The sequence below is a fragment of the Nonomuraea sp. NPDC049419 genome, assembly GCF_040676995.1.
In the GTDB taxonomy this organism is placed as follows: Bacteria; Actinomycetota; Actinomycetes; order Streptosporangiales; family Streptosporangiaceae; genus Nonomuraea; species Nonomuraea salmonea.
Genome location: NZ_JBFAQB010000018.1, coordinates 1 through 57,405, shown reverse-complemented (window position 1 = coordinate 57,405; position 57,405 = coordinate 1). Strand labels below are relative to the sequence as shown.

At 73.0% G+C, this 57,405-nt stretch carries 49 protein-coding genes and 2 pseudogenes (1 of these 51 only partly in view); 27 read left to right on the top strand and 24 right to left on the bottom strand.

Going from position 1 to position 57,405, the window contains the following annotated elements; all coding sequences use genetic code 11:
• A protein-coding gene (locus AB0K12_RS36960; protein WP_364571803.1) for a glycoside hydrolase N-terminal domain-containing protein crosses the window boundary here: on the top strand, positions 1–1,920 show its 3' portion. 1,479 nt of this gene lie to the left of the window's left edge; 1,920 of the gene's 3,399 nt are visible here — the last part of the coding sequence; the start codon falls outside the window, past its left edge; it ends in the stop codon at positions 1,918–1,920.
• On the opposite strand, the pseudogene AB0K12_RS36955 reads toward AB0K12_RS36960, so the two are convergent.
• Together AB0K12_RS36955 and AB0K12_RS36950 are read right to left on the bottom strand one after the other, a co-directional pair.
• Positions 1,889–2,488, bottom strand: a pseudogene (locus AB0K12_RS36955) (SDR family NAD(P)-dependent oxidoreductase); the annotation flags it as partial. The gene AB0K12_RS36960 and the pseudogene AB0K12_RS36955 overlap by 32 nt on opposite strands.
• Before the next feature lie 15 nt (positions 2,489–2,503).
• A complete protein-coding gene (locus AB0K12_RS36950) occupies positions 2,504–2,899 on the bottom strand; it encodes a VOC family protein (protein WP_364571801.1) in 396 nt (131 codons plus the stop codon).
• 95 nt (positions 2,900–2,994) lie between these two features.
• Between AB0K12_RS36950 and AB0K12_RS36945 the strand changes: the two genes are divergently transcribed.
• Both AB0K12_RS36945 and AB0K12_RS36940 read left to right on the top strand, forming a co-directional pair.
• The gene (locus AB0K12_RS36945; protein WP_364571799.1) at positions 2,995–3,975 is read left to right on the top strand and encodes a YafY family protein; all 981 of its coding nucleotides are present in this window, start codon (positions 2,995–2,997) and stop codon (positions 3,973–3,975) included.
• Between the two features lie 46 nt (positions 3,976–4,021).
• A complete protein-coding gene (locus AB0K12_RS36940; RefSeq protein ID WP_364571797.1) occupies positions 4,022–6,337 on the top strand; it encodes a M20/M25/M40 family metallo-hydrolase in 2,316 nt (771 codons plus the stop codon).
• A 134-nt stretch (positions 6,338–6,471) separates the two neighbouring features.
• Here the strand turns inward: AB0K12_RS36940 and AB0K12_RS36935 are convergent, their stop codons facing one another.
• On the bottom strand, positions 6,472–7,713 hold the full coding sequence (locus tag AB0K12_RS36935) for a helix-turn-helix domain-containing protein (RefSeq protein WP_364571795.1): 1,242 nt from the start codon (positions 7,711–7,713) through the stop codon (positions 6,472–6,474).
• Positions 7,706–9,070: a DUF917 domain-containing protein gene (locus tag AB0K12_RS36930; protein WP_364571793.1), complete on the bottom strand. Its 1,365-nt coding sequence runs from the start codon at positions 9,068–9,070 to the stop codon at positions 7,706–7,708. Before AB0K12_RS36930 ends, AB0K12_RS36935 begins: the two co-directional genes overlap by 8 nt.
• 156 nt (positions 9,071–9,226) lie before the next feature.
• On the opposite strand from AB0K12_RS36930, the gene AB0K12_RS36925 reads away from it, so the two are divergent.
• Both AB0K12_RS36925 and AB0K12_RS36920 read left to right on the top strand, forming a co-directional pair.
• Positions 9,227–9,829 (top strand): helix-turn-helix domain-containing protein, encoded by a 603-nt coding sequence (locus AB0K12_RS36925; RefSeq protein WP_364571791.1) that lies wholly within the window; start codon positions 9,227–9,229, stop codon positions 9,827–9,829.
• Positions 9,826–11,079: an MFS transporter gene (locus AB0K12_RS36920; RefSeq protein ID WP_364571789.1), complete on the top strand. Its 1,254-nt coding sequence runs from the start codon at positions 9,826–9,828 to the stop codon at positions 11,077–11,079. The genes AB0K12_RS36925 and AB0K12_RS36920 overlap by 4 nt, the downstream gene beginning before the upstream one ends.
• Here AB0K12_RS36920 and AB0K12_RS36915 read toward each other — a convergent pair.
• The 6 genes from AB0K12_RS36915 to AB0K12_RS36890 form a co-directional block, all read right to left on the bottom strand.
• Entirely contained in the window at positions 11,066–12,181 is a 1,116-nt protein-coding gene (locus tag AB0K12_RS36915) for a DUF917 domain-containing protein (RefSeq protein WP_364571787.1), read from the bottom strand. The genes AB0K12_RS36920 and AB0K12_RS36915 overlap by 14 nt on opposite strands.
• A complete protein-coding gene (locus tag AB0K12_RS36910) occupies positions 12,178–13,242 on the bottom strand; it encodes a DUF917 domain-containing protein (RefSeq protein WP_364571785.1) in 1,065 nt (354 codons plus the stop codon). Before AB0K12_RS36910 ends, AB0K12_RS36915 begins: the two co-directional genes overlap by 4 nt.
• A gap of 5 nt (positions 13,243–13,247) precedes the next feature.
• Positions 13,248–14,807, bottom strand: coding sequence for a hydantoinase/oxoprolinase family protein (locus AB0K12_RS36905; RefSeq protein WP_364571783.1), 1,560 nt, complete (start codon positions 14,805–14,807; stop codon positions 13,248–13,250).
• 35 nt (positions 14,808–14,842) lie between these two features.
• Positions 14,843–16,171 carry a cytosine permease gene (locus tag AB0K12_RS36900; protein WP_364571781.1) on the bottom strand — a complete coding sequence of 443 codons (1,329 nt, stop codon included), beginning with the start codon at positions 16,169–16,171 and terminating at the stop codon, positions 14,843–14,845.
• A 139-nt stretch (positions 16,172–16,310) separates the two neighbouring features.
• Positions 16,311–17,615: an aspartate aminotransferase family protein gene (locus tag AB0K12_RS36895; RefSeq protein WP_364571779.1), complete on the bottom strand. Its 1,305-nt coding sequence runs from the start codon at positions 17,613–17,615 to the stop codon at positions 16,311–16,313.
• Positions 17,616–17,651: 36 nt separating this feature from the next.
• On the bottom strand, positions 17,652–18,299 hold the full coding sequence (locus tag AB0K12_RS36890) for a TetR/AcrR family transcriptional regulator C-terminal domain-containing protein (protein ID WP_364571777.1): 648 nt from the start codon (positions 18,297–18,299) through the stop codon (positions 17,652–17,654).
• A 96-nt stretch (positions 18,300–18,395) separates the two neighbouring features.
• Here AB0K12_RS36890 and AB0K12_RS36885 point away from each other — a divergent pair, with 96 nt between their 5' ends.
• Positions 18,396–18,782: a nitroreductase family deazaflavin-dependent oxidoreductase gene (locus AB0K12_RS36885; RefSeq protein ID WP_364571774.1), complete on the top strand. Its 387-nt coding sequence runs from the start codon at positions 18,396–18,398 to the stop codon at positions 18,780–18,782.
• On the opposite strand, the gene AB0K12_RS36880 is transcribed toward AB0K12_RS36885, so the two are convergent.
• Entirely contained in the window at positions 18,767–19,099 is a 333-nt protein-coding gene (locus AB0K12_RS36880; RefSeq protein WP_364571772.1) for a cupin domain-containing protein, read from the bottom strand. The genes AB0K12_RS36885 and AB0K12_RS36880 overlap by 16 nt on opposite strands.
• A 72-nt stretch (positions 19,100–19,171) precedes the next feature.
• Here AB0K12_RS36880 and AB0K12_RS36875 point away from each other — a divergent pair, with 72 nt between their 5' ends.
• A complete protein-coding gene (locus AB0K12_RS36875) occupies positions 19,172–20,155 on the top strand; it encodes a helix-turn-helix domain-containing protein (protein WP_364571770.1) in 984 nt (327 codons plus the stop codon).
• Positions 20,156–20,246: 91 nt separating this feature from the next.
• Here AB0K12_RS36875 and AB0K12_RS36870 read toward each other — a convergent pair whose 3' ends face one another.
• Entirely contained in the window at positions 20,247–21,143 is an 897-nt protein-coding gene (locus tag AB0K12_RS36870; RefSeq protein ID WP_364571768.1) for an alpha/beta hydrolase, read from the bottom strand.
• Between the two features lie 96 nt (positions 21,144–21,239).
• Here AB0K12_RS36870 and AB0K12_RS36865 point away from each other — a divergent pair, with 96 nt between their 5' ends.
• A complete protein-coding gene (locus AB0K12_RS36865) occupies positions 21,240–22,361 on the top strand; it encodes a helix-turn-helix domain-containing protein (protein WP_364571766.1) in 1,122 nt (373 codons plus the stop codon).
• A gap of 57 nt (positions 22,362–22,418) precedes the next feature.
• On the opposite strand, the pseudogene AB0K12_RS36860 reads toward AB0K12_RS36865, so the two are convergent.
• Positions 22,419–22,883 (bottom strand): annotated as a pseudogene (locus tag AB0K12_RS36860) (methyltransferase domain-containing protein); the annotation flags it as partial.
• 37 nt (positions 22,884–22,920) lie between these two features.
• On the opposite strand from AB0K12_RS36860, the gene AB0K12_RS36855 reads away from it, so the two are divergent.
• Entirely contained in the window at positions 22,921–23,352 is a 432-nt protein-coding gene (locus AB0K12_RS36855; protein WP_364571764.1) for a MerR family transcriptional regulator, read from the top strand.
• Positions 23,353–23,355: 3 nt separating this feature from the next.
• Here AB0K12_RS36855 and AB0K12_RS36850 read toward each other — a convergent pair whose 3' ends face one another.
• Complete coding sequence (locus tag AB0K12_RS36850) at positions 23,356–24,153, bottom strand: MBL fold metallo-hydrolase (protein WP_364571762.1); 798 nt, start codon at positions 24,151–24,153, stop codon at positions 23,356–23,358.
• Between the two features lie 140 nt (positions 24,154–24,293).
• Between AB0K12_RS36850 and AB0K12_RS36845 the strand changes: the two genes are divergently transcribed.
• From AB0K12_RS36845 to AB0K12_RS36830, 4 genes are all read left to right on the top strand, one after another.
• Positions 24,294–25,556 (top strand): NAD(P)/FAD-dependent oxidoreductase, encoded by a 1,263-nt coding sequence (locus AB0K12_RS36845; RefSeq protein WP_364571760.1) that lies wholly within the window; start codon positions 24,294–24,296, stop codon positions 25,554–25,556.
• A 124-nt stretch (positions 25,557–25,680) separates the two neighbouring features.
• Complete coding sequence (locus tag AB0K12_RS36840; protein WP_364571758.1) at positions 25,681–27,186, top strand: PQQ-dependent sugar dehydrogenase; 1,506 nt, start codon at positions 25,681–25,683, stop codon at positions 27,184–27,186.
• A 131-nt stretch (positions 27,187–27,317) separates the two neighbouring features.
• The gene (locus AB0K12_RS36835; protein ID WP_364374724.1) at positions 27,318–27,917 is read left to right on the top strand and encodes a hypothetical protein; all 600 of its coding nucleotides are present in this window, start codon (positions 27,318–27,320) and stop codon (positions 27,915–27,917) included.
• 109 nt (positions 27,918–28,026) lie between these two features.
• A complete protein-coding gene (locus AB0K12_RS36830; RefSeq protein WP_364374721.1) occupies positions 28,027–28,239 on the top strand; it encodes a hypothetical protein in 213 nt (70 codons plus the stop codon).
• A gap of 3 nt (positions 28,240–28,242) precedes the next feature.
• Here the strand turns inward: AB0K12_RS36830 and AB0K12_RS36825 are convergent, their stop codons facing one another.
• The 7 genes from AB0K12_RS36825 to AB0K12_RS36795 form a co-directional block, all read right to left on the bottom strand.
• Positions 28,243–28,620 (bottom strand): hypothetical protein, encoded by a 378-nt coding sequence (locus tag AB0K12_RS36825; RefSeq protein WP_364571755.1) that lies wholly within the window; start codon positions 28,618–28,620, stop codon positions 28,243–28,245.
• Between the two features lie 95 nt (positions 28,621–28,715).
• On the bottom strand, positions 28,716–28,904 hold the full coding sequence (locus tag AB0K12_RS36820) for a DUF4236 domain-containing protein (protein WP_345405966.1): 189 nt from the start codon (positions 28,902–28,904) through the stop codon (positions 28,716–28,718).
• 78 nt (positions 28,905–28,982) lie between these two features.
• Positions 28,983–29,618: a response regulator transcription factor gene (locus tag AB0K12_RS36815; RefSeq protein ID WP_364571753.1), complete on the bottom strand. Its 636-nt coding sequence runs from the start codon at positions 29,616–29,618 to the stop codon at positions 28,983–28,985.
• Complete coding sequence (locus AB0K12_RS36810) at positions 29,603–30,868, bottom strand: sensor domain-containing protein (RefSeq protein ID WP_364571751.1); 1,266 nt, start codon at positions 30,866–30,868, stop codon at positions 29,603–29,605. The genes AB0K12_RS36815 and AB0K12_RS36810 overlap by 16 nt, the downstream gene beginning before the upstream one ends.
• A gap of 46 nt (positions 30,869–30,914) precedes the next feature.
• Positions 30,915–33,446, bottom strand: coding sequence for an FtsX-like permease family protein (locus AB0K12_RS36805; RefSeq protein ID WP_364571749.1), 2,532 nt, complete (start codon positions 33,444–33,446; stop codon positions 30,915–30,917).
• Positions 33,443–34,210 carry an ABC transporter ATP-binding protein gene (locus AB0K12_RS36800; protein ID WP_364571747.1) on the bottom strand — a complete coding sequence of 256 codons (768 nt, stop codon included), beginning with the start codon at positions 34,208–34,210 and terminating at the stop codon, positions 33,443–33,445. Before AB0K12_RS36800 ends, AB0K12_RS36805 begins: the two co-directional genes overlap by 4 nt.
• 78 nt (positions 34,211–34,288) lie before the next feature.
• Positions 34,289–34,915: a class I SAM-dependent methyltransferase gene (locus AB0K12_RS36795; RefSeq protein WP_364571745.1), complete on the bottom strand. Its 627-nt coding sequence runs from the start codon at positions 34,913–34,915 to the stop codon at positions 34,289–34,291.
• 127 nt (positions 34,916–35,042) lie between these two features.
• On the opposite strand from AB0K12_RS36795, the gene AB0K12_RS36790 reads away from it, so the two are divergent.
• The gene (locus AB0K12_RS36790; RefSeq protein WP_364571743.1) at positions 35,043–35,957 is read left to right on the top strand and encodes a neutral zinc metallopeptidase; all 915 of its coding nucleotides are present in this window, start codon (positions 35,043–35,045) and stop codon (positions 35,955–35,957) included.
• 78 nt (positions 35,958–36,035) lie between these two features.
• On the opposite strand, the gene AB0K12_RS36785 is transcribed toward AB0K12_RS36790, so the two are convergent.
• Both AB0K12_RS36785 and AB0K12_RS36780 read right to left on the bottom strand, forming a co-directional pair.
• On the bottom strand, positions 36,036–36,338 hold the full coding sequence (locus AB0K12_RS36785; RefSeq protein ID WP_364571741.1) for an STAS domain-containing protein: 303 nt from the start codon (positions 36,336–36,338) through the stop codon (positions 36,036–36,038).
• The gene (locus tag AB0K12_RS36780; protein ID WP_364571739.1) at positions 36,335–40,498 is read right to left on the bottom strand and encodes a SpoIIE family protein phosphatase; all 4,164 of its coding nucleotides are present in this window, start codon (positions 40,496–40,498) and stop codon (positions 36,335–36,337) included. Before AB0K12_RS36780 ends, AB0K12_RS36785 begins: the two co-directional genes overlap by 4 nt.
• Before the next feature lie 287 nt (positions 40,499–40,785).
• On the opposite strand from AB0K12_RS36780, the gene AB0K12_RS36775 reads away from it, so the two are divergent.
• The 8 genes from AB0K12_RS36775 to AB0K12_RS36740 all read left to right on the top strand — a co-directional run bounded on the left by AB0K12_RS36775 (position 40,786) and on the right by AB0K12_RS36740 (position 48,846).
• Complete coding sequence (locus tag AB0K12_RS36775; RefSeq protein WP_364571737.1) at positions 40,786–41,142, top strand: STAS domain-containing protein; 357 nt, start codon at positions 40,786–40,788, stop codon at positions 41,140–41,142.
• 101 nt (positions 41,143–41,243) lie between these two features.
• Positions 41,244–42,107, top strand: a complete 864-nt coding sequence (locus tag AB0K12_RS36770; RefSeq protein ID WP_364571735.1) for an STAS domain-containing protein — start codon at positions 41,244–41,246, stop codon at positions 42,105–42,107.
• Positions 42,107–42,487, top strand: a complete 381-nt coding sequence (locus AB0K12_RS36765) for an STAS domain-containing protein (RefSeq protein WP_345405949.1) — start codon at positions 42,107–42,109, stop codon at positions 42,485–42,487. Before AB0K12_RS36770 ends, AB0K12_RS36765 begins: the two co-directional genes overlap by 1 nt.
• Complete coding sequence (locus AB0K12_RS36760) at positions 42,484–42,885, top strand: anti-sigma regulatory factor (RefSeq protein ID WP_364571733.1); 402 nt, start codon at positions 42,484–42,486, stop codon at positions 42,883–42,885. The genes AB0K12_RS36765 and AB0K12_RS36760 overlap by 4 nt, the downstream gene beginning before the upstream one ends.
• Positions 42,882–43,883, top strand: coding sequence for a SpoIIE family protein phosphatase (locus tag AB0K12_RS36755; protein ID WP_364571731.1), 1,002 nt, complete (start codon positions 42,882–42,884; stop codon positions 43,881–43,883). Before AB0K12_RS36760 ends, AB0K12_RS36755 begins: the two co-directional genes overlap by 4 nt.
• On the top strand, positions 43,880–45,559 hold the full coding sequence (locus tag AB0K12_RS36750) for an ATP-binding protein (RefSeq protein WP_364571729.1): 1,680 nt from the start codon (positions 43,880–43,882) through the stop codon (positions 45,557–45,559). Before AB0K12_RS36755 ends, AB0K12_RS36750 begins: the two co-directional genes overlap by 4 nt.
• Positions 45,552–47,180 carry a fused response regulator/phosphatase gene (locus tag AB0K12_RS36745; protein WP_364571727.1) on the top strand — a complete coding sequence of 543 codons (1,629 nt, stop codon included), beginning with the start codon at positions 45,552–45,554 and terminating at the stop codon, positions 47,178–47,180. Before AB0K12_RS36750 ends, AB0K12_RS36745 begins: the two co-directional genes overlap by 8 nt.
• 217 nt (positions 47,181–47,397) lie before the next feature.
• The gene (locus AB0K12_RS36740; protein ID WP_364571725.1) at positions 47,398–48,846 is read left to right on the top strand and encodes an RICIN domain-containing protein; all 1,449 of its coding nucleotides are present in this window, start codon (positions 47,398–47,400) and stop codon (positions 48,844–48,846) included.
• Here AB0K12_RS36740 and AB0K12_RS36735 read toward each other — a convergent pair whose 3' ends face one another.
• Positions 48,847–49,755: an aminoglycoside phosphotransferase family protein gene (locus AB0K12_RS36735; protein WP_364571723.1), complete on the bottom strand. Its 909-nt coding sequence runs from the start codon at positions 49,753–49,755 to the stop codon at positions 48,847–48,849.
• Positions 49,756–49,869: 114 nt separating this feature from the next.
• Here AB0K12_RS36735 and AB0K12_RS36730 point away from each other — a divergent pair, with 114 nt between their 5' ends.
• The 5 genes from AB0K12_RS36730 (at position 49,870) to AB0K12_RS36710 (ending at position 57,317) form a co-directional block, all read left to right on the top strand.
• On the top strand, positions 49,870–51,822 hold the full coding sequence (locus tag AB0K12_RS36730; RefSeq protein WP_364571721.1) for a serine/threonine-protein kinase: 1,953 nt from the start codon (positions 49,870–49,872) through the stop codon (positions 51,820–51,822).
• Between the two features lie 66 nt (positions 51,823–51,888).
• On the top strand, positions 51,889–52,341 hold the full coding sequence (locus AB0K12_RS36725) for a MarR family transcriptional regulator (RefSeq protein WP_364571719.1): 453 nt from the start codon (positions 51,889–51,891) through the stop codon (positions 52,339–52,341).
• On the top strand, positions 52,338–53,600 hold the full coding sequence (locus AB0K12_RS36720; RefSeq protein WP_364571717.1) for an MFS transporter: 1,263 nt from the start codon (positions 52,338–52,340) through the stop codon (positions 53,598–53,600). Before AB0K12_RS36725 ends, AB0K12_RS36720 begins: the two co-directional genes overlap by 4 nt.
• 225 nt (positions 53,601–53,825) lie before the next feature.
• Complete coding sequence (locus tag AB0K12_RS36715; protein WP_364571715.1) at positions 53,826–56,183, top strand: FHA domain-containing protein; 2,358 nt, start codon at positions 53,826–53,828, stop codon at positions 56,181–56,183.
• Between the two features lie 240 nt (positions 56,184–56,423).
• Positions 56,424–57,317: a sulfotransferase gene (locus AB0K12_RS36710; protein WP_364571712.1), complete on the top strand. Its 894-nt coding sequence runs from the start codon at positions 56,424–56,426 to the stop codon at positions 57,315–57,317.
• The last annotated feature ends 88 nt before the right edge of the window (positions 57,318–57,405 follow it).

The following is a 57,405-nucleotide window of genomic DNA, read 5'->3' as shown; positions in this document are numbered from 1 at the left end:
TACGACACCTACCGCTTCACCGGCGACGTGACCTACCTGCGCGAGCGGGCGTACCCGGTGATCAAGGGGGCGGCGGAGTTCTGGCTGGACTTCCTGCACACCGACCCGCGCGACGGCAGCCTGGTGGTCTCCCCCAGCTACTCCCCCGAGCACGGCGACTTCTCCGCGGGCGCCGCGATGTCGCAGCAGATCGTCGGCGAGGTGCTCGGCAACGCCGTGGCCGCCGCCGGGAAGCTCGGCGTGGACGAGGAGTTTCGGGCCAGGGCGCGCGCCGCGCTGAAGAAGCTCGACCCGGGCCTGCGCATCGGCTCGTGGGGCCAGTTGCAGGAGTGGAAGAGCGACTGGGACTCCCCCACCGACACCCACCGGCACGTCTCGCACCTGTACGCGCTGCACCCCGGCAACGGCATCAAGCCGGGCTCGAAGGAGGCCGAGGCGGCCAAGGTGTCGCTCAAGGCGCGCGGCGACGGCGGCACCGGCTGGTCGAAAGCCTGGAAGATCAACTTCTGGGCGCGGCTGCTGGACGGCGACCACGCCCACACCATGCTGGCCGAGCAGCTGAAGGGCTCCACGCTGGACAACCTGTGGGACACCCACCCGCCGTTCCAGATCGACGGCAACTTCGGCGCCACCTCGGGCATGGCCGAGATGCTGCTGCAGAGCCAGCACGACGTGCTGCACGTCCTGCCCGCGCTGCCGTCGGCGTGGAAGGACGGCTCGGTACGCGGCCTGCGCGCCCGCGGCGACGTCACCGTGGACGCCACCTGGTCCGGCGGCGCCCCGGCCACGGTCACCCTGCATCCGGGCAGGACCGGCCGGCTGAAGCTCAAGAGCGCCGTCGTCGAGGGCCGCTACCGGCTGGTGGACGGGCGTGGCCGCGCGGTGAACGCCCGCCGCGACGGCGACACCCTGACCTTCGACGTCCGCGCGGGGCAGAGCTACACACTGCGCAACGAGGCGGCCGTCTCCCTGGAGGCGCCCGCCTCCGCCCAGCCCGGCGTCGCCTTCGAGGCCGAGGTGCGCGTGCGGGCGCCGGGGCGGCGGGCCGTGCCGGCCGCCGAGGTCGCGCTGACCGCCCCGAGCGGCTGGACGGTCACGCCGGCCACCCGCCGCCTGCCTGGCGTGCCGGCCGGCGGGAAGCGGGCCGCCGCGTTCACCGTCACCCCGGGCCCCGCCGACGGCGGCCGCACGGCCGTGCTGTCCGCGACGGTCACCGGCGGCTCGTGGAAGGGCGCCGCCACGGCCGTCCTCGCCCTCGACCCCTGCGCCCCGGCTCCCGCCGGCTCGACCGTGGTGGCCTGGGATCCCCGGGAGGGCGCCACCGTCGAGGACACCTCGGGCAACGGCCGCCATGCCACCCTCACCGGCGGGGACCCGTCCTACGACGCCGCCGCCCCGTCGGGCAGCGGCCTGCTGCTGGACGGGAGCACCTACCTGACCACCGGGCCCACCACGCTCGGCCTGCTGCGCGAGGCCACCTTCGCCGCCGAGGTGAAGGTGGCCGGCAGCGGCTACCGGCGGTTGTTCGACTCGCAGCCGTCCGGCGACCCGGGCACCGACGGCGTGCTCATCGACCTCACCCCCGACGGCAAGGTCCGCTTCATCGGCGCGGGCGCCGGCGTCACCCTGGACGCGGCCCTGCCCACCGGCCGCTGGCTGGACGTGGTGGTCACCTTGGACCGCACCGGCGCGCTGACCCTCTACCTGGACGGCGAGCGCGCCGCCACCGGCCAGGTCACCTCCGGCGGCATCGCCGGCTGCACCGCCAGGCCGCTGCGGTTCGGCGCCGACCAGAACGGCGGCCAGCGCCTGACCGGCGGCGTCGACCGGGCCGCGATCATCGCCCGCGCCCTGACCGCGCAGGAGGTGGGGAACTGGCGTGAGCTGATCACGCCGGCTGGCCGATCGGCCGGACGGTGATCGTGTTGAGGTCCACTCCGTCCGGCTGGCCGAGCGCGTGGCAGATCGCCTCGGCCACCGGGCCGGGCGGCAGTGCGAACGGCGGCACCTCGCCGTCCATCCAGAACGGCGTGTCGATGATGCCGGGGTTGACCAGGGTGACGCCGACGCCGCGGTGGGTGGCGTGCAGGCGCAGGTTCTCCGCCGGCCCGGTCACCGCCCACTTGGTGGCCGAGCAGAGGTTGCCCGGGCTGTTCTTCACCCCGACCACGCTGCCGACCAGCACCAGCCGCCCTCGGCTCGCCTCCAGGTGGGTCAGGGCGGCTCTGGCCAGCAGGGCGGGGCCGAGCACGTTGGTGAGCACCATGGGCGGCCACAGCTCGGGGTCGCCCTCGGCGAGCGGGACGCGGCCGCCGCGCACGTGGTCGGCCGAGGTGAACGCGGCGTTGGCCACCGCGCCGTGCAGCGCGCCGAACCGCTCCACGGTCGCGGCCACCGCCCGCCGGGTGTCCTGCCAGTCGGCGGCGTCGGCGATGAGGCCGAGCAGCCGGTCGGGATGACCGGCCTCCTCCAGGAACGTCTTCATCCGCGCCTCGTTGCGGCGCTACCGGCCGAACCGCTGCCGGGCGGCGTCGGTGACCGGGGTGAAGAAGTTCACCAGGTTGCCGTCGGGGTCGCGCACCAGCAGCGAACGGTTGCCCCACGGCATCGTCTTCGGCTCGTTCACCACGTCGGCCTCCTCAGGCAGGCCCTTGAACGTCGCATCCACGTCGTCCACCAGGAACTCGACGATGACGCTGCGGTTCTCGGCCGGGCGCGCCGAGTCGGGCGCGAACAACGCGACCGTAGGCACCCCGCCGATCGCCAGCGTCCCCGTGGCCGTCCTGAGCTCCGCGAAGTCCTCGTTCGCCCACGCCGCCCGCACCCCTGTGACGTGCTCGTAGAAACCCACCAGCCGCGCCACGTCGGCGGTGATGATCCGGGTCGAGATGAAATCCATGACAACTCCCTGCTGATCAGTCGATCGCGAACGCCCTACAAGCTAGACCCGATACCGGGCAGAATCCGCCCGGTATCTGCAGCAGACTGGAGAACATGCCGCGACCCACCACCCGCGTCCTCACCCTCCTGGAGCTCCTCCAGGCGGGCGGCACCCGCACCGTCACCGAGCTGGCCGACCGCCTCGGCGTCAACGAACGCACCGTGCGCCGCTACATCGACCACCTCATCGACCTCGACATCCCGGTCGAGTCCGTACGCGGCCGCCACGGCGGCTACCGCCTCACCCCCGGCTACCGCCTGCCGCCCCTCATGCTCACCGACGACGAGGCTCTCGCTGTCCTGCTCGGCCTCATCACCGCGCAGGGCACCGGCACGGCCTCGGAGACCGCCACCGCCAAGATCCGCCGCGTCCTGCCCAGACGCCTCGCCGACCGGCTCGACACCCTCCTCGGCACCCTCGCCTTCACCACCCCGGCCCGGCCCGCCGCCGCACCCGACACAGCACCCGACACCGGGGTCCTGCTCACTGTGGCCGACGCCGTCAGCCACCACCGCCCTGTCACCATCCGCTACATCGCCGCCGACGGCCACCGCAGCGAACGCACCTTCCACCCGCACGGCCTCGTCACCCACAACCGCAAGTGGTACGTCACCGGCACCGACCCCGCCATCGGCGAAGAGCGCACGTTCCGCCTCGACCGCATCACCCAGGCCACCACCCGGCCCGGCACCTTCACCCCGCCCGCCGGCCTCCAGGACCCGGCCCAAGACCTGCTCACCAGGCTCGCCACCGCCCCTCACCGGCACCACGTCATCCTGCACATCCAGGGCACCGCCGCCCAGATCCACACCCGCCTGCCGCCCGGCTTCGCCCTCGTCACCGATTCCCCGCAGGACGGCTGGTCCCGCGTCGAGCTCCACGCCGACCACCTCGACCAGTTGCCTCCCGTCCTGGCCGCGCTCGACCTGCCCTTCGCCGTCGAGCAGCCCGCCGAGCTCCGCGACCTCGTCGTCGCACTCGCCGACCGCCTGACCCGGTCGGCCCTGCGGAAAACCACAGGCCGGCCCGGGTAGGCACCTCATTCCGCCAGGCGAGGGCCCCGGCCTACCGTTCCTCACCATGATCGGAACGTTGTTCGACGCGCCACGGCCACGTGTGGCCGGGATCGCCGCCCTCCTCGTCCTCGCCGCGGTGATCGCGCTGACGGCCATGGCGGACAGCACCATGCAGCCCGTGCCGGCCAGTGCGCCGGCCGACCGGTTCAGCGCCGAACGCGCCCGTGCCCACCTCGAGAAGTTCGCGACCGAACCCCGCCCCATCGGCAGCGCCGCCTCCGCCAGAGCCAGGAACCACCTCACCTCCCAGCTGCGCGCCGCAGGGCTGGACGTCGAGGTCCAGTACGCCGTCGGCGCCCGCTCCGCGGCGGGGCTGGCCACGTTCGGCCAGGTCGACAACATCATCGCCCGCCTGCCCGGCACCGGCTCCACCGGCACCGTGCTCATCGCCGCCCACTACGACTCCGCCGCCATGGGGCCGGGCGCCTCCGACGACGCCGCCGCCGTGGCCGCCATGCTGGAGACCGTCCGCGCGCTGCGCACCGGCCCTCGACCACGCAACGACGTCGTCCTGCTCATCACCGACGGCGAGGAGGACGGCGTGCTCGGCGCCGAGGCCTTCGTCCGCGAACACCCGCTCGGCAAGGCGGGCGGCGTCCTGCTCAACTGGGAGGCCCGCGGCACCGGCGGCCCGTCCCTGATGTTCGAGACCACGCCCGGCAACGCCCGCCTCGTCGACACCTTCGCCGGCGCCGCCCCCGCGCCGCGCGGCAGCTCCGCCATGGTGCAGGTCTACCGGCTGCTGCCCAACAACACCGACTTCACCCCGCTCACGCGGGCCGGCTACACCGGCATGAACTTCGCCTACATCCAGAACTCCTCGCACTACCACACCGCCACCGACACCATCGCGAACCTCAACCCCGGCAGCCTCCAGCACCACGGCTCCACCATGCTCGCCCTCACCCGCGCCCTGGGCGGCACCGACCTGCGCACCCTCGGCTCCGGCCACGACGCCACCTACTTCCGCGCCCTCGGCGTCATGATCACCTACCCGGGGCAGCTCACCTGGCCGCTGGCCGTGCTCGCCGTCGTCGCGGTCGCCGCCCTGGCCCTGCCGGCCCGCACCCGGCGGCTGCTCACCCTGCCGCGCCTCCTCGTGGCCGCCGTCTCGGCGCTCCTTCCGCTCATCCTCTCCGCCGCCCTCGCCCAAGGGCTCTGGGCGCTCCTCGCCACCTGGCGGCCCGCCTACGACCTCATGGGCGGGCTCCTCCACCATCCACGCCCCTACCAGGCGGCCGTCGCCGCGCTGTCCGCATCGGCAGTCCTCGGCTGGCACCTCGCCCTGCGCCGCGCCCTCGGCAGCGCCGCGACCGCCATCGCCGCGCTTTTCTGGCTCGCCGCGCTCGGCCTGCTCTGCGCCTGGCTCGCCCCAGGAGCGGCCTTCCTGTTCACCCTCCCGGCCCTGCTCGGCGCCCTCGGCTGGCTCGCCGCCCTGCTGCGCCGCGCCCCCGGCTGGTCACGCATGCTCCTGGCCCTGGCCGGCCCCGCCACCGCCGCCATGCTCCTGCCCGCGCTGGCCGGCGACGTCTTCGACGGCATGGGACTCTCGCTCGCGGGCGTCCCCGCCCTCGTGCTCGCCCTGTTCCTGCTGACCGCCGTACCGATCGCCGACCTGTTCCTCACCCGCTCCAAGCGCGCCACCGTCCTGGCCGTGCCCCTCACCGCCGTCGTCCTCGCCGCCGCCCTGGTGGCCACCGGGCTCGCCGCGGACGGCTTCGACGCCGACCACCCCGGGCGCACCCACCTCGCGTACGTCATGGACGCCGGCACCCGCACCGCCCACTGGGTCAGCGCCGACACCGACCCCGCCCCCTGGACCAGCCGCTACGTGACCGGCCGCGACACCTCGGCGCTCCCGCCCGGCTACGCGCGCGGCGCCCTGCGCACCGGCCCCGCACCCGCCATCACCGCCGGCGCCCCGCGAGCCGACGTCCTGGCGCACCGCGGCACCACGCTCAAGCTCCACGTCACCCCCGCCAAGGGCGCCCGCTCCGTCACCCTGCGCCTCGACCAGCCGATCACCCACGTCACCGCCACCGCCGGCCGCTTCGGCTCGGCCACCGCGGCCGTGACCGGCACGCGCACCGGCACCTGGCCCTCGGAGATCCGCTTGCGCGGCATCCCCGCCCGCGGCGCCACGTTCACCGTACGGACGCAGGGCCAGGACCGGATCCGCCTCACCGTCATCTCGGAAACCGACGGCCTGCCCGCCGTGCCCGGCTTCGTTCCCCGGCCCGCGGATCTGGTCGCCGCCACGAGAGAGGACGGCGACCTCACCGCCGTCACCCGCACCTACACGCTGACCAGAAACGCTTAGCATCCGCCCAGCCGTCCAGGGGACGCCCGGCGGAGCCGGAGCCGCCCGGCTCGCGACGCCCGCCGGCAGCACGGGCGGCCACAACGGCGACCTCACGCATCCGCGCGCCGGCGCCGCCCGCCTGAGGGAGGTGCTCAGCCGGCGGGCCGGCTGAGCGTGCGGCAGGCCAGGTGCAGGGCCAGGCGTTCGTCGCGGTGGCGCAGGTCGATGCCCAGCAGCCGCTCCACCCGCTGGATGCGGGCGGCCACCGTGTTGCGGTGCACCCCCAGCACCGCCGCCGTCTCCGCGATCGACGACTCGGCGTCCAGGTAGGCCGACAGCGTGCGGATGAGGTCGCCCGGCTGGTCGTGCAGGGGCGCGAGCAGCGCGCGGGCGGCCGGTTCGAAGGTGTCGGTACGCGCCCACTCCAGCAGCAGCTGCGCCATCCCGAGCTGGTCCACCTGCAGGAAGAAGCCCGCCTCAGGACGGGTGGCGGCCAGCCGGGCGGCGTCGGCGGCCTCCGCGACCGTGCTGATCAGGCCGGTCGTGCCGGGATGCGGGCGGCCCACCCCCATGTGGGCGCCGGCCGAGCGGCGCAGGGCCCGGTTCGCGGCGCGCAGGGTGTCGGCGAGGGCGTGCACGCGGGCGGCGGTGGGCTCCTGCGCGAACGTGGTCCACCCCGTCCAGCCGTCGCCGTGCTCGACGACCACCGCGTCCACGCCCTCGCCGCGCAGCACGCGGGTGACCTGCGCCGTGGAGGCCACCGTGTCCAGCCCCGGCGGCGCCCCGATGCGCAGGCCGACGTGCCAGCCGCCGAGCTGCCAGCCCGCGTCGGCCGCCCGCCTGCGCAGCTGCGCCGACGGCTCGCCGTCCAGCCGGAGCAGGTCGCCCAGCAGCGCCGAACGCGAGCGCGCGTCCCGTTCCAGCTCCAGCCGGTGGCTGAGCAGCCAGCGCTGCACCGCCGAGGCCGCCACCGACAACGCCGCCGGCACCACGTCCGCCCGCGCGGCCGCCGTCCCCCGCAACTCCACCACCAGCCAGAACGCCGGACGCGGCGCTCCCGGCAGCGCCGCGGGATGCGCCAGCAGCACCCCGTCGCCGAGCGGGACCCGCTGCGGCACCACCTCCTGCGCCCGCACCGCCTCCGGCTCACGCACCTGCCCGGCCAGCGGCCGGCCCCGCTCGTCCAGCAGCGCGGCGGGCGCATTCAGCAGCTCGCCCAGCCGGGCCACGACCTCATCGGGCGCGAGGGTCCGCTCGTCGAAGGCGCGATGCGCCGACAGCACCAGCCGCGCCCGGTCGATCTCCGGCTCCGCCAGCATCATCCGCGCCGCCACCAGCAGGTCGAGCGGGTCGGCCGCGGCCCCGAGCAAGGGCACCCCCAGCCGATCAGCCAACCGCAAGGTCCCGTAGGCCACCCCGCCGGCCATCCGGCCGGCCGCCGCCCCGCCGGCCGTCCCGCCGCGTGTCTCGCCGGGAGTTCCGTCGGCCGGCCGATCCGCGGTCCGGCTGGCCGCGGTCACCAGGACCGCCGCCCCTTCCGCGTCCACCACGCGGCGGAGCAGGGCGTCCAGGCGCCAGTCGCCCGGCTCGACCGGCGTGCTCACCATCACCACCTCGCCAGAACCGGCGGGGGTGTAGGCGCCGGGGTCGGCGAGGGGGCGGACGGTCCGTGCCGTGGCGTCCAGTCCGGCCTCCCAGCAGCACCGGCTCGCAGTCGATCCCGTACGCGCGGGGCGCGACCAAGTCGATCCGCCCCGGATCCGTCCAGAACGGCGCGATCGGCACCTGCAGCACCATGACCTCCATCCCCGCCCGCACGGCGTCGCCGGAGATCGGCGTCACGGTGCGCCGGTCGAGCACCGCCAGCACGTCGGGCGTCGAGGCGACGACCCGGCCGTCGCGCAGCGCGAGCAGGTATTCGTTCTCCATCTCCAGCCGCAGCAGCGCCCCCGTGGCGTGATCGGCCACCGTGACACCACCGCGCGAGAACCCGGCGCGGCCGTGCAGGCGCGGCCCCGGCCTGCGGACCACCTCGATCACCCGGCCCAGCGCCAGCACCCGCCCGCCCGCCTCACCCAGCCGGCCGGGGGCGGGCGACTCGCCGAGCGCGAGCAGCCGCCGTCCCAGCTCCAGCGCCGCCGACACCGACCCGACGACGCTGCAGCAGGCCAGCTCGTACGCCGGGACCGGGGCCAGCGCCAGCGCCGCCCAGCCGCCCGCGCTCGGCAGGAACGCCCGCACCGTGCGCTCCAGGTCGGCCGCCGTGCCGGTGGCCTGCACGAGCACCTGCCCGCCCGGCTCGGCCAGCGCGACGGGGGTGACCGGGCGGCCGCAGGCGTTGAGCGAGAGCTGGTCGAGCCGGGGCACGCCGCGCCCGGTCAGGTCGGCGTCCACGACCGGCAGGCCCAGGTCCCAGGCCAGCGGCAGCATGCCGTTCAGCCCGCCGATCTCCAGGGATGCGACGGCGCCCGCCCGCACGCCGGTCCACCGCTCGACCGCGGCCACGGCGGCGGCGAACTCCTGCCCGCCCGGCAGCTTCTCGTTGAACACCGGCGTCGCCCCGACGACCCCCACCGGCACGACGTACGCCTGCGGCGGCAGCGCCTCCAGGGCGTGCACGACGACCTCCGCGCCCGCGACCAGGCGGCGGCGCAGCAGCAGCGCGGCGGTACGGGTGTCCCCGCCGCCGCCGGAGCCCAGCACCGCCACGCCCCGCTCCAGCGCCGGCACGTCCGGCGGCTCGATGCGCATCTGTCCAGCTTGCCGCACCGGACCCGCCTGTCGTGCCATTCGCCAGGCGGAAACAGCAGGTCGAAGCGGGGATGGCGGTAACTCCGCCGGGGTGGCGCCGAAATCACCGGGCTGAACGACTTGCGCAATGGTCAAGAATCGTTGACCATTATCCCCGTGCCTACCGACGATCTTCCTGAGACTTTTCACGTCACCACCGACGAGCAGCTCCGCGCCGTCTCCAACCTCACGCGTCACCGGATCATGGCCGTGCTCCGCTTCGAGCCGGCCACCATCACCCAGATCGCCCAGCGGGTGGGCCTGGCCAAGGGCAGCTCCAGCTACCACGTACGGCTCCTGGAGCGGGCCGGCCTGGTGAAGGTGGTGCGGACGCGGAAGGTGCGAGGGGTCACCGAGCGCTACTACGCGATGGCCGCCCGCTCGATCCGGCTGCCGGACCCGGGACAGGGACAGCCGGACGTGCTGCTGCGCAACGCGGTGGCCGACCTGGAGGCCTCCCCCGCCGACGGCGAGCGGCACGTGCGGATGGCGCACCTGCGACTCACCGACGAGCAGTTCGCGGAGCTGGGGGCCCGCCTCGAGGCGCTGGCGGACGAGTACCGGGCGCTGTCGGACCCGTCCCTTCCCGACACGTCGCTCGTCTTCGCGCTGTTCCACCCGGCCCAGCCAGAGCGGGCCGGGCTGGATGAGGACGGCGACCGGCCTGAGCGGGCCGAAGAGGACGAGCAGGTTGAGCGGGCTGAGGAGAGTGCGGAATGACGGCGAAGGTGAGCATGCCGGCCGGGTTCGGGCGGTTGTGGACGGCGCAGACGGTGTCGTCGCTGGGCGACGGTGTGACGCATGCCGCGCTGCCGCTGCTGGCGCTGACGCTGACCCGAGATCCGATGGCGCTGGCCGTCGTCACGGCCGCGGGGACGCTGCCGTGGGTGCTGTTCGGGGTGCTCGGCGGGGCGCTGGTGGACCGGTGGGATCGCCGGCGCACGATGTGGATCACGGATGCCGGGCGTGCCGCGCTGCTGGCCGTCCCGGCCGTCGCTGCGGCGTTCGGCGTGCTGACCGTTCCGCTGCTGGCGGTGGTGGCGTTCCTGCTCGCGCTGGGCGGGTTGTTCTTCGACACGGCCGCCACGGCGTACCTGCCGGATCTGCTCGGCCGCGACCCGGCCCGGCTGGAGCGTGCCAACGCGCGCCTGCGCGGCGCCCAGACCGCGGCGTCCGGGTTCGCCGGGCCGCCGGCGGGCAGTGCGCTGCTGGCGCTCGGGCGGTCGGTGCCGCTGGTCGCGGACGCGGTGTCGTTCGCGGTGTCGGCGGTGCTGGTGCGGTCGCTGCCCGCGGTGCCGCGGCCGGTCGCCGGCGCTCGTGAGTCGCTGCTGCGGCAGGCGCGGGCGGGCGCGTCGTACGTGTTCAAGGATCGGCTGCTGCTCGGGCTCGCGCTGCGGCCCGCCGTCGGGAACGTCGCCTTCCTCGCCGTGGAGACCGTGCTGGCCCTGTTCGCCCACGAGCGTCTCGGCGTCGGTACGTTCGGGTTCGGCCTGCTGCTGACCGCCGAAGCGGCCGGCGGCCTGCTCGGGGCGGGCATCGCCACCTTCCTCGGCCGGCTCCTGGGCACCGGGACCGCGCTGACCTGCACCGCCGCCATCGAAGGGCTGGCCATCCTCGGTCTCGCCGCGGCGCCGAACGCGTACGTGGCCGGGCTCGCGCTCGCCGTCTGCGGGGCGGGCATGGGCGCCACCATGGTGCTCGCGCCCTCGCTGCGGCAGGCCATCGTCCCGGCCCACCTGATGGGCCGCGTCGCCTCCACCTCCCGCATGCTCGCCATGTGCGCCGCCCCGCTCGGCGCCGTGCTCGGCGGCTGGCTGGCCACCGCCTACGACCTGCGCACCCCGCTGTACGCCGCCGCCGGCCTGCTGCTCACCATGACCGCCGTCACCGCGACCATGACCAGCAACCGCCGCGTCGAAGCGGCCCTCGCCGACGCACGTCCCGAAGCCGTGCCGGTCACGGTCGGCTGACGGTGACCGGGTTGCGCTCCTCGACCGGGGTGAACGGGTGCGGCAGCCCGAACGCGGCCGGCCCGAACACCTCCAGTGCCTCCGGCGTGCGCATCAGCGCGGGCGTGGAGATGCCGACGACCGTCACCCGCTGCCCGTAGCGCAGGTTCTCGGTGGTGATCGGCTCGGCCAGCTCCGACTCCAGCACGCACACCAGATCGGGCACCACGCACCGCACCTCGCCGTCCACGAGCGCCACCAGGTGCTCGTTCTGGAAGGCCAGCACCAGCTCGTGCCGCCCGTCGAACGACACCGCGGTCGCCCGCCCGCGCGCGAAGCCCGCCTCGGTGCGCCGCTCCACGTCCGACACCTTGCCGCGGAACAGCACCCGCAGGTGCGCGTACAGGGTGCCCGACAGGGCGCCGGCGAGCGCGGCGACGGGGTCGGCGCCGGCCCGCCTGGCCTGCCGGATCGCCCGGCCGATGGCCAGCGCCAGCGACAGCGTGCGCGGCACGGCCGTCCGCTTGACCTCCGCTCCGGTCATGGCGTATTCGGCGATGTGCGCCACCCCGCCCAGCCGCACGGTCACGCCTCTGGCCAGCCACTCCATGCGCCGGTTGTCGGCGCCGGTGTCGATGATCGTGGTCTCGCCCCGCTCCCCGGCCACCGCCATGGGCGAGCCCGGCACCCCGTACACGCCGAAGGTCTCCATCTGCAGCTCGGGGAAGGCGCGGCCCATGCCGTCGGCGTCCACGACGGGCAGCCCGGTGACGGCGGCCACCACCAGCGGGATCATCGAGTTGATGCCGCCGCACTCGATCGGCATGGTCGCGCCGGCCGGGCGGCCGAGGTGGCGTTCGAGGGCGCGCAGCGCGGCGACCGGCTCGGTGCCGCGCGGCAGCTTCTCGTGCACGACGGTCGGCGCGCCCATCTGCGCGGTGGGGATGACGAGGGTGTCGTCGGCGAGGTCGCCGGGGTCGAGCACGGTGACCGGGCCGTGCTCGCGGATCGCCTGCCGCACCAGCAGCCGCCCCACGTACGGGTCGCCGCCGCCGCCCGTGCCCAGCAGGGCGGCGCCGCGGGCCAGGTCGGGCAGGTCGTCCTCGGTCAGCAGCCAGCTCACCGCCCCACCCCCACCGGGTCGAGGTCGTAGCCGAAGTAGCGCGGCCCGGCCAGCGCCAGCCCCGCCTCGCTGTGCCAGCGCGGATCGCACGGGGCGATGATGACGCTGACGCGCTGCCCGAAGCGCAGCGCCTCGGTGGTGACGGCCTCGCCGCTGTCGCGGTCGAGGGTGCAGATCAGGTCCGGTACGGTGCCGCGCACCTCGCCGTCCAGCTCGGCGACCAGGTACTCGTTCTGGAAGCGCAGCACCAGCTCGCGCCCTGCGTCGCCGTCCATGCCCGACAGGGTGGCGGTGCCGCGGGCGAAGCCGGTCGTGGTGCGGCGTTCGACGTCGATCACCTTGCCGGTGAACAGCCGCCGCCCGCCCAGCCGCGCCGCCACCGCCCCCACCGGGTCGTCGTGGCGGGAGCGGCGCACCAGGGCGCCCAGCTCGGCGCACAGGCTCAGCGTGCCCGGCACGAGCGAGTCGCGGGCCTGCGCGCCGGTCATGCCGTAGAGGGCGACCATCGTCGAGCAGCCCATGTCGATGGTGGCCGAGCGGGCCAGGCGCTCGGCCCAGTGGTTGTCGGCGGTGTCCAGGACGACCTTGTTGCCCTTCTCGTCGGCGACCGACATGGGGGTGGTGGAGACGCCGTACAGGGTGGGCAGCACCATCTGCAGCTCGGGGAAGGCGCGGCCCATGCCGTCGCCGTCCACCAGCGGCAGCCCGAGCTGGGCGGCGGCGACGACGGGGATGAGCGAGTTGACGCCGCCGGCCTCGATGCAGGCGATGTGGGTGACGCCGCGCCCGAGGTAGCCCGACAGCGCCTCGGTGGCCTTGGTCACCTGCTCGGTCGAGGGCAGCTTCTCCACCATCACGGTCGGCGCGCCCATCATCGCGACGGGCAGCACGGACGCCTCCGGCGGCAGCTCCTGCAGCGGGCACAGCTCGACGGGGCCGTGCGCGGCGACGGCGGAGGCGGCCAGCAGCCGGCCGATGTGCGGGTCGCCGCCGCCTCCGGTGCCGAGGATGGCGGCGCCGACGGCGAGGTCGCCCAGATCGGCCGCGGTGATCGTGGTCACCTGGGTCACCGTCCCTTCACGTCGGTGAGCTGCAGCTCGCCGACGGCTTTGGCTCTGATGCGGGTGGCGTTGCCCGGCAGGTACGGGATCGGCACCTCGTCGAAGTCCACGATCTGCACGCTGGAGGGCGAGGCGCCGGCCGCGACCGCGCGGTCCACGGCCTCCTGCTTGGCGGCGTCCACGACGGCGTCGCGGCGGCCCGGCTCCACGGCGTAGACGCGGTCGACCTCGCCGCCGATCTGCGCGATGGCGGCGCCGATGGCGTTGGCGACGGCGTAGTGTCCCGGCCGGTGCACCGTGCCGGAGCCGGCCAGCTCGTCGGGCAGCAGCATCGAGCCGCCGCCGACCGCGACGACGGGCAGGGGCTCGGCGGAGGTGCGCATGCGCTCGACCGCGTCGGCCACGTCGGAGGCGATGCGCCGCAGCGCGGCCTCGGCCAGTTCCTTGCCGATGTGGGAGACCAGGGCGGGGTCGCCGATCTCGGCGCGGCCGGCGGCCACGGCGATGTCGGTGGCGGTCAGGGTGTCGCCGCCGAACACCAGCGCCTTGGAGGTCAGCTCGTAGCCGACGCTGTCCGGGCCGACGCTCACCGCGCCGTCGTGGCGGACCCGGCTGCCGCCGCCGATGCCGATCGACAGCACGTCCGGCATGCGGAAGTTCGTTCTGATGCCGGCCACGGTGACGTCGGTGGTGGCCTCGCGGGGGAAGCCGTGCCGCAGCACCCCGACGTCGCTGGTCGTGCCGCCCACGTCGACCACCGCGCAGGTGTCGAGGCCGGACAGCACGGCCGCGCCGCGCATCGAGTTCGTCGGCCCTGAGGCGAACGTGGCCACCGGGTAGCGCCGGGCGAAGCCGACGTCCATGAGCGTGCCGTCGTTCTGGCTGAGGTAGAGGGGGGCGGTGATGCCGGCGCCGGTGACCGAGGCGGCCAGCCCGTCCACGATGTGCGCGGCCAGCTCGCGCAGGGCGGCGTTGACGATGGTGGCGTTCTCCCGCTCCAGCAGCCCCACCCGGCCGATCTCGTGCGACAGCGAGACCGCCGCCTCCGGCAGCCGCTCGGCGATGATCTCGGCGGCGCGCTCCTCGAACTCGGCGTTGACCGGCGAGAACACCGACGTGATCGCGACGCTGCGCACCCCGGCCCGCCCCATGTCGTCGGCGGCCTTGCGCACCTCGGCCTCGTCCAGCTCGGCGATGTGCCGGCCGTCGAACTCGTGCCCGCCGTGCACCAGGTAGGCGCGCCCCGACACCGCGTCGATGAGCCGCTGCGGCCAGTCCACCATGGGCGGCAGCGACGCCCCGGCGGGCAGGCTGAGCCGCAGCGCCGCGGTGGGCGCCAGGCGGCGGGCCTCGACGAGCGCGTTGATGAAGTGCGTGGTGCCGATCATCACCGCGCGCACGTCCGCCGGGTCGAACGCCCGCTGCTCCTGCAGCCCCCGCAGGGCGCAGACGATGCCGGAGGTGACGTCGGCGGTGGTGCCGGTCTTGACGGCGGCCAGCACCTGCCGCCCGTCCAGCAGGACGGCGTCGGTGTTGGTGCCGCCCACGTCGATGCCGATGCGCACGAAGAACTCCCCTGTGTGTCGTTGCTTGGTGATCGTCAGACGGCCGAACCGGCGGGTACGGCCTCGGCCGTGCGGTGCGAGCCCACGCCGCGCACCCAGCCCAGCTTCCCGGCCACCACGTAGAGCACGAAGGCCAGCACCAGCGAGTTGATGCTGCCGAGCCCCACCTCCACGAAGCGGCCCACCAGCGCCGCGGCCGGCCAGATCAGCAGCGTCGCCGGCACCCAGTCGGGCGCCGACTCCGGCACCGCGCCGCGCCGCCTGGCCTGCTCCAGCTCGCCGCGCCAGCGCCGCACCACGAAGTACTCGGCCACCATGATCCCGGCGATGGGCGGGAAGACGACGCCGAGCACCGTCAGGAAGTCCACGAACGCGTCGAGGATGCCGGCCGCGGCCAGCACGCTGCCCAGCAGGCCGATGACGGCGGTCGCGGCGCCGCGGTGCACCTTCCTGCCCAGCACGGTGCCGACGAAGTTCACCAGGCCGAGACCGGAGGAGTACAGGTTCCAGTCGTTGATCTTGATGGTGCCGGCGACGATGACGAGGATGCCGACCCAGCCGACCGACGAGGTGACGATCGTGGTGATCTCGCTGGTGCCGACCGCGTGCGCCAGCAGCACGCCGGCCATGCCGATGACGTACTCGCCGAGCGTGACGCCCACCAGCGTCTGCTTGACCACGTCGGCCACGCTCCTGTTGAAGCGGGTCATGTCGGGGGTGACGATCGCTCCCACGATGAACCCGCCCGCCACCAGCGTCGTGCCCTGCAACAGGGTCAGCTGCGGGCCCGGCGGCGCCGAGGCGACCAGCGCGCCCACGTCGTGCCGCGACAGCTCACTGATGATCGACCAGCCGACCAGGATGAGGAACGCCGGCACCGTGACGTACGCGGTCCAGGCCATCGACCCGAACCCCCACAGCACGATCGCGGTCACCAGCAGCCCGAACACCAGCGACCACCCCCACTCGGGCAGCACGCCCACCAGGCTCGCCAGCCCCTGCGCCGAGACCGCCGACTGGATGCCGAACCAGCCGATGAGGCTGATCCCGATCGCCAGCCCGATCACCGCCGACCCGGCCCTGCCGAACCCGGTCCAGCGGGCCAGCATGGAGGTCGACAGCCCCTCGCGCACGCCGATCACGCCGACGAACACCGCCACCACCTCGAGGATGACCGCGCCCAGCGTCAGCGCCAGGAACGCCTGCCAGAACCCCATCCCGAACCCGAGCGTGGCGCCCAGCAGGAACTGGCTGAGCGCCGAGATCTGGCCGAACCGCTGCACGGCCACCGACCACCAGGAGTAGCGGGCGCCGCTCGGCACCCTGGACAGCGCGTAATCGTCGACACCGACGGCCGAGGCCATGCCGACCTCCCTTACCTCAAGCGAGACCTGTGGTTGGACGCCAACGGTAGGAAGCGGCAGCCGGGCTGTCAGTGTGGACATTCCACAGCGGGGAGGCCGCGACTGTGCATAGTGCACGGTCGCGGCCGTCGTGACTCCTTCACAGCGTACGCGCGGCTCCGGTGAGCGCCTCGTCCAGGATGGCGGCGCCGCGGCTCAGCTCGTCCTCGCTCGCGGTCAGCGGCGGCGCGATGCGGAAGGTGCCGCCCATGCCGGGCAACTGCACGATGTTCATGTGCAGGCCCAGCTCGTAGCAGCGGCGGGTCACCTCCGCGCCGAGCCGGTCCGCGCCGCCCGGCCCGAGCACGTCGTCGCCCACCAGCTCCATGCCGAGCAGCAGCCCGCGCCCGCGCACGTCGCCCACCGCCTCGTGCCGCGTGGCCAGCTCCTCCAGGTGGCCGCGCAGCAGCTTGCCCAGCCGGCGGGCGCGCTCGTCCAGCCGGTCGCGCTCCAGCACGTCCAGCACGGTGTTGCCGACGGCGGCCGGCAGCGGGTCGCTGACGTGGGTGGTGAAGAACAAAAAGCCCCGCTCGTGGGCGCGCTGCTCGATCTCCGCGCTGGTCAGCACCGCCGCCAGCGGCAGCCCCGCGCCGAGCGTCTTGGACAGCGTGAGGATGTCGGGCACGACGTCCTCGTGCTGGAAGGCGTACCAGTCGCCGGTACGGCACAGCCCCGTCTGCGCCTCGTCCAGGATCAGCAGCATCCCCCGCTCCCTGCACTTCTCCGCCAGCGCCGGCAAGTAGCCGGGCGGCGGCTCGACCACGCCGCCCGAGCTGAGGATCGGCTCCACCAGGCAGGCCGCCAGGCTGCCGACCGACTGGGCGTCGATGAGGTCGAAGCCGAGGTCGAGCTGGCGGCGCCAGTCCAGCTCGCCCGAGGCGTCCACGATGGCGGGACGGAACCGGTCGGGCACGGGCAGCGCGAAGTTGCCCGGCGCGGCAGGGCCGTACCCCTTGCGGCCGGCGCTGTAGGTGGCGTTCGCGGCGGCCTGCGTCATGCCGTGCCACGAGCGGGCGAACGACACGATCTCGTGCCGGCCGGTCACCAGCTTGGCCAGGCGGACGGCCGCCTCGTTCGACTCGGCGCCGGTGGTCAGCAGCAGCGCCTTGTCCAGCGGGTCGGGCACGCTCGCGGCCAGCCGCGCCGCCAGATCCACGACCGGACGGCTGAGCATGGCGCTGTGCAGGTGGTCGAGGCGGGCGATCTGCTCGCGCACGGTGGCGACGATCTCGGGATGGGAGTGGCCGAGGATCGCGCTCATCTGGCCTGAGGTGAAGTCGAGCAGCTCCCGGCCGCTCTCGGTGAACACCGAGGTGCCCGAGGCGCGGGCGATGACGTCGGGGGAGAACGCGGCGTGGCCGCTGTAGCGGATGAGGTGGCGGTCGGGGGACGTCTGGTGTGCCATGTGATCGACGGTAGGGACGCGGGCCTGACCCGTCCATCACCCGCCGGCGCGCCGCCGCTCTTCGAGGCCGTCGAGGATGAGGTCGAGGCCGTAGCCGAACTCCTCGGCGTAGTCGTAGCCGGGCCGCAGCGCGTGTTCCACGATCAGCTCGGCGAGATGCGGCCACCGCGCCGCGGCCTCACCCTGCAGGATGTTGCCGGCGACCTCCTCCCTGTCGTCGGGGGTCGTGACCGGCAGGACCGACTCCTGCAGCACGAACCCGTAGACGTAGGCGTCGATCGCCGAGACCGCGTGCGCGGCCATCGCCACCGAGAAGCCCGCCCCCCGCAGCACCCCGAGCACCGCGTCGTGGTGACGCAGCGTCGCAGGGCCCGGGTCGCGGCGGGAGTCGAGCAGGCTCAGCGCCCAGCTGTGCCGGCCCAGCACCGCCCGCGCGGACACGGCGCGCGCCCGGATGGCCGCCCGCCAGTCGCCGCCGCCGGAGGGAAGCTCGATCATGGCGAACACCTTGTCCACCACGCCGTCGAGCATGGCCTCCTTGCTGGGCACGTGGTGGTAGAGCGACATCGCCTCCACCCCCAGCTCCTGCGCCACCCGCCGCATCGTGATGGCGGCCTCGCCACCGCGATCGGCGACCCTGATCGCGGCCTCCAGCACGCGGTCGCGGCTCAGCGGTGGTGACACGGGCGGCTCCGGTACGGGGGGATTGACAGCCTTACAAGCGTAAGCCAACCTTACACCTGTAAGCAGCCTTACGCCCGTAAGCCTGAGGAGGCCCCCATGCCCATGCCGCTCTGGTGGGGACACGTCAACAAGCGCATCTTCAACCCCATGTCCATCCGCCGCGGCAGCTACCCGGTGCTCACCCACGTCGGACGCACCTCCGGCCGCGCCTACCGCACCCCGCTCGACGCCTTCCCCGTCCCCGGCGGCTACCTGTTCATCCTCGTCTACGGCTCCCGCTCGGACTGGGTGCGCAACGTCCTCGCCACCGGCCACGCCCGCTTACACGCCGACGGCAAGGACATCGACCTGACCGCCCCGCGCATCGTCGGCCGCGACGAGGCGTTCCCCGACCTGCCCGACAACGCCAAACGCGCACCTCGCCTGCTGCGCATCACCGAGTTCCTCCGCATGGACACCGCCGGCACTCAGCCCTCCGGATAGAACAGGAACAACGTGCACCCCTGCGCCGACTGCGGCACGTGCGACGAACCCGCCGGAGCATGGATGAACGTCCCCGCCGGATAGTCCCGCTCACCGTCGTTGAACACCCCGGAGACCACGAACACCTCCTCCGGCCCAGGATCGTGCACGTCCACGCCCTCCCAGCAGGACCCGGCCTCCATCTCCAGCACGTACGCCCCCGCCCCGCTCTCACCACGCCACAACGGGCGCAACCGGATGCCGGGGAACACCTCGCGCACCGGGGCGTCCTCCACGCAGGACCACACGTACCCCGGCAGGTTCTGATGTGTCGTCATGCCCACCACCCTGACAGCCGCCCACCGCCCCCGCCGAGTGTCAGAAAAGACATCCCGCGCTACTTTTCAGACATGCACCGCGTCACCGCCCTCGTCCGCCCAGGACAGTCCACCTTCGAGCTCGCCTGCGCCGCCCAGGTCTTCGGCATCCAGCGACCCGAGCTGCCCGCCGCGTACACCTTCGGCGTCTGCACCGAGCACCCGGGCCCCGTCCCCACCCGCGCCGGCTACGACATGCTCGTCACGGACGGCCTCGAGGCCCTCACCCACGCCGACACCGTGATCATCCCCGGCTGGCTGCCACCCGCCGAACCACCCTCCCCCGCCGTCGCCGACGCGCTGCGCCGCGCCCACGCGCGCGGCGCCCGCCTCGTCAGCATCTGCTCCGGCGCCTTCGCCCTAGCCCACGCCGGCCTCCTCGACGGACGCACCGCCACCACCCACTGGGGCCTGACCGCCGAACTCGCCGCCCGCTTCCCGCACGTCCGCGTCGACCCCGACGTCCTGTACGTCGACCACGGCGACCTCGCCACCAGCGCCGGCGCGGGAGCCGGCATCGACCTGTGCATCCACCTCGTACGCCGCGACCAAGGCGCCCGCCACGCCGCCCACATCGCCCGCGCCATGGTCATGCCGCCCCACCGCGAAGGCGGCCAGCTCCAATACACCGCCCCACCCCGCCCCGCCCAGATCGACGGCACCCTCGCGCCCCTCCTCGACTGGGCCACCGCCCGCCTCGCCGAACCTCTCACCGTCGAGACCATGGCCGCCCGCGCCGGCCAGTCCGCCCGCACCCTCACCCGCCGCTTCATCGACCAGCTCGGCATCAGCCCAGGCCAATGGCTGCTCGCCCAGCGCATCGCCGCCGCCCAGGACCTGCTCGAAACCAGCGACCTGCCGCTCGACGCGGTCGCCCGCCGCTCAGGGCTCTCCTCGGCCACGAACCTGCGCCGCCGCTTCCACACCGCACTCGGCACCACCCCCGGCGCCTACCGCCGCGCCTTCCGCGGCCGCACGGCGAAGGGGCCGACCCCTGTCGAAGAGCCGACCCCCTGAAAACCGCCCCAGCCGCGGCGATCCGGCACGACCGGCAACCGAGCCGAAGCGCGGCGCAGCACCACCGTCAGCCAGCCCGTCAGCGAGCCCGTCAGCGAGCCAGCGCCCGGCGCAGCACCGCCGCCGCCTCGCCGAGCTGCCGCTGCGACACCTCGGCCGACAGCAACGCCTGCGAACCGTGGAAGGTGCCCGCCCACTGGTGCAGCTCCACCGGCACCCCCGCCTGCAGCAGCCGCAGCCCGTACGCGATGGCCTCGTCCCTGTTCGGGTCGAACTCCGCCGTCGCGATGTACGCCGCCGGCAACCCCGACAGATCCTCGGCCCGGCTCGGAGCCGCGTACGGCGTGGCCGGCGCCCCACCCAGATAGTGCCGCCAGATCGCAGACACCTTGTCCCGGTTCATCCAGGGCGTCTCGGTGAACGTCCGCCCCGACCAGGTCTCCTGCCGATCATCCAGGCCCGGCTGGTTCAGCAGCTGGAACCGGATCGGCGGCCCCTGCTCGTCCCGCGCCCGCAACGACACCGCCGCCGCCAGGCACGCCCCCGCACTGTGACCGCCCACCGCCAGCCGCTCAGGGTCGAACCCGAGCTCGCCCGCATGATCGGCGGCCCACCGCAGCACCGCCCACACATCGTCCAGCGCCGCCGGGTACGGATGCTCCGGCGCCAGCCGGTACCCCACCGAGATCACCACCGCGCCCGACCCCTCCGCCACCCGGCCGGCCCACGGATGCTCGGTGTCCAGGTCACCCATGACGAACCCGCCGCCGTGCAGCCACACGATCCCGCCCTGCGCGTCACGCGGGCGGTAGACCCGCACAGGGACGTCCGGATCGGCCGGCACCGTATGGTCCGCCACCTCCACGTCCTTGAGATCGGGCGCGGGCAACGACGTGGCCAGCGCCGTGAAGTTCTTCCGCTCCGCCACCGGGTCCGACAGGTCGGCGCGCGGAAACAACGGGATGAATGGTTCGAGTTCGGGATCCATGCCAGCCATCCTCGCCATCCCACCCCTTCGCATCATCCGCCATCCGTCGCACATCACCCCCGCCCCGCGCACCGAACGGCGCATACCCTGGCAGACGTGGAGGCTCTCGCCGTACGGCTGTCCCAGCTCGACTCCCAAGCCGGAGGCGCCATCAGGGTCGTCATGTTCTACGACACCCTCATGCGCCGCCGCGTCGACCTGCCCGCACTCACCCGCGCATCCGCCGGCCTCGCCGAGTGCGTCACCGGCATCCGCCTGCACGGCACCGGCCAGGCCATCCGCTTCGGCCCCGACGGCAAACAGGTCACCGGCCCGCCGCAGCCGCCGTCCACCAGCACCCCCATCCTCCTCGACGACGAAGAGATCGGCACCTGCTGGCTCGAACGTCACGACACCCCCCGCACCCTCGACGACCTCCTCCTCGACCGCCTCGCCATCGCCGCGGCCGCCGTCGTCGAACGCTACGGCCCCGCCCGCACCACCATGGCCGACCCCGCCCTCGTCGAGCTCGCCATCAGCGCCGGCACCGACGAAGCCGCCAGAGCCCGCGCCCTGCGCCTGCTCGGCTTCGCCCCCGGCCTGCGCCTCCACGTCGCCGCCGTCCACACCACACTCCCCCTCGACCAGGTCGGCACCGCCATCTGCCCCACCCGCCCGGTCAAAGCCGCACCCCTCGCCGGCGTCGGCGCCATCCTCGCCACCACCCTCGACCCCACCCGCTTCCCCGCTGGCGTACGCGCCGGCATCGGCACCGCCTCCGACCCCGCCCGCGCCTGGCACGAAGCCCGCATCGCCCTCCGCTTCACCACCCCCCGCCGGCCCGTCACCCACCACGACGACCTCGGCGTCGTGGCCCTGCTCGCCCACATCCCGGAAGCCGCCGCCCGCGACAACCCCGACGTCACCGCCGTCGCCACCCTAGCCCCAGAAGATCTCGAAACCCTCGACGCCTACTGCGCCACCGGCTCACTCCGCCGCGCCGCCGACCTCCTCCACCTGCACCACAGCAGCGTCGCCCGCCGCCTCGACCACCTCGGCCGGACGCTCGGCCTCGACCTCACCACCCCGACCGGCCTGATGCGCGCCCACCTGGCTCTCACCACCTGGCGCCTCCTCACCACCCGGGGCAGCGGCGAGAACGCAGGCCACCGGCGGACGCAACTCCAGGGTCTCCACCCGGAAACCGACGAAACCGGCCTCAGCCAGCAAGCCCTGTAGCTCCTGCGCCGCCCGTGCCGTCGTCTCCCGAGTCGCGCCCGGGCAACGGGGCTGGCTGACCAGCGCGATCCGCCCGCCCGGCCGCAGCAGCCCGCGCAACTCCCGCAGCCGATCCACCGGCTCAGGCCAGAACCCCACGCTGTTCACGGCCAGGACCACATCGAGCGGCCCGCCGAAATCCGGCAACCGCTCCACAGAAGCCACCACGAGCCGCACCCGACCGGCACGCACGGCCGCGGCGTTACGCCGCGCCGCCTGCCGCACCATCGTCGCCGAATGATCGACCCCGAACACCCGGCCGGCACGACGCGCGAACTCCGCGATCGCCACCCCAGGCCCGAACCCGATCTCCAGCACCCGGTCGGTGGGCCGCACGTCCAGCAACGACACCGCCCACCGATTCCGCCGCCTGTTGGAAGGCCGGTACGCGAACAGCGCCCCCTCCAACCACCCGACCACACCCCGAGGGCGATGCGCCTGACTCACCAGCGCCGCGATCACCCGATCCCTGAAAGTCGCCATGAACGAAGTCAACGACTTCACGTACGCTTGATGTCAAATGCCCCAGCACCTGACCATCGGCGAACTGGCGAGCCGCACCGGCGTCGCCACCTCCGCCCTGCGCTACTGGGAAGAACTCGGCGTGCTCCCCGCCATCACCCGCGTCTCAGGCCGCCGCCGCTACCCACCGTCAGCCGTCGAACAGGTCGGCCTCGTGCTCCTGCTCCGCGACGTCGGCTTCACCCTCCAAGAGATCGCCACCTTCACCTCCGCCCGCACCTCCGACGGCTGGCGCGAGCTCTACCAGCGCAAACTCACCGAGCTCGACCACCGCATCGCCCAGGCCCAGGCGGCCCGCACCGCCATCGAACACGGCCTGGCCTGCTCCCACGAGCACATCACCGACTGCCCCCGCTTCGCCGGCGGCATCACCGCCCTCCTCGAAGGCGCCACCCTCGAAGAGGCCCACCGACGCGCCCACACGACCTGACCCTCAATCGGCCAACGAGACCCAGGCGCCGTGCGCGGCCAGGTGAAGACGGGCCGACAAGCCGGCCTCGTCGAACGCCCTCACCAGATCATCCGCCCCCTCGCTGAAGTGCGCCCACCCGTCGTAGTGCGCGGGAACGACCCGCGGAGCGCCCAGGATCGCCGCGGCCGCCGCCGTACGCACGCCGTCCAGACTCAACGGCCGGTCACGGAACTTGCCCGCCACGCGCGCCGCCCCCGCATGCAACACCGCCACGTCCACCGCCGGAAACCGCCGCGCCACCTGCACCACGAGCCGGATCGACGCGTTGTCCCCGCTGACATACACCGTCGGCAACCCCGCGCCCTCCAGCACGAACCCGACCACCTCACAGTTCACGAACCCGTCGGCGTCCCGCTCCCCGTCCTCAGGCCCGTGCACCGCGGGCACCGCCGTCACCACCAGCTCACCACCACCCGGACGCGGCACCGACCGGCTCTCCCACGCCGCCAGCCCCATCGCACCGCCGCCCAGCCGCTCGCTCGCCCCGCGCGTGGTCAGCACCAGTGGCGCCGCCTGCGCGAACGCGCGCCCCCGGTCGTCCAGGTTGTCGGGATGGACGTCATGGCTGACCAGCACGAGGTCCACCGGCCCCAGGCAGTCCTCGCCCACCGCGGGTCCCTCGACCTTGGTGAGGTAGCCGTGCGGGCCAGGGTCGTCGAACGTCGGATCGCTCACGATCCGCAGCCCGCCCAGATCCAGGACGACGGTCGGCCCGCCCACCACCATGACGGCGCTCTCCTGACGCGGAATCTCCCCCATGAAGGGAGGTCTTCCCAGCTCGGGCTTGGTTGATGGGTTTTGATGCAGATAAACCGGGGTGCACTGTCAACCCGACGCCTTTACATTGTAGATTCGTAAGAGGGATGTTGGAGGGCGGCACGCCCGGGCAGAGGCCCCGCATGGACAGCGACCGGGGACCGCGAGAGCCCGTCATCGTCGTCGGCGCCGGGATGGCAGGACTCGCCTGCGCCCTTCGCCTCCACGAGGCCGGGGTGCCGGTGCGGGTGCTGGAGGCGTCCGACGGGGTCGGCGGCCGGGTGCGTACGGACCTCGTGGACGGGTTCCGGCTGGACCGCGGCTACCAGGTGTTCATCAGCTCCTACCCCGAGGCCCGCCGCGTCCTCGACATCGGCGCCCTCGACCTGCGCCCGTTCTCCTCCGGGGTGATCGTGCGGGGCAGGACCGCCGAGGCCAGGGTGATGCTGCCGTGGCGGCACCCGGGGCACGCGTTCAGCGCGCTGATGGCCGGGGTCGGGACGCTCAAGGACAAGGCCGTGCTGTCCGCCGTCACCGGCCGCGACCTCGCCCTGCCTGCCTCGGTGCTGCGTAAAGGGGGCGAGCGGCGTACCGATGAGGAGCTGCGCGCCTGGGGCATGTCCCCCAAGATGATCGACTGCCTGATGCGTCCCTTCCTGGCCGGCGTGCTGCTCGAACGCGAGCTGGAGACGTCGAGCCGGGTCTTCCACCTGCTGTGGCGGTCGTTCGCGCGCGGCGCCATCGGCCTGCCCGCGCACGGCATGGGCGAGATCCCCCGCCAGCTCGCCGACCGGCTGCCGCCCGGCACCGTCACGCTCGGCGCGCGGGTGGAGGAGGTGACGGACGGCGCGGTGCGGCTCGCGGACGGCACCACGGTCAGCGGCCCGGCCGTCGTCGTGGCCGCCGACCCGCACACGGCCGCACGGCTGCTGGAGGAGGTCGAGGCGCCGCCGATGCGCGCGGTGACCACCTTCTACCACGCCGCTCCCCGCTCGCCGTTGGGCGAGCCGACCCAGATCGTGGACGCCACCGGCGTCATCACCGACACCCTGGTCGTCACCGACGCGGCGCCGGAGTACTCGCTGGACGGGCGGGCGCTGGTGTCCACCTCGGTGCTCGGCCTGGACGTCGACGAGCGTACGGTCCTGCGGCGGCTGGGCGAGATCTACGGTCACACGGCCGGCTGGGAGCACATCGCCACCTACCCGATCCCGGCCGCGCTGCCCGCGATGCCGCCGCCGCACCCGCTGCGCAAGCCGGTACGCCTGCGCGCCGGCCGGTACGTGTGCGGCGACCACCGCGACACCGGCTCGCTGCAGGGCGCCCTGGTGTCCGGCCGGCGCGCCGCGGACGCCGTGCTGGCCGACCTGCCCTCGCGCGTGAGGCCCCGCTCCCCCGCGATGTAAGTTTCATCGGCCTGCGGCAGGCGCAGCCGTATCACCGCAGGCCAGCGAAGGGGCCCGGCAAGGCGCCGCGCGTCTTGATCGCGACCCTGGTAACGGCGGCGGACGATCTTATACCGTCCCCGGCATGCCAGGAAAACGCTGGGCCGCGTCCACGCTGCTCGCCCTGTCCCTCCTCGCTGTCAGCACTCCGCCACAGGCCGCCGCGAGCGCGGCGCCGGCGGTGCCGCTGGAGGAGATCAACGCGGTCACCACCCAGGTCGCCTTCGGCCTGCGCCGCCCCGTCGCCATCGCCGCCCCGGACGACGGCACGGACCGGCTGTTCATCGTGGAGAAGCGCGGCACCGTACGCGTCTACCACCCCGACACCGGCCTCGCCCCCGACCCGATCATCGACATCACCTCATCGGTGGACGAGTCGGGCAATGAGCGCGGCCTGCTCGGCATCGCGCTCTCCCCCGGCTTCGCCGACGACCACGAGCTGTACCTCGCCTACACGGCGCTGCCGGACGGCGCGGTCACGCTCGCCAGGTACGACATGGACGACGACAGCCTCGACCCGCTGCTCGCCCAGGAGCACGCCGAGAACACCAACCACAACGGCGGCGACCTCGCCTTCGGCACCGACGGCATGCTCTACATGAGCATCGGTGACGGCGGCGGCTCGGGTGACCCGTTCGACAGCGGCCAGCGCCTGGACACCCTGCTCGGCAAGATCCTGCGCATCGACGTCAGCAGGACCTGCGGCGACCTCGCGTACTGCGTGCCCGGCGACAACCCCTTCGCGGACGTCGCGGGCGCGCGGGGCGAGATCTGGATGTACGGCGGCCGCAACCCCTGGCGCTTCTCCGTGGACCACGCCGACGGCTCGATGTGGATCGCCGACGTCGGCCAGGGCCGCTGGGAGGAGATCAACCACGTCAAGCCGGCCGACCAGGCGGGCGCGAACCTGGGCTGGTCCTGCTTCGAGGGCTTCGAGGTGTTCGACGAGGCGCAGTGCCGCCCGGACGAGACGTACACCAAGCCCGTCTTCACCTACTCGCCGCACACCGGCGGCTGCGCGGTCATCGGCGGCGAGGTGTATCGCGGCGAGCGGTTCGCCGACCTGGTCGGCGGCACCTACATCGCCACCGACTACTGCTCCTCCACGGTGTGGGCGCTGCGCGAGGACGGCGAGGGCGGCTACCAGCAGGCCGAGCTCGGCCAGACGCCGACACAGGTCACCGCGTTCGGCGCGACGCCCGAGGGCGAGCTGTACGTCGTCAACGACCTGCCCGGCGGCCTGCACCGCGTCACGTTCGAGCGGGCGACGCCGACCTGCCACGTCCGGTACGTCAAGCGGGCGTGGGGCACCGGCATGACCGTGGACCTCACGATCACCAACACCGGCACCGCCCCGATCAACGGCTGGACGCTGCGCTTCCCGCTGCCGCGCGGCCAGCAGGTCGTCTCCGACTGGAACACCGACCTCACCCAGTCAGGCGACATGGTCACCGCCGCGTCCGCGGCCCACAACGCCGCGATCGCACCGGGCGCCCACGTCACGATGGGCTACCTCGTGAGTCACACGGGTGACAGCTCGCTGCCCAGCCGGATCTCGCTCAACAGGGACGCCTGCAGCGTCACCCGCTGAGCCGGAGGGGCCGAGATGCGGCGCGGCTCGCGTATGGATAAGGTTCTTGATCAAATGCCGGGTGTGCCGGCGGGGCGCTCCCCCGCCGGCCCGCCCTGCGCCGGTGCAAGAGCGATGATCAGGGAACGTGAGTGGCCAGCCAGAGCAGGGGACGGCCGGGTTGGCTCCATGTCGGCGCGCTCGAAGACCGGGTGCGCAGGGCGTGGGATCCTGGCGCGTTCCCGCCGGCCGAGACCCTGCTCGCGATCATGACGTTCTCGGCGGTGCCGCGCGTCCTCGGCACCCGGCTGGCCGGCCACCTCCACGGCGGCATCATCGTGGGGCCCGGCTCGGTGCCGGACTTACCGGGGTTCGAGCACCTGCGCGGCACCTCGCTGCCCGTCCAGCAGGGCTGGTGGGACCGCAGCGCCGGCGTCTACGACCCGGCGCGGCGCGTCATCGGGGTCGGCAGCGTGCCGTCGCCGTCGGCGAGCGTGGCGGCGCACGAGCTGGGCCACGCCACCGACGACATGGACGGCATGCCGTCGCAGAGCCCGTTCTGGCTGCACCTGCACGCCAGGAGCGCCCGCTACCTGGCGCCGCCGTACCGGGAGACGGTCACCGAGCTGTACGCCGAGGCGTTCGCGTGCGTGCTGGTGCGGCGGGCGCGGCGGCTGATCCAGCTGTTCGACGACGAGCACACCGCCCAGCAGGTCTACACCTGGTTCGCCAGGCGGTACGGCATCGGCTGAACGAACGGCTCCCGGCGGCGGCGCATCCGGCCGCTATGCTGGGGTACGAGACTGTGGTGATCGAAGTGCACGCCATCACACGCGGTATCACACGGAGGGGATGAGGCACATGACCGCGATTCTGCTGGCCGGCGGCGTCCTCCGCGTCCCCGCCGCCACCGTGCTGCCCGACGGCACCCACGTCGACGGCACCCGTGACATCACCCCCGAGGCGCCCGACTATCAGGAGTGGCTGCCGCACGCGATCGACGAGAAGGCGTCCTGGCACGGCGACCGCGACGACGAGGCCATCCTGCGCCGCTGGCGCTCATCCGACGCCTGACGCTCAGGTCGTCACCCTGACCTGCAAGGTGCGCGAGTCGCCCACGACCGGCGCCACCGCCATCCCGGCCCTGGTCAGCGCCTGTACGCAGGCCACGATGCGGCCGGTCGCCACCGGGTAGGGGTCCGTACACGTCACCAGGAACAACCCGGCGTCCCCGGCCGAGACGATGAAACCGGCGCAGCCCGCCCGGCGCAGCAGCGCGTGGATGCGCTCGCTGTCGCGGTCACGCTCGCTCCACAGCGGCCGCCCGCCGGCGCCCACCCCGTAGGTCGGCCCGTCGTCCTGCATCGGCGTCCCCGGGTGCCCGCCGCCGGTCAGGTGCGGTGCGCCTCCGCGTACGCGCCCGTCGTCATCGCCCTCGTATGCGTGCTTTCCCATGGCGGTCACCTCCCGCCGCCGACTTCCCCCAGCGGGGGCGGTGAAACGGCGGGCAGGGTAAAGGGGCGGGCCGGAGCCCGCCCCTTCACGACGTGTCAGCGGCTGCTGCCGATGGTCTTGCGCCAGTGCAGGCCGCCGGGCAGGTTGATCGACAACGTACGGCGTCCGTCCGCCGAACGGGTGACGCGGAACAGCCGGTTGCCCCAGCTGTGCCCCACACCGCGGCGGGACAGGTTCAGCCGGAACGGGCCGAACTTCTTGGACTTCCGGTAGCTCCAACCCATATCGCTTTTCCTCCATGAGTGTGCGAGAAGCCTCCGCTACCCACAGATCGCGCGATATATCGCCTTGAGTAAAATCCGCTAGCGCCGGAGGTAGGTGAGGACGGCTTGGACGCGCTTGTGCACGGAGTCGTCGGTGCCCAGGTCCAGCTTGGCGAAGATGCGGTTGATGTGCTTGGCGACCGCGGCCTCGCTGACGACGAGCGCTTCCGCGATGGCGGTGTTGGTCTTGCCCTCGGCCATGAGGGCGAGCACGTCGGTCTCGCGCGGGGTGAGCTCGTCGACGCGTGATCGCCGGCTGAGCAGCTTGCGGACGACGTGGGGGTCGATGACCTCGCCGCCGGCGGCGACGGTCTCGATGGCGGCCAGGAACTCCTCGACGTCGCCGACGCGGTCCTTCAGCAGGTAGCCGAGCCCGCCTTCGCCGGTGGTGAGCAGGCTGGCGGCGGCGCGGCCCGAGACGATCTGCGACAGGACGAGGATGCGGGCGGCGGGGTTCTCCTCGCGCAGGCGGTGGGCGGCTCTGATGCCCTCGTCGGTGTGGGTCGGGGGCATCCGGACGTCGACGATGGACAGGTCAGGGTCGTGGGCGCGTACGGCGTCCACGAGCGCGCCGGGATCGCCGACGGCGGCCACGACGTCATGGCCCGCGGCGTCGAGGAGGCGGGCGAGCCCCTCGCGGAGCAGGACGGAGTCCTCGGCTATGACGACGCGCACGGAACCTCCACGCTCACCCGGGTGGGCCCGCCCTCGGGGCTGGCGAGCGCGACGCGGCCGCCCAGGGTCTCGATGCGGTCGATGACGCCGACGAGCCCGGTGCCCCTGCCCGGTGCGGCGCCGCCGTGCCCGTCGTCCTCGACGGTGACGAGCAGGGTCTGGTGCGGTGTCGGGGCCGCGCGCAGCGTCACGGTGGTGGCTCCGCTGTGCTTGGTGACGTTGGTGACCAGCTCGCTGACGGCGAAGTACAGCCCGACCTCGACGCCCGTCGGCAGGTCCGGCGGGATGGCGAGGTCTGTGCCGGTGGTCAGGCCGGCGCGCTGGGCACGGGAGAGGAGGTCGTCGAACGCTTCGGCGAGGTCGTGCTCGCGCAGCGCCGACGGGTAGATGCCGTGCACGATGTCGCGCAGCTCGTCGACGGCCTGCCGCGCGTCGGCGCTCGCCTGGTCGACCAGCGGGCCGATGTCGTGGCCGCGGCGCAGCTCGTACTTCATGGTTCCCAGCGTCATGACCAGGGAGGTGAGGCGCTGCTGCGCCCCGTCGTGCAGGTCGCGCTCGATGCGCCGCCGCTCCTCGTCGAAGGCCGAGGTGATGCGGACGCGTGACCGCGTCACCTCGTCGAGGCGCGCCCGCAGGGGTTGCGAGGGCTCGCTGACGAGCATTCTGCACAGTCGCCGCCGGCCTTCCGCGGCGAGGGTCACGGCGTACAGGCCGGCGGCGAACCAGACGACGCCCAGGCACGCGAACCCGAGCTGCGCCCCCGCCGAGGCCGGCAGATCGGGCACCGTGGTCACCGTGCCGGGATCGACGCCCAGGACGAGCAGAACGAGCAGGGCGGCGCCGGAGCCGACCATCATGACCGGCATGAGCAGGGCGACCGACGCGAGCGCGAGGTCGAGCAGCGACAGCGGCAGCAGCAGGGCGCCGTGCAGCAGCTCAGTCCAGGTCGATCGCTCGCAGGACCGCAGGCGCACCCAGCCGGCGAGTCCCCGTGCCGTGGCGGGCGCGTGCGGGCTGGGCGTGGCGCGCCGGTCGATCCACCGCAGCCGCCGGCGTTCCACGTGCCCGAGCGGCAGCCCGGCGAGAACGAGCAGCGGCCAGCACGTCACCAGCCACGAGAACGCGATCAGGGGCGTGGTGGCGAGGTAGGCCAGCGACCTCCACGGCCAGGACGTCACCAGCAACCGCATCGGATGGCGGCGGAGCGCGGCCCCCGGGCCGTCGACCGGCGTCCAGGCCGAACCTGCCACAGCTTCCGTCCTCGCGTGCTCGCCTGCCGTTTCCCGGAGCATCATCTCAGCGCACCGCCTCCAGCGCGGCCACCTTCATGGCGGTGTGAGCGGGGGCGAGCGTGCCGATCGCGGCGGCCAGGTAGGCGCACGCGACGATCGGGAAGAAGGTCGCACCCGTGAAAGGCAACCAGATCGTACCGGTAAGCAGGTATCCGTACCCGGTCATGGTCGCCGCGGCGATGGCCGCGCCCGTGACGACGGCGGTGGTGGCGACCAGCAGGCACTCGGCCAAGAGCGCGCCCGTGATCCGCGACCGTCGTGCTCCCGCCAGCCTGAGCAGGGCGAACTCGCGCCGCCTGGACAGGGTGGAGCCGATCAGCACGCTGATGGCGGAGGCGCCCGCGTAGCCGCCCAGGATCGCCACCACCATGAGGATGATCCACTCGTCCTCGCCGGCCTGCGCGGCCGCCTGCGCCAGATGGGCGTCCCGGTCCGTCGCGTGCGCGCCGGGCGCGATCGCGGCCAGCTGCTCATTGATCGCGGCCAGGGTCGCGACGTGGTCGGCTCCGGGGGCGAACGTGACGTACACGGCGGTTGCGAAGGGCTCCAGGAGGTGCGGCACGAGCGCCGGCAGCGGCATGATCAGGTCGCTCACCCCCATCGGGTCGCGGTACGTCGTGCGCACCACCGCGGTGCCCGGCATCCCGTCCGGGTACAGGAACCTGACCCTGTCACCGATTCGCCAGCCCTTGTCCTCGGCCACGAGGTGCGACACGCCGATGCCGCCCGCGCCGAACTCCGCCCAGCTCCCGGAGACGACGTCGTAGGACAGCACCTCGCGGAAACCGGCGGGGTCGACGCCGGTCACGGTGCCGTTCGAGCGGGAGGTGGGCGGGTCGTCGATGACGAGGCGCGCGGAGACGCTCGCCGACGCCGCCGCGACACCGGGCGTGCGTGCGACCGCGCCGGCTGCGCTCAACGGCACGCCGAGCTGGACGCCTCCGGCCACGACCGCGTCCGCGGTGACCTGCTCGGCGTACACCTTGGAACGCGCCTGCGCGTTCGCGCCGTCCTGGAGCAGCAATACGGAGCTGACCGCGACCAGCAGCGTCAGCGGAACCGACACCCCCGCCGCCCGGCGGAGGTCGGAGCGGATCGCCCGCTCGGCGAGGAATCCGCCGGACCAGCGGCGCAGAAGCGGACCGGCCGGGACCAGCACGCCGCGCAACAAGTCGGGGCCGAGCAGCGCGGCGGCCCCGGCGAGCAGTGGGAACGCCGTCACCACGAGCAGCATCGCGATCGTGCCGCTGAGCGTCGGCACCGGGCCGCCCAGGGCGAACGCTCCGGCCAGGCAGGCCACGGCCGCCGCCGCCAGCACCCCGCCGGACACCGCGCGTGCGCGGCTCGGCTGACGGGCGGGGATCTCGGACTCGCGCAGCGCGTCGAGTGGTGCGACGCGCGTGGCGCGGCGGGCCGGAAGCCATGCCGCCACCAGCGCCGAGAGCACCGCCGCGCCGAATCCGGCCAGCAGCGCGACCGGCTCCGCGCTCACCGCCGAGTCCCGGGCCATGAGCCCCTGACCGACGAAGAACCGCCGCGCCAGCTCGGCCAGGGCGACGCCCGCGACCGTGCCGGCGACGCCACCGAGGGCGCCGATGAGGACCGCCTCCCAGACGATCATTCGACGGAGCAGCCGCGGCCGGGTGCCGACGACGCGCAGCATCGCCAGCTCCCTGCGCCGCTGCCCGATGGAGACGGTCAAGGTGCTGGAGATGACGAACACGGCGAGCGTCAGCGCCAGCGACGCGATGACCGTCAGGAACCCGCTGGAGCCGCCCGCGAGCTCGGCCTGACGCAGGTCGAGCCGCAGGCTGCCGGCCCGCGCGGCGCCGGTCACCACCACCAGGCCGGGGACGGCGTCGTGCAGCGCCGCGACGTCCGTCGTGGACACCAGCGCCAGCACGGGCGCGCCGCCGAGCCTTTCGGCCGTGTCCGGGGTGAAGAACAGCGCGTGCTCGAACTGCTCGCCCGCGCGCCGCGCGATGCCGCTGACGGTGTACGTCTCCGTCCCGGTCGCGAGCCGGATCCGCACCTCGTCGCCCACGCCGGCGCCGGCCGCCGCCGCCACGGACTCGTCGATCACCACGGCGCCGGCTCTCCTGGGTGCGTGCCCGTCGATCAGTGCGGCGCCGTCCGCCACCGCGGTGGACCAGGGATGCCCCCATGAACGGGTGAACGCGTCACCGACCACCGTGCCGTCCCGCGCGACGAGGTAGGCGGGGAACGGGGTCTCCAGGGCGGCCGAGGTCACCCCCGGGGCGTCGCGGACGGCGTCGATCTGCCGCTCGGTCAGCCGGGGCGGCGCGGGCAGGTCGAGCGTGAGCCCGCTCGTCAGCCGTACGCTCGCCGGTGGCTTCACCACCGCGTCCACCGCCGCGAAGCGCCAGCTCGTCACGCTCGCCGCGCCCTGCCGATCTTGGGCGCGGGCGATCAGGAGGGTCGCCGTGACGAGCGCGGCTCCTGTCACGACTGAGAGCAGCGCCGCCAGGATCACCGCCTTGCGGCCCGTCAGGCTCCGCCAGGCCAGCGTGATCACGCGGCCGGCCTTCCTTGAGAGAGGCGGCGCAGCACGTTCCCGGGCGACGGGTCGTCCATCTCGTCCACGACCCGCCCGTCGCGGAGGAACACCACGCGGTGCGTGGCCGCGGCGGCCGCGGGGTCGTGTGTCACCATCACGACCGTTTGCCCCAGTTGCTCGACGGCGAGCCGCAGGAAGCTCAGCACCTCGCCGCCCGTGTGGGAGTCCAGGTTGCCGGTGGGTTCGTCGGCGAACACCACGGCCGGGCAGTGCGCCAGCGCCCGCGCGATGGCGACCCGCTGCTGCTGGCCGCCGGACAGCTCGCTCGGTCGGTGCCCCAGCCGCTCACCCAGCCCCAGCACCCGCACCAGCCGGGCCATCCACTGCCGATCGATGCGGGGGCCGCCGATCCGCTCGCTCAGCGTGATGTTCTCCTCCGCGGTCAACGTCGGGATGAGGTTGAACGCCTGGAAGACGAACCCCAGCCGGTCCCGCCGCAGCGTCGTCAGCCTGCCGTCCGGCAGCCGTGCCAGGTCGGTCTCCCCGATCAGCACCGACCCCGATGTCGGCCGCTCCAGCCCCGCCAGGCAGTGCAGCAGCGTCGACTTCCCTGACCCCGACGGCCCCATGATCGTGGTGAACCGGCCCGCCTCGAACCCGACGGAGACTCGGTCAAGAGCCGTCACCAGCGAGCCGCGGCGGCCGAACGTGCGCGTCAGATCGACCGCGCGGACGACGACAGGCCGCCCGGCGACGCCTGCGTGTGAAGACGAAGAAGACATGCCCCCCATCTCACGGGAGGCGCCCCGCCCGGCGCGATCACGAAGGCGACCCTCTTCGAGGTAACGCAGGCATTACCTTCAGGCCGGCCTGCGAGCGAAGACGAACGCCTGTGGCCGCTCACCATCCGGCTCCAGCAGCAGCTGGGCCTCGATCTCGAACCCGGCCGCACGCAGCCAGCCGGCCATCTGCCCGGGGTCGCGGCGGTGGACGCGGACCCTCATCGGGTGACCGCCGTACCCCTGAGTCTTGAGCCGTACGTCGCCGCCCACGTGGAACAGCAGATGCAGCGGCGCGCCCGGCCGCAGCGCGCGGTGGAAGCGGGCGAGCACGCCCGGGACCTCGTCGTCTGGCAGGTGGATCAGGGACTGCCAGGCGATGACGCCGCCCAGGGAGCCGGGCTCGGCGTCGAACTCGGTCATCGAGCCGACCTCGAAGCGCAGCCCGGGATGCTCGCGGCGGGCCAGATCGATCATCGCGGGCGACAGGTCGATGCCGTACGCGCTCACGCCGAGACGGTCGAGGTGGGCGGTGACGTGGCCGGAGCCGCAGCCGACGTCCGCCACAGGGCCGCCGCCCGCCGCGCGCACGCTCTCGGCGAAGAGCTCCAGCGGGAGGCGCAGATACGGGCGCTCCTGGACAGCGTCACGCACGTACGCGGCGTAGCTCTCGGCGACCGTGTCGTAGGAGTCGCGGGTGTCGGTCAACCAATCAAATATGCCCATGCGGCAGCACTCTAAACTCTCCCGTCGCCTACGCATCGTGAGCCTCTTTGTACATATTTTGTCAATCTCGCCCCAACCTGCCATAACTTGACCTACTGTTTAGGCACATATGAACAACCTTCCTCATTCCAGACTCGCGGCCATCGCGGCCGCGGGCGTGGCCCTCACCGTGGCCGCGTCCTCGCAAGTGTTCGTCATGGCCGGCTCCGCCTCGGCCTCCACCTCCGCGGTGAGCCGGCAGAGCCAGCAGGCACTGCCGGCTCCGGCGCAGGCGGTCCCGGCTCCGGCGGCCGTGAACAGCGCCGCGCAGAGCAGCGCCGCGCTCGCCAACAAGTCGCTGGCGACCGCCAACCGGATCTACCGGTCCGGGCGCTTCGTCGACGTGAACTGCCGGCCGGGCTCGCTCCCCCGTGGCAGCACGGCCGCGTACAAGCGGTTCCTGACGCGCGTGACCACCTGCCTGAACAACGCGTGGTCCCGCCAGTTCCGCAAGGCGAAGCTGCCCTTCTCCAAGCCGCGGCTGCGCATCGTCACCCGTAAGGTGAACACGCCCTGCGGCAAGTGGAACACCGGCGCCGAGGCGGTCTACTGCTCCGCCGACCGCACGATGTACATGTGGATCAGTAAGACGCAGCTGCGCCAGCCGTTCCCGCTGGGCATCACGCGGCTCGTCGCCCACGAGTACGGCCACCACGTGCAGCAGATCTCCAAGATCTGGAGCTACTACTGGACGGCCCGCGCCAGGGCGAGCAAGTCGCAGCAGCTGGCGCTCTCGCGCCGCTCCGAGCTGCAGGCCGAGTGCTTCTCCGCGGTGTTCATGTCCACGCTGCAGGGACAGCCGGACTTCACCGACCGCGAGTGGGACTACACCGTGGACTGGTTCAGGAAGAACGGCGCCAAGGGCTGGCCGCAGAACGACCACGGCAGGGGCCCCACCCAGGCGACCTGGATGACGCGCGGCTACAACAGCGGCTCCCCCGCCGCCTGCAACACGTGGAAGGCCTCCGCCAGGGCCACCCTCTAAGCGTGCAGCCGCAGCTCGTACGAGCTGAACAAGGGCCGGACCCCGCTCGGGTCCGGCCCTTCTCCGTGCCCCCCGGGGTCAGCCGTCGTCCTCGCTCCTGGTGACGGTGGTGACGTCCACGAGGCCCGAGATCTCCAGGACGGGCTCCAGCAGCGGGTTGGCGACCACCCTGATCCGCCCGGCATGGGAGAACAGCACGGTCAGTCCCGCGCTGTCGAGGTACTCCACCGCGCTCAGGTCCACCAGCACGGTGGCGCCCGACGTCCTGGTGAGCGCGTCGTCCAGGGTCGCGGCGTTGCTCATGTCCACCTCGCCGGTGACGGCGAGCACCGGGGTGCCGTCGGGCAGCTCTGAAGTCACCAGGCTCAGGGGTGCGGTCATCGGGCGATCCTCGCATGCATGTCGACGATGGTGCCGGCGGCGCCGGGCTGGATGGTGACCTCCTGCATGAGGGCGCGCATGAGGGCGACGCCACGGCCTCGGTGGGGGTTGGCCTCCGGCTGCGGCGCCTTCCACCGGCCGGTGTCGGCGACGGTGAGGCGGACGTCGTCGCCGGTCGCCACCGCCCGCAGCCGGATCGTCTCCCCGGGGCTGTCGCGGTGGCCGTGCTCGATCGCGTTGGCGCACGCCTCCCCGGCCGCGACCAGGATGCTCTGCGCCTGCGCCGAGGTGACCTGGCAGCGGCTGAGCCAGGTGCGCAGCGCCGAGCGTACGGGGGCGAGCTGGCTGGACTCGGCGGGGAAGGCGACCTCCAGCGGCGCGGGCTGCCGGTAGAGGAGCAGGGCGACGTCGTCGCTGTAGCCGCCGTCGGGGGCGAGCCTGGCCATGACCTCGGTGGCGAGGTCCTCGATCGGGGTGGACCGTCCGTCCTGGACGGCGGCGCTGGCCTGGTCGATGCCTGCTGTCAGCGGCCGGCGGCGCCGCTCGACCAGCCCGTCGGTGTAGAGCAGCAGCGTCGAGCGGGGCGGCATCGTGCACGTCGCCTCGGAGCGGGGCCGGGCGGGCCGGACGGCGAGCGGCGTGGAGCGGCCGCCCTCCAGCAGCGTGGTGCCGCCGTCGGCGCGGGCCAGGATGCCGGGCGGGTGGCCCGCGCTGGCGTAGACGAGGTCGCCGGTGGCGGTGTCGAGCACCCCGCAGAAGACGGTGGTGCACTTGGCGCCGGGGATGAGGGCGGCGAACCTGTCGAGGGTGGTGAACACCTGGGCGGGGCTGGAGTTCTGCAGCAGCAGGGCACGGCAGGCGCTGCGCAGCTGGCCCATGACGGTGGCGGCGCCGAGCCCGCGGCCGACGCAGTCGCCGACGACGATGCCGATGCGGGCGCCGGCCAGCGGCACGATGTCGTACCAGTCGCCGCCGACCTCCAGGGGGCGGCCGGCCGGCTCGTAGCGGACCGCGAAGCCGTCGGGCAGCGTGGACGGGCCGAGAATGGCCCGCTGCAACGCCACGGCGGCCTCGCGTTGCTGGTCGAGCTGGTGCACGCGGTGCAGCAACTGCCCGAGGTGGCCGGCCAGCAGCGCGAGCAGCGTCCGGTCCTCGGTGGAGAAGGGCCGGTTCTGCCCCAGATCCACCCACACGGCAAGCAGCCCTTCGGGATGTTCGAGTGTGATGCCGGCACCATCGGTCTCGGAGGCGACCGGCCGCAGCGGCGGCTGCTCACGCAGCCCGCTCAGCGCACCCTGAACCTGCTCGGGCAGCTCGTCCCAGCCGCCGCCGTCCGGAACACCAACGAGAACGGGCGGCCCCTCCGCGGGAGCAAGTGGTGCCTCCGCGTCCGTCCAGAGGGCGGCGAGGACTTGTCTGGCGCGCCAGACCTCCTGGAGGGCGGCGAGGCCGCCGGAGAGGGCGCCGGCGAGGTTGTCGGCCTGGGAGGCGCGCATGCTGAGCGCGGCCAGCGCGCTCTCGCGCTGCACCAGGTGGTGCTCGGCGGTGACGTCGCGCAGCGTGCCGACGACCCGGCGGCGGCGGGTGTCGGGGTCGGTGACCTCGTTGAAGGTGACCGCGATCCAGACCTGGTGGCCGTCGCGGTGGACGGCGGGGATGACGCCGCTCCCCCTGCCCTCACCGACGAGCCGGCCGAACAGCTCGGCGGCCAGCGCGTGGCCCTGCGGGTCGGCGTCCTGGTCCGGCCACCACGGGTGCATCGGCGTGTACGGCAGGCCGTCGGTCCCGTAGCCGAGGATGTCGGTGAACGCCGCGTTGATCTCGATGACCGCGCCGTCCTCGTCGGTGACGAAGAACGCCTCCTGCAAGGAGTCGATCATGGCGTTGCGCCAGCGGATGTGGTGGTTGCGCATCCGTGCCAGCTCCACGTTGGCCCTGGCCCGCGCCAGCAGCTCGGCCGCGGAGAACGGCTTGACGAGGTAGTCGTCGGCGCCCGCCGACAGCCCCTCGATGGCGGCCTCCTGCCCGGCGCGGGCCGACAGCAGCAGCACCGGCACCCCGGCCGTACGGGGGTCGGAGCGCAGCGCCGCGACCAGGGCGAGCCCGTCGAGGTGCGGCATCATGACGTCGCTGACCACGAGGTCGGGCGCTTCGGCGCGGACCGCGTCCAGGGCGCGCAGGCCGTCGCCGACGGCGCTGACCTGGTAACCGGCGCCCCTGAGCAGCCTGACGAGGTATTCGCGCATGTCGCCGTTGTCGTCGGCGACCAGCACCCGGGGCGGCGCGCCGTCGCCGGGCACCGCCGAGCGGGCGCCGGCGGGCAGCTCGCCGCCGGGATCGTCCTCGGGCAGCCAGCGCATGACCTCCTGCACGTACGCGTTCCCGAGTGCGGGGACCGGCTCGGCCGAGCGGGCGGGCACGACGCTGCCGGCGGGCAGGTGCGCGGAGCCGAACGGCAGCCGGATGGTGAAGGTGGTGCCCTCCCCCTCGGCACTGGCGGCGGTGATGGTGCCGCCGTGCAGCCCCACCAGCTCCTGGACGAGCGCGAGACCGATGCCGCTGCCCTCGTTGGAGCGCGAACGGGCGCTCTCGATGCGGTGGAAGCGCTCGAACAGGCGGGGCAGCTCGTCGGCGGCGATGCCGATGCCGGTGTCGGAGATCGTCACCTCGGCCTGCCCGTCGCGTGCGCCGACGGCGACGGTGATGGAGCCGTCGAAAGTGAACTTCAGCGCGTTGCTGAGCAGGTTGAAGACGACCTTCTCCCACATCTCGCGATCGACGCAGACCGGCTCGGGCAGCGGCGGGCAGTCCACGCGGAAGACCAGGCCGGCCTTGTCGACGGCGGAGCGGAAGACGCTGGCCAGCTCGGCGGTGACGGCCGCCAGGTCGACCGGCTCGTAGCGGGCCTGCATGCGGCCCGCCTCGATGCGGGAGAAGTCGAGCAGCGTGTTGACGAGCTTGCCGAGGCGCAGCCCGTTGCGGTGGATGACCTCGAGGTCCCGCAGGACCTGAGGCTCGGCGTCGGCGAGCGCGGCGCGCAGCTCGCTCACCGGTCCCATGATCAGCGTGAGCGGGGTGCGGAACTCGTGGCTGATGTTGGAGAAGAAGACGGTCTTGGCGCGGTCGAGCTCGGCCAGCTCCTCGGCCCGCCGCTGCTGGGCCTCGTAGCTGCGGGCGGAGGCGATGCCGGCCGCGACGTGGCCGGCGGCCAGCTCGAGGAAGCCGCGGTAGCGCTCGTTCAGCGGCCGGTAGCGGTTGAGCCCGGCCACCAGGAACCCGTAGGGCGCGCTGCCCTGCTGCAGCAGCGGCACGGCCAGCGCCCGCGTGGGCGACTCCGCCCAGGCGCCGCACGGCAGGTCGCGGAACGGGTCGCCGTCCAGCTCGACCAGCGTGGCCTTGCCCGCCGCCAGCGCCTCGGCGGGCCACACTCCCGCCGCGTCGGCGGGGGCCGCGGGATGGCCTTCCGCGATGCCGGTCGAGGCGGCCAGCCGCGCCCTGCCGTCGTCATCGAACAGGTACGTCAGCGTGAACGGCAGGTCGCGCGGGTTGTGGCCGAACTGCCGCCCCGCGAAGGCCAGCATCTCCTGCTCGGTGCGCACCACGCTGGGATCGGAGCCGAGGTCGCGCAGGGTCGCCATGCGCCGCTCGCCGGTGACCCGCTCGGTCTCCTCGCTGACCACGCAGAGCATGCCGACCACCGCGCCGGCGTCGTCGCGCAGCGGGCTGTAGGAGAACGTGTGGTACGTCTCCTCGGGGTAGCCGGCCCGCTCCAGGAAGAGCAGCAGCGCCTCGTCCCAGGTCGCCTGCCCGGTGCGCAGCACGGCGTCGATGCGGGGGCCGATGTCGCCCCAGATCTCCGCCCACACCTCGGCGGCGGGCCGCCCGAGCGCCCACGGATATTTGTGGCCCAGCGTGTCGCGGCGGTAGGCGGCGTTGCAGAAGAACGTCAGCTCCGGCCCCCACGCCATCCACATGGAGAAGCGGGACGACAGCAGGATGCTGACCGCCGTGCGCAGGCTCTGCGGCCAGTCCTCCGGCGGGCCGAGCGGGGTCGCCGCCCAGTCGACGGCGGCCAGGTCGCGGCCGACCTCGTCGTCGGCGGGAAAGGCGGAGAAGATCGCCGTGCCGGGCGCGGGCCCGCCGTCGTCCTCGGGTGCCATCTGCGGACCCTTCCTCGGCGGCGAGCGCGGGGCTCGCCCCCAGCTGGTGATCATGGGGTCGCCGACCGCGGCCTGGTGGATCCGGTGTGCGGCCTCGGTGCTACGGCCGTACGTAGAATAGGGCAATTCGCTTCCATGCAGGGCCTCTCCGGCCGGCCCGGCACGTCAGGCCCTCGGCGATCGATCCGCCACGGTGCGTAAACTGAGCGCGCCCCTCGGCCAAGGCGCCCGCACGGTTCGCCACGTCGTCCGCCTCGTCCGTCCCGCCCCTCCCCTCAGGAGCATTGGTGCAGCACGACCACGGTCTGACCGTCACCTACCAGCCGCATTCCGCTCGCATCCATGTCCTGGTCGTCTCAGGTGACCTCGACCACCACACCTCCTCGCGTCTGCAGGCGGCGCTCGACCAGGTGACGCTCGCGCCAGGTGACGCGCTGGTGGTCGATCTGTCGGCGCTCACGTTCTGCGACTCCACCGGCGTCTCGATCCTGGTCACCGCGCATCAGCGGGCGCGGGAGGCGGGCGCGCGGGCGGCGCTGGCCGGGCTGGCTCCCGACATCGCCCACGTCTTCAAGATCATGGGTCTCGACCGGCTGCTCTCCTTCCATGACACCGCCGGGGACGCCATCGCCGCCCTGGGGTGACGCCCTTCTCGCGCGGGGAGCGGAACGGATAGTTCCACCGTGGAAAGCCCGATACCCTTCGTTCCAATCCACCGCAAACCACCCACTATGGGGAGCGCACGTTGACCGCACACGCCGACGCCGGCCGGCTCCGGATAGAACAGCTCCTGCGCGAGCAGGACGAGACGATCCTCAAACGCTGGACCGACCTCGCAGTGGCCACCGTCGGAGGCCGCGCCGACCGGGGTGTGCTGGCCGGCCGCCTGCGTGACATCTACCAGGCCCTGCAGCACTCGCTCGGCGAGGGCACCGACACCACCGACCTGCGCGGCCTGCTCGCCGACCTGTCCAGGGCGCAGGCCAGGGAGGGCTTCACCCCGTCGGAGACGGCCACCGTCGTCTTCAGCCTCAAGGAGGCCGTCTACGCGCTGCTGGAGAACGAGGAGGACTTCGCCGCGCTGCGCGGCTACATCTGGCTGTCGCGCCTCATCGACGACCTCGGGCTGTTCACGTTCGAGACGTTCGTCACCGCCCGTGAGCGGATCATCTCCGACCAGGCCGAGCAGCTGCTGGAGCTGTCCACGCCGGTGGTCAAGCTCTGGGACGGCATCCTCGCGGTGCCGCTGGTCGGCACGCTCGACTCCGCCCGTACGCAGGTCGTCATGGAGAAGCTGCTGCAGGGGCTCGTCGAGACCGGCTCCGAGCACGCCGTCATCGACATCACCGGCGTGCCCGCGGTCGATACCCAGGTCGCCCAGCACCTGCTCAAGACCGTCGTCGCCGCGCGGCTGATGGGCGCCGAGTGCGTCATCTCCGGCATCCGCCCGCAGATCGCCCACACGATCGTCACGCTCGGCATCGAGTTCGGCGACATCGTCACCAAGGCGACGCTGGCCGACGCGCTGGCGTACACGCTGCGGCGCAGCGGCGTGCAGTTCAGGCGGTCGGCGGACAAGCAGGTCGTCGTGGGGCTGGAGCAGGCCTGATGGAACGTGTCCCCGTTCTCAAGCTCGGCGACCTGCTGATCGTCTCCATCCAGATCGACCTGCAGGACCAGAGCGTCCTCATGCTGCAGGAAGACCTGGCGGACGCGATCGTGAACAACCGGGCCCGCGGCGTGATCATCGACATCACCGCTGTGGAGATCGTCGACTCCTTCATCGGCCGCATGCTCGCGACCATCGCCTCCATCTCCCGGATGCTCGACGCCGAGACCGTCGTCGTGGGGATGCGCCCCGCGGTCGCCATCACGCTCGTCGAGCTGGGGCTCTCGCTCGGCGGCGTGCGTACCGCTCTCAACCTCGAAAAGGGCGTGGCCATGCTCAAGGAACGTGATGAGACCGGCGCTGCCGCGGTGCAGGAGTGACATCACCCGTCGAGCTCGCCATCGCGGGCAACAGCGACGTGGTCATCGTGCGCCAGCAGGTCCGCACCAGCGCGCAGCAGGTGGGGCTGTCGCTGGTGGACCAGACCAAGCTGGTGACCGCGGCCAGCGAGCTGGCCCGCAACGCGCTCACGTACGCCGGCGGCGGGCGCGTGCTCATCGAGGTGGTCAGCAACGGCCTGCGTGACGGCCTGCGCCTGACCTTCACCGACGAGGGTCCGGGCATCTCCGACCTGGACCAGGCGCTCACCGACGGGTGGAGCACCGGCGGCGGGCTCGGCCTGGGCCTGAGCGGCTCGCGGCGGCTGGTCGACGAGTTCGACCTGCACTCCAAGGTGGGCGAGGGCACGCGGGTGACGGTGGTCAAGTGGGCCAGATGATCCGCTCCCGGGACGAGTCCTGGGTCCGCGTGGAGGACGCCAGCGCCATCGGGGCGGCCCGCAGGGCCGCGATGACGCTGGCCGAGTCGTGCGGTTTCGACGAGCACGACCGCGGCAGGGTCGCCGTCGCCGTCAGCGAGGCGGCCTCCAACCTGGTCAAGCACGCCGCGGAAGGCGTGATGCTGATCCGGTCGCACCTGGAGGCGGACGCCGCCGTCGAGGTGATCGCCATCGACAAGGGTCCCGGCATCCACGACCTGTCCCGCGCGGCGCGCGACGGCTACTCCACCACGGGCACGCTCGGCCTCGGCCTCGGCGGCATCGCGCGGATGGCCTCGGCCCACGACGTCTACACCGTGCTGGGGCGCGGCACCGTGGTCGGCATGTGCTTCACCGCCACGGGCACCACGCCCCCCGTCTCGCTCGCGAGCGGGCTGGCCCGCCCGATCGGCGAGGAGGCCGTCTGCGGCGACGCCTTCGCCTACGTCGAGTCCGGGAGCACGGTGATCGCCATGCTGTGCGACGGCCTCGGCCACGGCGAGCCGGCGGCCGCCGCCTCCCGCGAGGCGGTGCGGGTCTTCCAGGACCACCACCACCTGCCCGCGGTGCAGCTGCTCGAGCGCATCCACCACGCGCTGCGCGGCACCAGGGGCGGCGCGGTGTCCGTCGCCCGCCTCGACCGGGCGGCCGGTGTGATCCGTTACGCCGGGCTCGGCAACGTCTCGGGCTGGATCGTGCACGCCGAAGGCCGCCAGGGCATGATCTCCCTGCCGGGCATCGCCGGCCACCAGCGCGACAAGCTGCGCGAGTACGACTACGCTGTCCCCCCGCACAGCCTGCTCGTCCTGCACTCCGACGGGCTGACCGACCGCTGGGACGTCACCGGTCTCCCCGGCCTGTCCGCGCACACCCCGGCGGTCGTGGCCGCCACCCTGCTCAGGGACGCCGGCACCCGCAGGGACGACGCGACCGTGCTGGCCGTGCGGGCCGCGCCGTGAGCGGCGACCGGCTGACCACCATCCGGGTCGACAACGACCAGGACGTCTACGCCATGCGCCGGCTGGGCCGCGAGGTCGCCGCCGCGCTGGAGATGTCGGAGCAGGACCAGATCAGGGTGGCCACCGCGCTCAGCGAGGTGGGCAGGGAGATCGCGATGGAGCGCGGCGCCGGCATGCTCGTCACGTTCTCCCTCGACCCCGGCGAGCTGGTGGTCGAGCTGAGCTTCCCCGAGGCGACCGCCGCCCACGACACCGAGGGCGTCACGCTGGCCGCCCGGCTCATGGACGTCGCCGATCGCGCCCGTCCCGGCCGGCTGGTGCTGCGCAAGCGGCTGCCGCGCGGCGCGGGCACGCTGTCGATCGCGCGGCTGCGCGCCAAGGTCGAGGCCCTGGCCCCGGTCAGCGCCATGGACGAGCTGCGCCAGCAGAACCACGAGCTGGCCGCCACCCTGGAGGAGGTCCGCCAGCTCAACGCCGAGCTGGAGGAGACCAACCAGGGCGTCATGGCGCTGTACAACCAGCTGTCGGCCGAGCTGGAGGAGACCAACCGCGGCGTCGTCGCCCTCTACGCCGAGCTGGATGAGAAGTCGACGCAGCTGCGGCAGGCCAGCGACGCCAAGAACCGTTTCTGGGCGACGGTCAGCCACGAGCTGCGCACCCCGCTGAACTCGATCATCGGCCTGGTGCGGCTGCTGACCGGCCCTGGCGGCGAGCCGCTGGGCGCCGAGCAGGCCCGGCAGGTCGAGCTGATCGGCTCTTCGGCCGAGACGCTGCTGACGCTGGTCAGCGAGCTGCTCGACATCGGCAAGGCCGAGTCGGGCCGCCTCGATCCGCAGGACACCACCGTCGACCTGGTCGCGCTGGCCGAGCGGCTGCGCATGACGATGTGGCCGGCGAAGGGCAGCGAACAGGTGACGCTGAGCGTGCGCATCCCGCCGCCGCCGTTCACCATGCCGGCCGACGAGGCGATGCTGACCAAGATCCTGCGCAACCTGCTGGCCAACAGCCTGAAGTTCACCCAGGAGGGCGAGGTGCTGCTGGAGGTCTCGCACGACGTGGCGGCCAGCGAGGCGGTCTTCACCGTGACCGACACCGGCATCGGCATCCCGGCCGAGCACCTTGAGCGCGTCTTCGAGGAGTTCTACCAGGTGCCGGGGCCCGAGCAGACCAGGGTCAAGGGCACCGGGCTCGGCCTGCCGTACGCGCGGCGGCTGGCCGAGGCGATGGGCGGCACGCTCACCCTCACCAGCGAGCCCGGCGCGGGCACCACGGCGGTGCTGCGGCTGCCGTACGAGCCGGACGACGTGCCCGTGTTGGGGCGGGTGCTGATCGCCGACGACGACGAGAACTTCCGTGCGGGGGTGCGGCGCATGCTGACCGGGTTCGCCGAGCACATCGACGAGGCCCCCGACGGCGCCGCGGCGCTCGCCGCGATGACGGCGGCCCCGCCTGACCTGGCGCTGCTCGACCTGCTGATGCCGGGCCTGGACGGCGCGGCCGTGCTGCAGCGCATGGCCGACGACGAGCGGCTGCGCGACGTCCCGGTGATCGTGATCACGCTGGCCGTCGCGAACCGCCACCCCGAGGGGGCCGCCGCGGTGCTCGGCAAGCAGGGGCTGCGCAGGGACATGCTGCTCGGCGCGATCCGCCAGGCGATGGGAGGCGGCCATGCCTGACCTGGCGCCGTTCACGGCGACGGTCCTCGTCGTCGACGACACCCCCGCCAAGCTGTACATCCTGTCGAGCTGGCTGCGCAGGGCCGGGTACGCGGTGGTGGAGGCGTCCGGCGGCCTGGAGGCGTTGCAGCGCATCGGCGAGGTGTCGCCCGACCTGGTCGTGCTGGACGTCCGCCTGCCCGACATCTCCGGGTACGAGGTGTGCGAGCGCATCAAGAGCGACCCGGCGACCGCGTCCATCCCCGTCATCCAGATCTCCGGCGCCGCCATCACCGCCGCCGACCGGGCGCTCGGCCTGCACCGGGGCGCCGACGGCTACCTCGCGGAGCCGATCGAGCCGGACGAGTTCGTCGCCACCGTGAAGGCGGCGCTGCGCTACCACCGGGCGCGGCAGCGGGCCGAGCGGCTGGCCGGGCGGCTGCGCGCGCTCACCGATCTCACGCTGGAGATGAACGCCGCGCAGACGTTCGACGAGCTGCTGTCCATCGCCGTCTCGGGCACCTGCCGCATCCTCGACCGGCACGCCGGGGTGGTGGCGCTCGCGCCGGACGGGCGTACCCGCAGGCTGACCGCCGGGCCGCCGGACGCCGCCGCCGTCTCCAGGACGGCGCCGCCGGCCGCCCTGGAGACGCTGGGCGAGCAGGCGCTCGGCCAGCAGCCCGGCACGGAGCTGCTGACCATCCCGTACGCCTACTGGTCGGAGGTGGCGCCCGACACCCCGGCGCGGCGCGACATCGTGGCCGTCATGTCGCGCACGAAGCGCGACCGGCCGCCCGTCCTGCTCGGCGTGGAGCCCGACCCGCCGCTGGACGAGGACGAGGTGAGCATGCTGCGCCAGCTCGGCCAGGCGGTCGCGCTGGCGGTGGAGGCGCTGCGCGCCTACGCCGAGGAGCACGCCATCGCTCTGACGTTGCAGCGCAGCCTGCTGCCGTCGCGCGTCCCGCAGGTGGCGGGGCTCGACATCGCCTGGCGTTACCAGCCGGCGGTGGACAACGTCGAGGTGGGCGGCGACTTCTACGAGGTGCTGGAGCTGGACGGCAAGGTGCTGTTCGCGGTGGGCGACGTGCAGGGGCACTCGCTGCTGGCCGCCACCGTGATGGCGGAGCTGCGGCACGCGCTGCGCGCCTCGCTCATCGGCAAGATCGAGCTGGACCAGTCGCTGGCGCTGCTCAACGACGTGCTGCGCCGCTACCACCGGCGGATGACCGCGACCGTGTGCCTGATGCTGCTCGACCCGGCCACCGGGGAGGCGCAGATCGCCAACGCGGGCCACATCCCGCCGCTGCTGCTGGACGGCGAGGGCGAGGACGACGGCGCGGCCCGCTACCACGAGAAGTTCGGCAACCTGCTGCTCGGCGTGGCCGAGGAGGTCTACAGGATCGACCGGGTGATGGTGCCGCCGGGCGGGGCGGTGCTGATGTTCACCGACGGGCTGGTGGAGGACCGCGACAAATACCTCGACGACAGCCTGGAGGTCGCCCGCCAGGCCGCCTCCGCGATCAGCGGCGACGTGAACGAGGCCGCCGACCGGCTGATCGCGGCCTTCGGCGCCCGCGAGGACGACGTGGCGCTCGTCATCGTCCGCCGCCACCGCCAGGACGCCGGCCGCCGGCCGGCCTGATCCGCAGGCGGCCTCCGGTTGCTGAAAAGTTGCAGCCGTTCGTTGACAGCGGCGATGTTCACGTCAACACTCGGCGGCGAACGCCCGCTCACGACACCCCCGATCCCCGACCTCGGATGCCGGCGCTGTGCCGCTGCGCACCATGGCGACCCTCCGGCTCGCCCCTGGCCGACCGGCAGGACGCGGACCTTCGCTCTCACGTACCAGGAGGACGGGCATGCTGAGATCCCTGTGGCGGGCGCTGGCCGCCGCCCTGCTGACCTCCGCCCTGCTGATCGCCGCCGCGCTGGTGGTCCCCTCGGCGCCGGCGCAGGCCGCGCCGCTGACGATCACGAACGGCACCCAGTTCCGCGACACCGCGGGCAACGTGCTGCACGCCCACGGCGGCGGGGTGCTCAAGTCGGGCGACTATTACTACTGGTTCGGCGAGAACCGCAACGCCGACAACACCTTCCGCGCCGTGTCCGTCTACCGCTCGACCGACCTGGTCAACTGGGAGTTCCGGCGCGACGTGCTGACCAGGTCGTCGCATTCCGAGCTGAACGTGGCCAACATCGAGCGGCCGAAGGTCGTCTACAACGCCTCGACCGGCCGCTACGTGATGTGGATGCACAAGGAGAACGGCCGCGACTACGGCGAGGCGCGGGCCGCCGTCGCCTCGTCGGCCACGGTGGACGGCGACTACACCTATCACGGCAGCTTCCGGCCACTGGGCCGGCACATGTCACGCGACATCACGCTGTACGACGACGGCGGCACCGCGTACATGATCTCGGCCGCGGACGAGAACTACGACCTGCACATCTACCGGCTGACCTCCGACTACCTGAACGTCGCCGCGCTGGTGGGCAACTTCTGGAACGACGCGCACCGGGAGGCGCCGGCGATGTTCAAGCGCGGCTCGACGTACTTCCTGCTGACCTCCGGCGCCACCGGCTGGAACCCCAACCAGGCCAAGTACGCCACCGCGTCCAGCGTCTCGGGCCCGTGGACGGGCTGGACGAACGTGGGCGACGGCACGACGTTCAACTCGCAGCCGGCGTACGTGCTGCCGGTGCAGGGCGGCTCGACGACGAGCTACCTCTACATGGGCGACCGGTGGGCGGGCGCGTGGGGCGGGCCGGTGAACGACTCGCAGTACGTGTGGCTGCCGATCACGTTCCCCTCGGCGACGAGCATGAGCCTGAGCTGGCACGCGCAGGTGACGATCGACGCCGCCACCGGCGCGATCACCGGCTCGGGCGCGGGTCCGTCGTACCGGATCACCGCCCGGCACAGCGGCAAGGTCATGGACGTCGTCAGCGCCTCCACGGCCGACAACGCCGAGGTCAAGCAGTATCCGTGGAACGGCGGCAACAACCAGCGGTGGCAGTTCCAGGACCTCGGCGGCGGCTACTTCCGGCTGGTCAGCGTCAACAGCGGCAAGTGCCTCGACGTCGCGAGCAACTCCACCGCCGACGGCGCCAACGTCATCCAGTACACCTGCGGCAGCGGCACCAACCAGCAGTGGCAGTGGGTTCAGACCGGCGGCTACTACCAGCTCAGAGCCCGCCACAGCGGCAAGTGCCTCGACGTGGCGAACGTGTCCACCGCCGACGGCGCCGACATCCAGCAGTACACCTGCGGGACCGGCGCCAACCAGCAGTGGACCCGCACCCTGTCGTGATCAGCCGGACCGCCACTGGTCGAGGGCGGGCTTGAGGTAGTCGTGCAGCGCGGGCAGCTGCGGGACGAGGTCGAGGCAGGCGATGACGCGCAGCATGCCGATGGCGTCGGTGAAGCGCAGCACGTCGGGGTCGAGGGGTCGCAGGCCGCGGTCCTTCGCCCCGCGGTCGTAGGCGGCGGCGAGGTCGGGGCCGAGGCCCGCCATGTCCCACTCGACGGGGCCGAGGGTGACCAGCTCGAAGTCGGCGTAAAGGTCGCCCTCGACGCCGGGGAAGATGTTGGCGGCCGGCGCGTCGCCGTGCACGGGCCGCAGCTCGATGCCGGGGAAGCGCTGCTCGAAGGCGGCCCGGGAGCGTACGAGGGGCTCGAGCTCCTGCCACTCGCGGCGGGCTCTGCCGAGGTCGGCGGCGCTGAGGAGGTCGGGCCTGCCGGCGAGCCGGTCGAGAGCGCCCGCGATGAACTCGGGCTCGGCGGCCGACAGGAACTCCAGCGGCACCGGGCAGTCGCGCAGCGCGGCGTGCAGGCCGGCGACGCTCTCGGCGTTGGCCGCGTAGTCGGTCTCCTTGCCGTGGTCCTCCTCGACGTACTGCCAGAAGGTCAGCGAGAAGCCGTCGCGCCGCACAGGCGCATGGGGCACGAGCGGGCTGGGCGGGATCACCGGCGTGCCTTGATCGGCGAGCCAGCGCGTGACGTCGAGCTCCGTCTGCTGGCGCCGTGCGAGCAGGTCGAGATCGACGTACGCCGGCAGCACCACCGGCACCCTGGCCACGATCGGCGCCGGCGCGAGGTGCACGACCACGGAGAACAGGTCGTGCAGCACCTGCGCGTCGGTCACGGTGAGCCCGAGGTCGCGGCCCGCCCCCACGGCGGCGTCGAGGGCGGCGGCGGTGCGGCTGGCGAGGTCGGTCATGATCCGATCGTTTCACGCCGGGCGACCGGACGAGGACGCTGACACCCTCCGCCACCGGCCGGTTATCGAATAGTAAGGTTCCAGGAGATCCGGAACGTGGTATCACAATGACGCATGGCTGACTTCACGCCGCTCCTGCCCGGTGACCCTCAGCAGCTGGGCGGTTTCGAGCTGCTCGGCAGGCTGGGCGAGGGCGGGCAGGGCGTCGTCTTCCTCGCCAGGACCCCCATGGACGTGCGGGTGGCGGTCAAGTGGCTGCGCCCGTCCGACGACGCTGACACCGTCGAGCGCTTCCTGCGGGAGGCGGAGGTCGCCCGGCGGGTGGCGGCGTTCTGCACGGCGGCGGTGCTGAGCACGGGCACCGAGCAGGGCCGCCCCTACATCGTCAGCGAATACGTCGAGGGCCGCTCGCTCGACCGGCAGGTACGCGAGGACGGCCCCCTGCCGGGCGGCGACCTCGAACGGCTGGCCATCGGCACCGCCACCGCGCTGGCCGCGATCCACGAGGCCGGGGTGGTGCACCGCGACTTCAAGCCGGGCAACGTCATCATGGGCGCCAGCGGGCCGCGGGTGATCGACTTCGGCATCGCCCGCACGCTCGGCCCGGCCACGATGACGAGCAGCACGCAGATCGGGACGCCCGCCTACATGGCTCCCGAGCAGATCATGGGTCACGCGGTGGGCCCGGCGGCCGACCTGTTCTCCTGGGCCGGGACGATGGTGTTCGCCTCCTGCGGGCGGGCGCCGTTCGGCAGCGACGGCACGCACGCGGTGATGAGCCGGGTGCTGCACGAGGAGCCCGAGCTGGGGCTGCTCGACGGGCAGCTGGCCGACCTCGTACGCCGCTGCCTGAGCAAGGACCCGGCACAGCGGCCCGCCGCGATGGAGGTGATCACCCACCTGCTGCGCGCCCCGCAGCCCGGCGCGAACCCGCTCGCCGAGGGCACCAGGCAGGCCGAGCCGGTGCCCGCCGCGCCTCCCGCCGGCCCGCCCCTCACCCCGCCCACCGGCCCGTCCGGGCGCGGGCGGCGCGGGCTGCTGCTCGCCGCCGGCGCGGTGGTGGCGGCGGCCGTCGTGACCGCCGCGATCACGCTGCCCGGCATGCTGGGCAAGGACGCCACCCAGCGCGCCTCCGCCGCGCCACCGACGACCGCGCCCGCCTCCGCCGCCGCACCGGCCACGACCAAGCTGCCCGGCGACGACATCACCCTGTACGAGAGCCCGTCCGACCCGATCACGCTCACCGCGTACGAGGTGGACGACGACGACTACGCCCGAAGGTCGCTGGACGGCGAGTTCGAGAAGTTCCCCCAGAACGTCGACTCGAAGGTCTCCCCCGACGGCCGCTACCTGGCGGGCAGGCCCGAGGACTACACCTCCGACGGCTACGACTCGATCCTCATCACCGACCGGCGCGACGGCTCCAGCTTCCGGGTGAAGACCGTGCGCAAGCCGCTGGACGCCGGCATCCGCACCTGGTCGAAGGACGGCTCGAAGATCCTGCTCAACGTCAACAAGCCGGTCGAGGACGGTGACGGCGAGGAGACCTGGCTCACCACGGGCTTCGCCATCATCGACGTGGCCGCCGCCAAGGCCGACGTGGTGCAGGTGCCGGACAAGGACATCCGCGACAGCGACTTCGGCTGGGACGCCGACGAGCGGGGCGTGGTCATCGTCTACGGCGACGACGAGGGGCTGCGCTTCTTCGACCCCTCGGGCAAGCGCACCCGCGACCTGCCGGGCGTCGGGCGGCTGGCGTCCGGCACAATGGACATCTTCTCGCCGTCCGGCCGCCTGTTCACCACCGAGTGCCCCAAGGGCGCCGACGGCGAGACCTGCCTGTTGGACTCCGCCACGGGCAAGCAGGTGCGCCGCTTCTCCTCCGACTGCGACAAGATCCTCGGCTGGTACGACGAGTCGCACCTGTACTGCTGGGAGCACGACAACACCAACAGGGACGAGGTCCGCGTGGTGGCCTTCGACGGCAGGCTGGTCGGGCGGCTGCTGGACTCGCCGGCCAAGTCCGACGTAGAGCCGTACTTCACCATCGACCCACGCACCTCCTGACATTTCCAGACTCAGGGCCATTCCCACCCGGCGGGAGCATACATAAGCAGGTGATATAAATGTCTTATGCAAGCTGATCCCCCTTCTCAACAGGTGGACGAGCTGGAGCTCGCAGCCGGTCTCGCCAGGATCAGGACGATGATGCGGATGTTCGACGTCCCCCGCGACCTGTCCATCACCGCGCTGTCCACGCTGGCGAACCTCGAACGCCTCGGCCCGCGCCGCCTCACCGAGCTGGCCGTGATCGAGGGCGTCACGCAGCCCGCGATGACCCAGCTCGTCTCGAAGCTCGAACGCGAGGCCCTGGCCGAGCGCCGGCCCGACCCCGAGGACGGCCGCGTCGTGCTGGTCCGCCTGACGCAGCACGGCCGCGACGAGCTGGCCAGGCGGCGCGCCGCCCAGGCCAAGCGGCTGGCCGAGCTGGTCGCCGAGCTGCCCGAGGCCGACAGGGTCGCCATCGCCGCCGCGCTGCCCGCCCTCGACCGGCTGACCTCCCGGGCGCTCGGAGGCGGCGCATGAGCGGCGGCACCACCGGCAGTCCCTTCAAGCAGCCGAAGGCCGTGTGGGCGGTGGCCTTCGCCTGCGTGATCTCGTTCATGGGGATCGGGCTGGTCGACCCGATCCTGCCCGCCATCTCCTCCGACCTGAACGCCTCACCGAGCCAGGTGACGCTGCTCTTCACGAGCTACCTGGTCGTCATGGCCGTCGCCATGCTCGTCACCGGCTGGGTCTCCAGCCGCATCGGCGCCAAGTGGACGCTCATCGCCGGTCTCGTGCTGATCGTGGTGTTCAGCGCGCTGGCCGGCTCCTCGGGCAGCATCGGCGGCATCATCGGCTTCCGCGCGGGCTGGGGCCTCGGCAACGCGCTGTTCGTGGCGACCTCGCTGGCCGTCATCGTGGCCGCCGCCAGCGGCGGCTTCTCCGGCGCGATCATCCTGTACGAGGCCGCGCTCGGTCTCGGCATCGCCGTCGGCCCGCTGCTCGGCGGCGCACTCGGGCACATCAGCTGGCGCGGCCCCTTCTACGGCGTCGCCGTGCTCATGGCCCTCGCGCTGCTGGCGACGATCCTGCTGGTCCGCCCGCAACCCAGACCGGCGCGCAAGACGGGGCTGCTCGACCCGATCAAGGCGCTGCGGCACCGCGGCCTGCTCGCCATGAGCTTGACCGCGCTCTGCTACAACTGGGGCTTCTTCACCGTGCTCGGCTACGCCCCCTTCCCCATGGAGCTGGACGCCATCCAGCTCGGCCTGGTCTTCACCGGTTGGGGCCTGATGGTGGCGATCTTCTCGGTGGCCGGCGCGCCCTGGCTGCAGCGCAGGCTCGGCCTGGCCCGCACGCTGTACGGCAACCTGGCCCTGTTCGCGGTCGTCATCTTCGTCATCGCGGCCTTCGTGGAGAACCGGCCGGTGCTGATCGCGGCGGTGATCGTGGCCGGCGTCTTCATCGGCGTCAACAACACGCTCACCACGCAGGCCGTGATGATGGTGGCGCCCGTGGAGCGGCCGGTGGCCTCGGCGGCGTACGGGTTCGTCCGGTTCATCGGCGGCGGTCTGGCCCCGTTCGCGGCCGGCAAGCTCGCCGAGCACTACAACGTGCACGTGCCGTTCGTGGTCGGCGCCTGCGCGATCCTCGTCGGCATCGCGATCCTGGCGACCGGGCACCGCGACCTGGTCCGCGCCGAGCGCAACCAGAACGAGGTGGACGCGCACGCCGAGCGGGGCGAGCGCGGCGCGGAGCTGGCCGAGGCCGCCGAGGCCGGCACCGGCACGCCCAGCTGACCCCTTCACCCGCGTGAACGACCCGCCGGGGTGCGATCCCGGCGCCTGACCTGGGCCGCCCCGGCTGGGCGGTTCAGGCCGGGCAGGCACAGTACGAGCATTTTTGAAACGTCCGCTCCGACGCCCTCTTTCCCGGGACGGTGGCCTACGATCATGGGTTTCCGGGGTGCCGCGGCGGGGCCCTCACCCGTCTCCGCGCGTCCCGAGTGAAGGGAAGGCGGTTTCGTGACGCAGCTCGTCATCGATGGCCCTGCCGGGTCGATGATCCTCGACCCGGGGCGGTCTTACCGGTTGGGCCGCGACCCGGGATCGGACATCGTGGTCGACGCCGACCGGGTCTCGCGTCACCACGCCGTGCTCTGGTTCGAGGCCGGTCAGTGGCTGCTGCAGGACGCGGGCAGCCGCAACGGCACGTACGCGAGCGGCCGCCGCGTCCAGCGGGTCGTCGTGCACGCGGGCACCAGCGTCGGGCTCGGCCAGGCCACCGGTGCCGGGATCGTCCGCTTCCGCGCCGCCGCCCTCGTCCCCTCCCCGCGTACGCCGGTCCTCCCGGAAGCCGCGGGGACGGTTCCCGCCGAAGCGGCGGGGACGGTGCCGTTCCCGCGCGCCGGTCAGTGGCGTGAGCCGGTCTCCGTCACCGACCTCGACGGCGCGCAGATCGTCCGCATCGGGCGGGCCCCCGACAACGACATCGTGGTCTCCGACCTGCGGGTGTCCAGGCGGCACGCCGAGCTGCGGGTCACCGGCGGCGTGCACGAGATCGTGGACCTGGGCAGCCGCGGCGGGACGTACGTCAACGGCCGCCCGGTGCACCGGGCCCGCATCTCGCCCGACGACTTCGTCGGCATCGGGCCCTCGACGTTCCGGCTGGCGGGCGGCACGCTCACCGAGTACGCCGACACCGGCGAGGTCTGCCTGCAGGCCCACGGCCTGACCGTCACCGTGGACGGCGGCAAGGTGCTGCTCGACCACGTGACGTTCCCGGTGGGCGAGAAGTGCCTGCTGGCGATCGTCGGCCCGAGCGGGTCGGGCAAGTCCACGCTGCTGCGCGCGCTCACCGGCCTGCGCCCGGCCGACGAGGGCGTGGTCACCTACGACGGGCGCGACCTCTACCGCGACTACGCCGAGCTGCGCTCCAGGATCGGGCTGGTGCCGCAGGACGACATCCTGCACAGCGTGCTGACCGTGCGCCGCGCCCTGCTCTACGCCGCCGAGCTGCGCTTCCCCGACGACACCAGCGCGCCTGAGCGGGAGCGGCGGGTGGATGAGGTGCTGGCGCAGCTCGGGCTCGACCACCGCGCGGAGACCCGCATCTCGGCGCTGTCGGGCGGCCAGCGCAAGCGGGTCAGCGTCGCCCTGGAGCTGCTGACCAAACCGTCGCTGCTGTTCCTCGACGAGCCGACGTCAGGGCTTGATCCCGGGCTGGACAAGTCGGTCATGCACCTGCTGCGGGAGCTGGCCGACGACGGGCGTACGGTCGCGGTGGTCACGCACAGCGTCGCCAACCTCGACGTCTGCGACCGGCTGCTCGTGATGGCGCCCGGCGGGAAGATCGCCTACTTCGGCCCGCCCGCGCAGGCGCTGCCGTTCCTCGGCTTCGACGACTGGGCGGACGTCTTCCTCGCCTTCGACGACCCGAGCCGCGACTGGGCCGGCGAGTACGCGCGCTCGCCGATGCACAGCGAGTACATCACCGCCGACCTCATCGTGCCGGCGTCCGCGCCCTCCCCCGTGCGGCGGGCCACGCCGCCGAAGCAGCAGAGCTGGTCCGAACAGCTCGGCACGCTGGTACGCCGCTACTGCCGGGGCATCGTCGCCGACCGGCTGTTCCTCGGCATCACGCTCATCCTGCCGGTCCTGATGGGGCTGCTGGCCAGGGTCGTGCCGACCGGCGACCTGACCGGGCCGCCCGGCACCAACGCGAGCGCCGCCAACCTGCTGCTGATCCTGTGCGTGGGCGGCTGCCTGACCGGGGCCGCCAACGCGGTGCGCGAGCTGGTCAAGGAACGCCCCATCTACCAGCGCGAACGCGCGGTCGGGCTGTCCAGGTCGGCCTACCTGTGCTCGAAGTTACTCGTGCTCGGCCTGATCACCGTCGTGCAGGGCGTCGTGCTGACGCTGGTGGCGATGGTGAACGTCGAGACGCGCGACGAGGGCGTGTTCACCGCGCCGATGGCGGAGCTGGCGGCGGCCGTCGCGCTGCTGTCGTTCACCGCGATGGTCGTGGGGCTGCTCATCTCCGCGCTGGCGCGGACCAGCGAGACCACGATGCCGCTGCTCGTTCTGGTCACGCTGGTGCAGCTGGTCTTCTGCGGGGCGTTGGTGCACCTGGACGGCAAGGCGGTCATGGAGCAGGTCGCCTGGCTCGTCCCGGCCCGGTGGGCGCTGGCGGCGCTGGCGGCCACGCTCGACGTCGGCCGGCTCATGCCGCCCGGCGACGAGGCGCCCGACCCGCTGTGGAGCCAGGACGCGGGCACGTGGCTGCTCGACATGGGCGTGCTGGCGGGGCTCGCGGTGGTGTGCTCGTTCGCGGTGGCCCGGCTCCTGCGCCGCCACGAACCGGCCGTGATGCGCGCCCGCTGAGCACCACTGGCGCGGCACGCGCGACTCGTCCGGCCGCGCGGCGCTCCCGGATCTCCCGGCTGCCCAGGGGCCGCGCGCCGGCGGGCATCAGGGCTTCTACCGGGGGTTTTCTTCGCAGGAAATCCTCAGTTTTGCCTTATATGGTGACAAGCCCCCGAGGAGTCACCATGCCGCCGTGACCCCTGTCAGACGCCTGCGCGGGCCCAGGGGCACGGGGTGAAAGGATCAGGAAATCGCGCAATGGGAGTCGTACACAAAGGGTTCAAACGGCGAGCACGACTTCTCCGCGAGGCGCTGCGCCCACCGCGGCAGCTTCCGAGCTCGGAGCCGGCCAACTCCGGGCTCGCCGAAGGGCTCAAGGCACGCCGTCCCCCGAAGCGCACGCAGGTCGTCGGCTACAACGTCCCGGCCGTGCCGCGGCTGGTCCGCTCCCCCGTCTTCGTCATCGCCCCCGTACGCTCCGGCTCGACGCTGCTGCGCATGCTGCTGAACAGCCACTCCCGCATCCGCGCCGCGCACGAGCTGCACCTGCGCACCATCGGCGTGGAGCTGACGCCCGGCTTCTCCGAGGCGTCGATGGAGGAGCTGGAGCTGGACCGGGTGGAGCTGGAGCACGTCCTGTGGGACCGCATCCTGCACCTGGAGCTGCTGCGCAGCGGCAAGGACATCATGGTCGACAAGACGCCGGGCAACGTCTTCATCTGGGAGCGGCTGCGTTACGTCTGGCCTGAGGCGAAGTTCCTGTTCATGCTGCGCCACCCGGAGGGCGTGATCTCCTCGCTGCAGAAACGCAAGGACAACACCGCCACCAGGGAGTCGCTGGAGGCCACCGCGCTGAAGTACTTCAAACCCCTGCAGAAGGCGCGCAGCACGGTCGGCGGACTCAGCGTGCGCTACGAGGAGCTCACCGCGCAGCCGGAGCAGGTGACCAAGGAGATCTGCGCGTACCTGGGCGTGGAGTGGGAGCCGGGCATGCTCGACTACGGCCGCCACTACCAGGGGCAGTTCGCGCCGAACCTGGGCGACCGCAGCGACACCATCAAGTCGGGCCGCATCCAGGCCGCCCGCACGTTCGACGACGTCACGCTGCCGCCCAAGCTCGAAAGGTACGCCACCGCCTGGGGCTACCGCTAGGTCGTGTTTCATAAGGCACTGAGCCACTGGTTGATCGCAGCGATGATGACGACGGCTTCGTAGCGTACGGCGAGCTTGTCGTAACGGG

Bases quoted from the DNA above. Each gene is read 5' to 3' on its own strand.
- AB0K12_RS36950 (WP_364571801.1), bottom strand. From the start codon at position 2,899: ATGGATTTCATCTCGACCCGGATCATCACCGCCGACGTGGCGCGGCTG.
- AB0K12_RS36945 (WP_364571799.1), top strand. From the start codon at position 2,995: ATGCCGCGACCCACCACCCGCGTCCTCACCCTCCTGGAGCTCCTCCAG.
- AB0K12_RS36940 (WP_364571797.1), top strand. From the start codon at position 4,022: ATGATCGGAACGTTGTTCGACGCGCCACGGCCACGTGTGGCCGGGATC.
- AB0K12_RS36930 (WP_364571793.1), bottom strand. From the start codon at position 9,070: ATGCGCATCGAGCCGCCGGACGTGCCGGCGCTGGAGCGGGGCGTGGCG.
- AB0K12_RS36920 (WP_364571789.1), top strand. From the start codon at position 9,826: ATGACGGCGAAGGTGAGCATGCCGGCCGGGTTCGGGCGGTTGTGGACG.
- AB0K12_RS36900 (WP_364571781.1), bottom strand. From the start codon at position 16,171: ATGGCCTCGGCCGTCGGTGTCGACGATTACGCGCTGTCCAGGGTGCCG.
- AB0K12_RS36895 (WP_364571779.1), bottom strand. From the start codon at position 17,615: ATGGCACACCAGACGTCCCCCGACCGCCACCTCATCCGCTACAGCGGC.
- AB0K12_RS36885 (WP_364571774.1), top strand. From the start codon at position 18,396: ATGCCCATGCCGCTCTGGTGGGGACACGTCAACAAGCGCATCTTCAAC.
- AB0K12_RS36880 (WP_364571772.1), bottom strand. From the start codon at position 19,099: ATGACGACACATCAGAACCTGCCGGGGTACGTGTGGTCCTGCGTGGAG.
- AB0K12_RS36875 (WP_364571770.1), top strand. From the start codon at position 19,172: ATGCACCGCGTCACCGCCCTCGTCCGCCCAGGACAGTCCACCTTCGAG.
- AB0K12_RS36870 (WP_364571768.1), bottom strand. From the start codon at position 21,143: ATGGATCCCGAACTCGAACCATTCATCCCGTTGTTTCCGCGCGCCGAC.
- AB0K12_RS36855 (WP_364571764.1), top strand. From the start codon at position 22,921: ATGCCCCAGCACCTGACCATCGGCGAACTGGCGAGCCGCACCGGCGTC.
- AB0K12_RS36850 (WP_364571762.1), bottom strand. From the start codon at position 24,153: ATGGGGGAGATTCCGCGTCAGGAGAGCGCCGTCATGGTGGTGGGCGGG.
- AB0K12_RS36845 (WP_364571760.1), top strand. From the start codon at position 24,294: ATGGACAGCGACCGGGGACCGCGAGAGCCCGTCATCGTCGTCGGCGCC.
- AB0K12_RS36840 (WP_364571758.1), top strand. From the start codon at position 25,681: ATGCCAGGAAAACGCTGGGCCGCGTCCACGCTGCTCGCCCTGTCCCTC.
- AB0K12_RS36830 (WP_364374721.1), top strand. From the start codon at position 28,027: ATGACCGCGATTCTGCTGGCCGGCGGCGTCCTCCGCGTCCCCGCCGCC.
- AB0K12_RS36825 (WP_364571755.1), bottom strand. From the start codon at position 28,620: ATGGGAAAGCACGCATACGAGGGCGATGACGACGGGCGCGTACGCGGA.
- AB0K12_RS36820 (WP_345405966.1), bottom strand. From the start codon at position 28,904: ATGGGTTGGAGCTACCGGAAGTCCAAGAAGTTCGGCCCGTTCCGGCTG.
- AB0K12_RS36800 (WP_364571747.1), bottom strand. From the start codon at position 34,210: ATGTCTTCTTCGTCTTCACACGCAGGCGTCGCCGGGCGGCCTGTCGTC.
- AB0K12_RS36790 (WP_364571743.1), top strand. From the start codon at position 35,043: ATGAACAACCTTCCTCATTCCAGACTCGCGGCCATCGCGGCCGCGGGC.
- AB0K12_RS36785 (WP_364571741.1), bottom strand. From the start codon at position 36,338: ATGACCGCACCCCTGAGCCTGGTGACTTCAGAGCTGCCCGACGGCACC.
- AB0K12_RS36780 (WP_364571739.1), bottom strand. From the start codon at position 40,498: ATGGCACCCGAGGACGACGGCGGGCCCGCGCCCGGCACGGCGATCTTC.
- AB0K12_RS36765 (WP_345405949.1), top strand. From the start codon at position 42,107: ATGGAACGTGTCCCCGTTCTCAAGCTCGGCGACCTGCTGATCGTCTCC.
- AB0K12_RS36755 (WP_364571731.1), top strand. From the start codon at position 42,882: ATGATCCGCTCCCGGGACGAGTCCTGGGTCCGCGTGGAGGACGCCAGC.
- AB0K12_RS36745 (WP_364571727.1), top strand. From the start codon at position 45,552: ATGCCTGACCTGGCGCCGTTCACGGCGACGGTCCTCGTCGTCGACGAC.
- AB0K12_RS36740 (WP_364571725.1), top strand. From the start codon at position 47,398: ATGCTGAGATCCCTGTGGCGGGCGCTGGCCGCCGCCCTGCTGACCTCC.
- AB0K12_RS36735 (WP_364571723.1), bottom strand. From the start codon at position 49,755: ATGACCGACCTCGCCAGCCGCACCGCCGCCGCCCTCGACGCCGCCGTG.
- AB0K12_RS36730 (WP_364571721.1), top strand. From the start codon at position 49,870: ATGGCTGACTTCACGCCGCTCCTGCCCGGTGACCCTCAGCAGCTGGGC.
- AB0K12_RS36725 (WP_364571719.1), top strand. From the start codon at position 51,889: ATGCAAGCTGATCCCCCTTCTCAACAGGTGGACGAGCTGGAGCTCGCA.
- AB0K12_RS36720 (WP_364571717.1), top strand. From the start codon at position 52,338: ATGAGCGGCGGCACCACCGGCAGTCCCTTCAAGCAGCCGAAGGCCGTG.
- AB0K12_RS36710 (WP_364571712.1), top strand. From the start codon at position 56,424: ATGGGAGTCGTACACAAAGGGTTCAAACGGCGAGCACGACTTCTCCGC.